Raw genomic sequence first — 57,438 nt, forward strand, 5'->3', positions numbered from 1 at the left:
GTTGATAGGCCAGATCTGGAAGCCGGGTAACCGGTGGAGGTGACTGGTACTAATAGGCCGAGGGCTTGTCCATATTTGCTCGCGTCCACTGTGTTAGTTCTGAGGCAACGACCGTTGCCGTTTTGAGCAGAACGTATAAGTGAAGAGTGTGCTTGTTCGCTCGAAACCGATAGGGTTTCGGTGGTTATAGCGTGAGGGAAACGCCCGGTTACATTTCGAACCCGGAAGCTAAGCCTTTCAGCGCCGATGGTACTGCAGGGGGGACCCTGTGGGAGAGTAGGACGCCGCCGAACAATCTTTCAGGACCCTGGGTCCAGCGTTCACGCTGGACCCAGGGTCTTTTTCTTTGCCATAGCGCGTGCCTTCGCCGGGTGCGCGAGAATGACCGCAGTACCTGCAGACAGGAGTCACGTCGATGTCCACCAACTCTCCCGACGACCGTCCGGAGCGCGAGCCGCGCCGTCGAGACGGTGGTGACCGGGGCGGATTCCGGGGTGGCCGTGACGACCGTGACCGTGGTCCCCGTCGCGACGGTGACCGGGGCGGGTACCGCGGTGCCCGGGACGACCGCGGTGGTCGCCCCGGCGGCGGGTACGGCCGCCGTGATGATCGTCCGTCGTTCCGTCGTGATGATGACCGTGGTGGGTACCGCGGTGGTCGGGACGACCGTGATCGTGGTCCGCGTCGTGACGACCGCCGTGACGAACGCCGTGATGACCGCCCGTCCTTCCGCCGTGACGACGACCGCCGCGACGACCGCCGCGATGACCGGCGGGATGACCGTTCCGGTGGCGGCTTCCGGCGCGATGACCGTGGATACGGGCGCCGTGACGACCGCCCCTCGTTCCGCCGCGACGACGACCGCGGCGGACACCGCAGCTACGGGCGTCGTGACGACCGGCGTGACGAGCGCCCGTCGTTCCGCCGTGACGACGACCGGTCCGGTGGCGGCTTCCGCCGTGACGACCGCCGGGACGACCGTGATCGTGGTCCGCGTCGTGACGACCGCCGTGACGAACGCCGTGATGACCGCCCGTCCTTCCGCCGTGACGACGACCGTGGTTCCCGGTACGGCCGCCGTGACGATCGTCCGTCGTTCCGTCGTGATGATGACCGTGGTGGGTACCGCGGCGGTCGCGATGACCGTGATCGTGGTCCGCGTCGTGACGACCGTCGCGATGACCGTCCGTCGTTCCGTCGTGATGATGACCGCGGTGGGTACCGCGGCGGTCGGGACGACCGTGATCGTGGTCCGCGTCGTGACGACCGTCGCGATGACCGCCCGTCGTTCCGACGCGACGACGATCGTGGCGGATACCGGGGCGGGCGCCCCGCTGGACGGGACCGGGACCGGGACCGTGACCGCGGTGGACGGCCGGGTGGCGGCTACGGCCGCGGCCGGGACGACCGCGGCGGCTACGGGCGCCGCGACGACCGCGGCCGGGACCGCGACAGGCCCGATCGCGAGCCGATCAAGCGGCTGCCGATCCCCGAGGACGTCACGGGCGAGGAGATCGACAAGGACGTGCGGCAGGAGCTCCAGAGCCTGCCGAAGGGCCTGGCCGAGGACGTCGCGAAGAACCTCGTCATGGTCGCCAAGCTGATCGACGAGGACCCCGAGCAGGCGTACGGCTACTCCCGCGTCGCGCTGCGGCTGGCCTCCCGGGTCGCCGCCGTCCGCGAGGCCGCCGGGTTCGCCGCGTACGCGACCCAGAAGTACTCCGAGGCCCTCGCGGACTTCCGGGCGGCGCGGCGGATGACCGGCAGCGTCGAGCTGTGGCCCGTCATGGCCGACTGCGAGCGCGGACTCGGCCGGCCCGAGCGGGCGCTGGCGATGGCCGGCGAGGCCGAGGTGCAGAAGCTGGACAAGGCCGGTCAGGTCGAGATGCGGCTGGTCGCGGCCGGGGCCCGGCGCGACATGGGGCAGCTCGACGCGGCCATCGTCACGCTCCAGAGCCCGGAGCTGGCTTCGAACTCGGTGCAGTCGTGGACCGCGCGCCTGCGGTACGCGTACGCCGACGCCCTGCTGGCGGCCGGGCGCGAGGGCGAGGCGCGCGAGTGGTTCGCGAAGGCGCTCGAAGCCGACAAGGACGGGTCGACCGACGCGTCGGACCGGCTGGCAGAGCTCGACGGCGTCGACTTCGTGGACGCCCTCGACGCCGGCTACGAGGAGCAGGGCGCTGACGACGACGCCGCGGAGGCCCGTGGCGACCGTGACGCCGACACCCACGGCGACGGCGACGACGCCACGGACACCACCACGACCGGCGACGACGATGCCCGTGACGCCTGACACCGGGCGTTAGCCGGGCGAGTCACGCGAGGTAGCAGACGACAGGGCGGCCACTCCCACGAGTGGCCGCCCTGTTGCGTTTGTGCCCCGCCGCTCACTCCAACGTCAGGCTCCGCAGCACCAGCCCCGTCGCCGGTTTCGGCCCGAAGGACGTCGACTTGCGGGGCATGGTGACGCCCTCGCGGGCCAGCGCGCGGACCACCTCTTCCCGTACGGGGTGCATCAGCACCGCGGTCCCGCCGTGCCGTTCGGCCTGGGTGACCGCGGCCTGCGCGTCGTGGATGTACGCGATCTGCTCCGGGCCGTCAGGGATCCGCCACAGGTGGTCCAACAGCGTGGAGTGCAGCACGGTCGCGTCCAGGGTGCGCCACGCCTCGGGGCGGTCGGTGCGGACCGTGCTCGCCAGCAGCTCCGGATCCGGGCGGTCGACCAGGTGGAACGCGCCGTCCCCGGCCAGCAGATACGCGTTCCCCTCGGCCGCGGCGCGCGCGAGTTCGCCGAGGGCCCGGGGCAGCGGGCTGTTCAGGTGCCGTACGCGGAAGGAGTCGCCCAGCGCGTCCAGGGCCTTCGCGGTCGGCAGGTGGTGCAGCAGCCGGTGGATGGCCCGTACCCGCAGCGGGTAGCGGGCGGTGTCGACGAGCAGGACCAGGCCGTAGCTCCACGGCCCGGGCCGCCGGTGTTCGGCGCGCAGCCGCAGATAGGTGGCCCAGCGGTGGTGCCCGTCCGCGATCAGGGCCTGTCGGCCGGCGAGGTCGGCGTCGACGCGGGCGAGCGCCGCGGGCTCGGTGAGCGACCACAGGCGGTGGCTGAAGCCGTCCTCCGTCGTGGTGGCCAGCAGCGGCGGGCGCTGCACGGTCTCCTCGATCACGGCGGTCGTGCCGGTCGCGTCGCCGTCGCCGACGTAGGTGAACAGCAGCGGCTCCAAGTTGGCGTCCGTGGTGCGCATCAGCGCCGCGCGGTCGGCAACGATGTCGGCCATCACGTCCTCGTGCGGCAGGACGACGCCCTCCGCCGGCTCGGTGAGCGCGAGGGCACCGATGACCCCGCGCTGGAGGACGTCGCCGTGCCGCTGTTCGTAGACGTAGAGCGCCGGTTCGGGATCGGGGGCGAGGACGCCTTCGGCGAGCCAGCGGGCGAGGGTGTCCGCGGCCTTGCGGTGGCGGTCCTCGGGGGTGGCGGCCTGCGGGAGGATGAGCCGGACGATGTTGTGCGGATCGGCGGATTCGAGGTGGTGCAGTCCGTCGGGGCGTACGACGACGTCGTACGGGGGTGAGGTGACTGCGGCGAGTGAGCCCACCCGTTCCGGGACGTAGCGCAGTCCACGGAAGGGGGTCAGGCGCAGGCCGTCGTTGGCCGCGGGACCATCGCTCTTCATCCGTGCATCGTATGTGGGTCGGGGCGTGCGCGATGATCGGGGGAGTGACACCGACGTAAGGAGCGTTGACGGATGAGTCCCCTGAACGGGAACCGGTCGGACGGGTCGGATCGGTCGAGTCGGCCGGACCGGCCGGGTGGGAGCGCGACGCCGCTGTGCACCGCGTACGACACCGCGCTCCTGGACCTGGACGGCGTGGTGTACGCGGGCGGCGCGGCGATCGCGCACGCCGTGGACTCGCTGCTGGCGGCCCGGGACGCGGGGATGCGGCTGGCGTACGTGACGAACAACGCGCTGCGCCCGCCGGACGAGGTGGCCCGGCACATCACCGAACTCGGGGTGCCGACGGAGCCCGCCGAAGTGATCAATTCGGCGCAGGCGGTGGCCCGGCTGATCTCGGAGCAGGTGCCCGCGGGGTCGCGGGTGTTGGTGATCGGCGGGGAGGGGCTGCGGGTGGCGCTGCGGGAACGCGGCCTGGTGCCCGTGGAGTCGGCCGACGACGACCCGGCGGCGGTGGTGCAGGGGTACGGGGGGCCGCAGTTGCCGTGGGGGCGGTTCGCGGAGGCGTGCTACGCGATCGCGCGGAACGTGCCCTGGTACGCGTCGAACACCGACCTGACCATCCCCAGCGCCCGGGGGATCGCGCCGGGCAACGGCGCGGCCGTGGAGGTGGTGCGGATCGCGACGGGGGCCGAGCCGCAGGTGGCGGGCAAGCCGCTGCCGCCGATGCACCGGGAGACGATCCTGCGCACCGGGGCGCGCCGGCCGCTGGTCGTGGGGGACCGGCTGGACACCGACATCGAGGGGGCGTTCAACGGGGACGTGGACTCGCTGCTGGTGCTGACCGGGGTGACGGACGCGGCGCAGCTGTTGGCGGCCGAGCCGCGGCACCGTCCGACGTACGTGGACGCCGACCTGCGGGGGCTGCTGACGCCGCAGCCCGAGGTGACGGGCGGGCCCGAGGAGGGGTTCGCGTGCGGTGGCTGGCGTGCTGCCGTACGGGACGGGGTCCTCGTGCTCGACGAGGACGCGGGCTCGGCAGGGGACGAGGGCGGGAACGGGGCGTCGATGGACGGGCTGCGGGCGCTGTGCGCGGCTGCGTGGTCGGCCGCCGGTGACGGCTCCTGCACGGCGGACGCCGGCAAGGCGCTGTCCCGACTGGGGTTGTAGCGCCACGCCCAGGAGTCGGGCCAGAGGGTAGGCTAACCTAACTTTGCGCCGCTCGGCGGGCGGCGGACGGGGCTGGACGGACCCCTTCCGTCGAACCGTGGGACCACGATCCAGGAGTACGACCCCATGCAGCGACTCACCGCGGAATCGGTCACCCTCGGCTATGACCGGCGCGTCATCGCCGAGGAGCTGTCGGTGGCGATCCCCGACCGCTCCTTCACGGTGATCGTCGGGCCCAACGCCTGCGGAAAGTCGACCCTGCTGCGCGCCCTGTCGCGGATGCTGAAGCCCGAGCGGGGCCAGGTGCTGTTGGACGGGCAGGCCATCCACTCGATGCCGGCGAAGAAGGTGGCGCGGATCCTCGGGCTGCTGCCGCAGACCTCGATCGCGCCCGACGGGATCACGGTGGCGGACCTCGTCGCCCGGGGCCGCTACCCCCACCAGAGCCTGTTGCGGCAGTGGTCGCCCGACGACGAGCGCATCGTGCGCGAGTCGATGGCGGCCACCGGCGTCGGCGAGTTGGCGGAGCGCTTCGTGGACGAGCTGTCCGGCGGGCAGCGCCAGCGCGTGTGGATCGCCATGGCCCTCGCCCAGCAGACCCCGCTGCTGCTGCTCGACGAGCCCACCACCTTCCTCGACATCCAGCACCAGCTCGAAGTGCTCGACCTCTGCGCGGACCTGCACGAGACGCAGGGACGCACGCTTGTCGCCGTGTTGCACGACCTGAACCAGGCGGCCCGGTACGCCACCCACCTCATCGCGCTGCGCGACGGCCGGGTGGTGGCGGAGGGCGCGCCCGAAGACGTCGTCACCGCCGAGTTGGTGGAGGAGGTCTTCGGCGTACGCAGTCAGGTGATAGAGGACCCGGAGTCCGGTACGCCCCTGGTGGTGCCGGCCGCACGTCGGCGTACCGCCGCGGGCGTACGGGACGAAGAGGACCGTACGACCGCGAAGGCCAGCCAGGGCCCGGCCCCGATGCTGGCGCGGGGGTCAGAGCAGTGATCTGAGTCGGAGCAGGTCGCGGAAGCCGGCCTCCAGCCGCACCCGGCCCGTCGCCCACGCCTTCGCGAACTCCAACTCGCCGTCCACCATCGCCACCAGGTCGTCGCCGGTCATCGCTAGACGGATCTCGGCCTTCCGACGCGGCGGGCCGTCGTGCACGTCAACCACCTGGATGCGGCCCCCTTCGAGCCGGCCCGTGAAGGTGACGTCCAGGTCCTTGATGTGGCAGCTGAGGGAGCGGTCGAGCGCGGTGGCGCTGCGGACGCCGCCCTCCGCCCGCGCCAGGTTGTCACTGAGTCTGCCGAGCGCGCTGCGGCACTCTTCCGTCGTGGCCATCGTGATCGACGTTACCGCAGGGCTTCGGGGTAGCGTCGGGGCATGAACGACTCACCGGCCGGCTCACCGGCCGATCCGCCGGCCGTCCCGTCGAACGCCGTGGACCAGCCCCCGCAGCCGGCACCCGCGGCCCCCGTACCGGAGCCCGTACCGGAGCCCGTACCGGAACCAGCGGCCGAATCCGCGCCCGCCGCGCCCGCGCCCCTCGACGTACCGCGGACCCCCACCGGACACCCCGACGTGGACGCCCAACTGGAGCGCCTCGCGGACGTCGACCACCTCCCGTCGGACGGGCACCTGGAGGTGTACGAGGATGTACACGAGGGCCTGCGCACCACGCTGAGCGCGCTGGACGCCGGCGAGCACGCCCCCTCGCACCGCCCCCCGCACGACCACAGGAGCTGAACCGAACGTGGCAGGAGTCGCCCGTCGCCGTCTCGACGCCGAACTGGTACGCCGCAGCCTGGCGCGCTCGCGCGAACACGCGAGCCAGTTGATCGCCGCGGGGCGGGTGACCGTCGGAGGGAACGTCGCGACCAAGTCCGCGACCCAGGTCGAGACCGCCGCGGCGATCGTGGTCGCCGCGGCCGACGACGACCCCGACTACGTCTCCCGCGGCGGGCACAAGCTCGCGGGCGCGCTGGCCGCCTTCGGCCCGCTCGGACTGCGGGTGGAGGGCCGGCGCGCGCTGGACGCCGGCGCGTCGACCGGGGGGTTCACCGACGTGCTGCTGCGCGCGGGCGCGGCCCACGTCATCGCCGTCGACGTCGGCTACGGCCAACTGGCCTGGTCGCTCCAGAGCGACGAGCGCGTGACCGTCAAGGACCGGACGAACGTGCGGGAGCTGACGCCGGACGCCATCGACGGCGAACTGGTCGACCTCGTGGTGGGCGATCTCTCCTTCATCCCGCTGGGTCTCGTGCTGCCCGCGCTCGTCGGCTGCACCGCTCCGGACGCCGATCTCGTGGTGATGGTCAAACCCCAGTTCGAAGTGGGTAAGGAGAGATTGGGGAGTGGCGGGGTCGTCCGGAGCCCCGAGCTGCGCAAGGAAGCGGTGCGGACGGTGGCCGCCCGCGCCGCGGAGCTCGGCCTGGGAGTGCTGGGGGTCACCGCCAGCCCGCTGCCCGGGCCTTCCGGGAACGTCGAGTACTTCCTCTGGCTCAGGGCGGGCGCGCCCGAGCTGGATCCGGCGGACGTCGAACGCGCAGTGGCGGAGGGACCTCGTTGACCACACCGGCAGTGAACTCACTCGCAGCGAACACACCCGCGGTGACCACGACACGCACCGTCTTCCTGCTCGCCCACACCGGCCGCAAGGCGGCCATCCGCAGCGCGGAACTCGTCGTACAGGGGCTGTTGCGCAGCGGTCTGGGCGTCCGCGTCCTGGAGGCGGAGGCGGCCGACCTGCCGCTGCCGCCGTCCGTGGAGACCGTGCCCGAGGCGACACCCGGCGCCCTGGACGGCTGCGAGCTGCTGATCGTCCTCGGCGGTGACGGGACGCTGCTGCGCGGCGCCGAGTTCGCCCGCGCCTCCGGCGTGCCGATGCTCGGGGTCAACCTGGGGCGGGTCGGCTTCCTCGCCGAGGCCGAGCGCGACGACCTCGACCGGGTCGTCAAGCGGGTCGTGGAGCGGGCGTACGAGGTCGAGGAGCGGATGACCATCGACGTCGTGGTGCACCGCAACGGCGAAGTGGTGCACCGCGACTGGGCGCTGAACGAGGCCGCGGTCCAGAAGGTGTCGCCGGACCGGATGCTGGAGGTCGTCCTGGAGATCGACGGCCGCCCGGTGACCGCCTTCGGCTGCGACGGGATCGTCTGCGCGACGCCCACGGGCTCCACGGCGTACGCCTTCTCGGCCGGCGGCCCGGTCGTGTGGCCGGAGGTCGAGGCGCTGCTGATGGTCCCGATCAGCGCGCACGCCCTGTTCGCCAAGCCCTTGGTGACCTCGCCGACCTCGGTGCTCGCCGTCGAGGTTCAGGAGCACACCCCGCACGGCGTGCTGTGGTGCGACGGCCGGCGCACGGTGGAACTGCCGCCCGGCGCCCGCGTGGAGGTGCGCCGCGGGGCGGTGCCGGTCCGGCTCGCCCGGCTGCACCACGCCTCGTTCACGGACCGGCTGGTGGCGAAGTTCGCGCTGCCGATCGCCGGTTGGCGGGGCGCGCCGCCGCGGCAGTGAGCCGGCGCGCGGGCCGCGCCACGCGCCCGGAGGGCACCGGGGCCGTGCGCCGATCACCAGTTCTGGTGAAGCCGCGCGGGGCCCTGGTACCGGGCGCCCCGGTGGCCGCCGGGTGCGCCGCACGGCTGCGGCACGGGGCCGGCGTCGCGCGCCGGAGCCGAAACCTCGTATGGTCGTGTCCGTGTTGGAGGAGATGAGGATACGGTCCCTCGGGGTCATCGACGACGCCGTGGTCGAGCTGTCCCCCGGTTTCACCGCGGTGACCGGCGAGACCGGCGCGGGTAAGACCATGGTCGTCACCAGCCTCGGGCTGCTGCTCGGCGGACGGGCCGACCCCGCGCTGGTGCGCATCGGTGCCGGGTCGGCGGTCGTGGAGGGACGGATCGCGGTGCGGGCCGGCGCTGCGGCGGCCGTCCGCGCACAGGAGGCCGGGGCCGAACTCGACGAGGGCGCGCTGCTGATCAGCAGGACCGTATCCGCGGAGGGGCGCTCGCGGGCGCACCTCGGCGGGCGTTCGGTGCCGGTCGGACTGCTGGCCGAGCTCGCGGACGACCTGGTCGCCGTGCACGGCCAGACCGACCAGCAGGGGCTGCTGCGGCCCGCGCGGCAGCGGGAGGCCCTGGACCGCTACGCCGGCGCCGCGGTCGCCGGACCGCTGGCCGCGTACGCCACCGCCTACCGCCGGCTCCGGGCCGTCGTCGGCCAACTCGACGAACTCACCGTCCGCGCCCGCGAGCGCGCCCAGGAAGCCGACCTGCTGCGGTTCGGGCTGGACGAGATCGCGGGCGTCGAACCGAACGCCGGCGAGGACGTGGAACTCGCGGCGGAGGCCGAGCGCCTGGGCCATGCCGAGGCCCTGGCCTCCGCAGCCGCCGCGGCGCACGTCGCGCTCGCCGGCCACCCCGAGGACCCGGAGGACGTCGCCGCCACCACCCTGGTCGCCGGCGCGGGCCGGGCGCTCGACGCCGTACGCGCCCATGACCCGGCGCTCGCGGCACTGGCCGAACGCATGGGCGAGATCTCCATCCTGCTGGCGGACGTATCCGGCGAACTCGCTGGATACGCGGACAACCTGGACGCAGATCCGCTGCGGCTGGCGGCCGTCGAGGAGCGCCGGGCGGCCCTGACCGGACTGACCCGCAAGTACGGGGAGGACATCCGGTCCGTACTCGCCTGGGCCGAGCAGAGCGCGGCCCGGCTCGCCGAACTGGACGGCGACGACGACCGGATCGACGAGCTGACCGCCGAACGGGACGCCCTGCGCGAAGAGCTGTCCGCGCTGGCTCAGGCCCTGACCGACGCGCGGACCGAGGCCGCCGCCCGCTTCGCCTCGGCCGTCACCGAGGAACTGGCGTCGCTCGCGATGCCGCACGCCCGGGTGTCGTTCGCGCTCCGCCAGACCGAGGACCCGGAGGGCGTCGAGGTCGACGGACGGACCGTGGCGTACGGACCGCACGGCGTCGACGACGTCGAGCTGCTGCTCGCCCCGCACCCGGGCGCGCCGCCGCGGCCGATCGCCAAGGGGGCCTCCGGCGGCGAGCTGTCCCGGGTGATGCTCGCGGTCGAGGTGGTGTTCGCCGGGACCGACCCCGTGCCGACGTACCTCTTCGACGAGGTCGACGCCGGCGTCGGCGGCAAAGCCGCCGTCGAGATCGGTCGACGGCTCGCCAAGCTCGCCAGGTCCGCGCAGGTCGTCGTGGTGACCCACCTCCCGCAGGTGGCCGCGTTCGCCGACCGGCAACTGCTCGTGGAGAAGACGAACGACGGCTCGGTCACCCGCAGCGGGGTCACCGTCCTGGAGGGCGAGGACCGCATCCGAGAGCTGTCGCGCATGCTCGCCGGCCAGGAGGACTCCCAGACCGCGCGCGCCCACGCCGAGGAACTGCTCGCGACGGCCCGCAGCGACCGGTGACCCCGGACCGGGCCGGGCTGCGGCGGCCCGCGGGCCGGGCCGGGACGCCCGTCACGGCCTCCGCCACCGGGCGGGCGGCAGCGCCGACCTGATCGCCGGCGTAGCCGGGGGCGGGGCTTCGTTGGGGTGGCGGGTTCACCCGTGTGAGTGGTACGTGGGTGCGCGGGCCCTTGCCCCATACAGGCGCATTGCCGTAACGCCCGTACGGGCTGGCATCCTTGGCGGGTGACACAGCTGCGTACGGTCCAAGTGCTGGGCGGCGGCAGCGCGGGGAGCAGCGCGCACGTCCGGTCACTGGCCTCGGGGCTGGTGGCACGCGGCGTACGGGTGACCGTGTGCGGCCCCGCCGCGCTGGAGCGCGACTACGACTTCCCCGGCGCGGGCGCCCGCTTCACGCCCGTGCCCGGGCGGAGCGACCCCGCGGCGCTCGGGGCGCTGCGGGCGGCGTTCCTCGGCGCCGACCTCGTGCACGCCCACGGGCTGCACGCCGCCCTGCGCGCAGCCGTGGCCCTCGGTGGACTGCGCGTGCCCCTCGTTGTCACCTGGCACACCCGCTCCCACGCCGACGGAGCCCGCGGGCACCTCGTGCGGATGCTGGAGCGGCGGGTCGCCCGGGCCGCTGCCGTGGTACTCGGCACCTGCTCCGAACTGGTCGACCGGGCCCGGCGCCGCGGTGCGCGCGACGCCCGGCTGGCCCCGCTCGCAGCCCCCGTCGCCGCGAAGCGCTCCGACGCCGTCGACGGCGACCTCGCCGTGGACAAGGCGAAGGCCGAACTCGGCGTCGTCGACCGCCCGTTGGTGATGGCCGTCGGCAGCCTCGTGCCCCACCGGGGCTACGACACCCTGCTTGACGCGGCCGGCCGCTGGCGGGACCTCGGGCTCGACCCGATGCCGCTGGTCCTCATCGCGGGGGAGGGCCGTGAGCGCGCGGAACTCCAGCGGCGCATCGACGCGGAAGCCCTGCCGGTACGGCTGTTAGGGCGCCGCGACGACATCGCCGACCTGCTCGTCGCGGCGGACGTCGCGGTCCTGCCGAGCCGTTGGGAGGCGCGCTCGCTGTTCGCGCAGGAGGCGCTGCGGCGGGGCGTGCCGCTGGTGGCCACGGCCGTCGGCGGCGTGCCCGAACTCGTCGGCGCCGCCGCGGAACTCGTCCCGTACGACGACGCCGAAGCGCTCGCCGACGCGGTCGCCTGGCTGCTGGACGACGGGCCGCGGCGGGCGGAACTGGCCCGCGCGGGGCGGGCCCAGGCGGCGACCTGGCAGACGGAGGACGAGATGGTGGCGCAGGTGCTGAGCGTGTACGACGAACTCGCCCCGAGCGGATGACCCGCGCGCCCGGCGGGGCGCGGCGGCGCCGTGACGGCGTCTGCGGCCCGGGCTCGTCGTAGGGCGGCGGTGGACGCTCGGCGACGTACGCCAGCAGGCGTCGATGGCCGCGGCACCTTGTTCGGAGGGGCCCTTGCTCCGACCGTCGAGCCGCTAGGCTTTCAGTGTGACTGACATCACCACGGTCGGTCGGGCAGGGTCACGTGCCGCCCGTACCGGTTGGTTAGTGTGGCGGATCTTCAAACAGCGTCGTCTGCTCTACCACTTGCGGTTCCAAGCCGTCATGGCGGCACTGCGGTTCGAGGACGACACCGGTCAGCTGACGGCACCTCGTGTCAACGAAGCGGCGCGGCGCCTGTGCGAGATCCTCGACGTCACCGCCGTCCCCATGGAGTTGCAGGACGGCCTCCTCAACAAGTGGACGCGCTGGTGGCGCGAGAAGATCACCCAGGGCATCCGCTACCCCCGTCACGAAGGCCCGGCGCGGCACACGTTCTACGACCGACTGTACGAATGGGCCGAGGCCGCCGCGCGGAGCGGCGAGGGCGACGCGGCACTGACCTATGCGGGATTCCCGTCCGGGGACCAACGCGCCCGGCTGTTCGCCGTCAGGGTCGTGGCGGAGACCTCGGGCCTGCTCCTGAGCCACGGCTTGCCCGATTCGTTGAACCGGCTGCGCGAGAACATGGCGGCGGAGGTCCATCTGGACCGCACGTGGGCCCAGCAGGCAGCCGCGCATCGACGGATGACGGTCATGGCCCGGTCCGCCGGCGCCGGCCTCGCCTCCACCCTGCTGTTCGACGTGGGTTTCGGCCAGGACCTCCCCGGGTCCCTCACCATGGGCGGTCTGGCCGTCGCGTCGACCGCCTTCGCCGAGTACACCAGCGGAGGCTTCGGTGCGACCACGCAACCGATGAAGGCCGCTCGGCGACAGGTCCGCACCTGGCTCTCCACGATCTCCCTCTGGCTCATCCAGTACGTGACGTGGCCGGACGGCGACTCCGACGCCGCAGCCGACCGGGCCAGGCGGGAACTGCGGGGGATCGTCGACATCGTCAACGTGCTGAGGTCGGGGGAGGCCGTACTAGAGCCACGCGGTGACACCGCCCTCATCAAGGAGCACCTGGGCAGTCTGATCGACACGGCCAACAGGGTGGGGGACCGGGCTCTCGAAACAGCCCTGATGAACCTGCAGACCGCGGTCCTGTACGACCCGGGGCGGGTGGTCGATCCCCTGACGGAACTGATGATGCTGGTCGGCGGCGAGTCCGACGCGCCCACCCCCAGACCTGGGGTCCGTCCGGGCGGGCTTCCCCCGGGGCGGGAAATCCCCCATCAGCCCGACCCGAGGCATCCGATGACCGAGCCGGAACTCGGCTAGGTCGTGTCTGACAAATAACGTCGTCCGCCCCCGAGGGCGGGTGCCGCGGCCCAGACGGGATTTGTCAGACACGGCCTAGGGGGCTTCTGACATCTGGCGGGGCGTCAGGGCAGGTGGCGGCGGGCGCGGAGTGCGAGGCTGAGGGCGAGGACCGTCTGCGGGTCGTCGAGGTCCGCGCCCAGCAGGTCCGCGATGCGGGCCAGCCGGTTGTACAGCGTCTGCCGGTTCAGATGGAGGTCGCGCGCCGTCTCCGCCTTGCGGCCCGCGTGCGTGAGGTAGCTCTCCAACGTCGGCAGCAGCGGCGGGCGGGAGGTCGCGTCGTGGGTGCGCAGCGGGCCGATCGCCCGCTCCACGAAGGCCGCGAGGTCCGGATGGTCCCGCAGTCGCCACAGCAGCAGCTCGGTGTCCAGGCGGCGGGCGTCGTACCAGGGGCGGTCGGTGAGGCCCTGCGCCGCCGTCGCCGTCTCCGCGGCGTGCCGCAGGCTCGCCGGGACCGACGACCAGCCGACGGCCCGGCCCACCACCACGACCGGGGGGTGCGCACCCGCCCGCTCCAGGCCGGCCCGCTCCACGCCGGCGCGCAGCGCCGCGGCGATCCGGTCCGCGACCGTCTCCCGGTCCGCTTCGGAACGCAGCCCGGCCAGCAACGGCACCCGGCCCTCCACCGGCCGTACGCCCAGCAGCACGGGCACGCCCACCGCGGCCAGCTCTTCCTGTACGGAGTGGGCGAGCGCCGCCCAGGTGCCCGCGGGTCCTGCGGGCGGGGAGAGCCGCATCACCACCGGCAGCAGCGGGCCGTCGCCCGGCTTGAAGCCGAGGACCCGCGCCTGCGCCGGCGCGTCCTCGACCGAGGTGCGGCCCTCGGCGAGGTCGGAGAGGAAGTCGCCCCGGCCGCGCGCCGCCAACTCCTCCTCCTGGCGCGCCTGCATCAGCACGACCGCGAGGAGCCCCGCCGCGCGCTCCGCGGCCATGCGGTGCACGGTCAGCAGCGGGGAGCCGACGGAGGGCAGCACGAGCCGGGCCCGTACCGACGCCGAACCCTGGCCGCCGCCGGGGACGTCGACCACGACGGTGCCGGCGGGCGGCGACTCGCGCGCCTCCCGCTGCCCGCGCAGCCCCTTCCAGACCTGGAGCGGATCGGCGCCGGCGGGCGCGGCGCCGGAGCCCGCCGCGTACAGCAACTCGCCGTTCACGGTCTCCAGGAAGACCGGGCTGGCGGCGAAGTCCGCGAGGATGCGCAGCACCTGCGGGACCCCGCCGCCGTCGAGCAGCACCTCGGTGCAGCGGCGGTGCACCTCCTCGGCGCGCCGCAGCAGGGCGTAGTGCCCGTTGACGATCTCGGTGTGGACCTCTTCGGTGACCGAGACGAACGGGACCTCCCGGTGGAGCTGGACCAGCGGCAGCCCGGCGGAGCGCGCGGTGTCCACGATCGCCGCGGGCAGCCGGCTGAAGCGCGGCCCCAGCTCCACCACGAGCGCGGCGATGCCCCGCTCCGCGAGCCGGCTGACGAACGCGCGCTGCTCGGCGGGTCTGGTGCCCAGGCCCAGACCCGTCGTCAGCAGCAGCTCGCCGCCCTTGAGGAGCGAGGCGATGTTCGGGACCTCGCCGGCGTGCACCCAGCGCACCGTGCGGTGCAGCCGGTCCGCGCCGGCGACGACCTCCGGCAGCCCGGCGCGCAGCCCGGGCAGCTCCAGCGCCCTGCGCACGGTGATGCCGCCCTGGGGCTCCGGTGAGGTCTCCACGGACACGACCTAGCCGCCGTACGCGCCCGACGCCGTCAGCCGCAGGGCGGTGTCGATCAGCGGCACGTGGCTGAACGCCTGGGGGAAGTTCCCCACCTGGCGGCCCAGCCGCGAGTCCCACTCCTCCGCCAGCAGCCCCAGGTCGTTGCGGAGGGCGAGCAGCTTCTCGAACAGCTTGCGGGCCTCGTCGACCCGGCCGATCATCGCGAGGTCGTCGGCGAGCCAGAACGAGCACGCGAGGAACGCGCCCTCGTCGCCCTCCAGACCGTCGACCCCGGCCTCCTCGCCGGCCGTGGGGTAGCGCAGCACGAACCCGTCCTCCGTGGACAGCTCCCGCTGGATCGCCTCGATGGTGCCGATGACGCGCTTGTCGTCGGGCGGCAGGAAGCCCATCTGCGGGATCAGCAGCAGGGAGGCGTCCAGCTCCTTGGAGCCGTAGGACTGGGTGAAGGTGTTGCGCTCCTTGTCGTAACCCTTCTCGCAGACGTCCCGGTGGATGTCCTCGCGCAGCTGGCGCCAGCGCTCCAGCGGGCCGTTGACGTCGCCGGACTCGATGAGCTTGATGGTGCGGTCCACCGCGACCCAGGCCATCACCTTGGAGTGGACGAAGTGCCGGCGCGGGCCGCGGACCTCCCAGATGCCCTCGTCCGGCTCCATCCAGTGGTCCTCCAGGTACTCGATCAGCTTGAGCTGGAGGAGGGAGGCGTAGTCGTTGCGCGCCAGACCGGTCATGTGGGCCAGGTGCAGCGCCTCGGTGACCTCGCCGTAGACGTCGAGCTGGAGCTGGTGGGCGGCGCCGTTGCCGACGCGTACGGGCGTGGAGCCCTCGTACCCCGGCAGCCAGTCGAGCTCCGCCTCGCCGAGCTCGCGCTCGCCCGCGATCCCGTACATGATCTGGAGGTTCTCCGGGTCGCCGGCGACCGCGCGCAGCAGCCACTCGCGCCAGGCGCGGGCCTCTTCGCGGTAGCCGGTGCGCAGCAGCGAGGAGAGGGTGATGGCGGCGTCCCGCAGCCAGGTGTAGCGGTAGTCCCAGTTCCGTACGCCGCCGATCTCCTCCGGCAGGGAGGTGGTGGGGGCGGCGACGATCCCGCCGGTGGGCGCGTAGGTGAGTGCCTTGAGCGTGATCAGGGAACGGACGACGGCCTCCCGGTAGGGGCCGTGGTACGTACAGTGCTCCACCCACTCGCGCCAGAAGTCCTCCGTGGCCACCAGCGACGCCTCGGGCTCCGGGAGCGCCGGCGGCCGGTGGTGCGAGGGCTGCCAGGAGATGGTGAAGGCGATCCGCTCACCGGGGGCGACCGTGAAGTCGGAGTAGGTGGTGAGGTCCTTGCCGTAGGTGTCGGCGGGGGAGTCGAACCACACCGAGTCCGGGCCGGCGACGGCGACCGTGCGGCCGTCCACCTTGTGGACCCAGGGCACGATCCGTCCGTAGCTGAAACGCATCCTCAGCGCGGAACGCATGGGCACCCGACCGCTGACGCCCTCCACGATCCGGATGAGCTGCGGGGCGCCGTCGCGGGGCGGCATGAAGTCGGTCACGCGGACGGTGCCGCGCGGGGTGTCCCACTCGGACTCCAGGATCAGGGAGTCGCCCCGGTAGCGGCGGCGGTCGGCGGCCGGCGGCCGGTCACCGTCGGCGGCCGGGGCGGGACCCAGTCTCCAGAAGCCGTGCTCCTCGGTGCCGAGGAGTCCTGCGAAGACGGCATGCGAGTCGAAGCGGGGCAGGCACAGCCAGTCGGCTGTGCCGTCCCGGCAGACCAGCGCCGCGGTCTGCATGTCTCCGATGAGTGCGTAATCCTCGATGCGCCCGGCCACGTGCATCTCCAGTCGAACGGCCACGTCCGCCCCGTAGGGCGCTTGCTGTGGTCGAGGACGCGTCCTTGCGCGCACGGGGCCCTTCTGACCTGCGGGAAAATGGCTCCATGCCGTCCCGCCCGTCGTCCGTCGCCACCCTGCTCTGATGCGCTTCACGCGCCCCTCGGCATCGCTCAGCAGAGCGAGTGTCCGAGCAGGATACGACGCAGCGGAGGCATCCGCGTGCTGGTCTTGACAACGTGCGTCATCCGAACGAGTGAGCCAAGGGTGAGCAGCAGTTGAGGGGCGGTTGAGAGCGAGGTGAACACGTGATGCACGGTGGGTGACGGCACCCGGCGCGGGGCCTTCGTACGGCTTTCGCAGCGCCTTCGTGCCGCTTCCGTACGGCCCTCCCGCGGCCGTGGCGGGCCAGTCGACGACGGTGCGCGCACGGAGCGTGGCGCGGGGTGCGCGGGCGCGTGGCCGGAAGCGGCCTCCCTGTGGCGCTGATACCCTGGTACCCCGTGGACCGGTGGCCTGCCCGAGGGAGAACCCTCGGGAGACTCAGCCCCGAAACCGCAGCGACGGCACCCCCCGACCCCGAGCCGGTTTCGGTGCGGGCCGCCGGTACGCACCTCACCTCGCGACCACGGGAGCCCCAACTTGGCGATGCCGCCCAACACCATGACGACCAAGCACATCTTCGTCACCGGGGGTGTCGCCTCCTCCCTCGGCAAGGGCCTCACGGCCTCCAGCCTGGGTGCGCTGCTCAAGGCCAGGGGCCTGCGGGTGACGATGCAGAAGCTCGACCCGTACCTGAACGTCGACCCCGGCACCATGAACCCGTTCCAGCACGGCGAGGTGTTCGTCACCAACGACGGCGCCGAGACCGACCTGGACATCGGCCACTACGAGCGCTTCCTCGACGTCGACCTCGACGGCTCGGCGAACGTCACCACCGGGCAGGTGTACTCCCAGGTGATCGCCAAGGAGCGGCGCGGCGAGTACCTGGGCGACACCGTGCAGGTCATCCCGCACATCACCAACGAGATCAAGAGCCGCATCCGGCGGATGGCGACCGACGACGTCGACGTCGTCATCACCGAGGTCGGCGGCACGGTCGGCGACATCGAGTCGCTGCCGTTCCTGGAGACCGTGCGCCAGGTCCGCCACGAGGTCGGCCGCGACAACGTCTTCGTCGTGCACATCTCCCTGCTGCCGTACATCGGCCCGTCCGGCGAGCTGAAGACCAAGCCCACCCAGCACTCGGTGGCCGCGCTGCGCAACATCGGCATCCAGCCCGACGCGATCGTGCTGCGCGCCGACCGCGAGGTGCCGACCGCCATCAAGCGCAAGATCTCGCTGATGTGCGACGTCGACGAGGCGGCCGTGGTCGCCGCCATCGACGCCAAGTCGATCTACGACATCCCCAAGGTGCTGCACACCGAGGGCCTCGACGCCTACGTGGTGCGCAAGCTGGACCTGCCCTTCCGTGACGTGGACTGGACGACCTGGGAGGACCTGCTGGACCGGGTCCACAACCCCGCGCACGAGGTCACGGTCGCGCTCGTGGGCAAGTACATCGACCTGCCCGACGCCTATCTGTCGGTGACCGAGGCGCTGCGCGCCGGCGGCTTCGCCAACCGGGCGCGCGTCAAGGTCAAGTGGGTCACCTCGGACGAGTGCAAGACCCCGGCCGGCGCCGCCAAGCAGCTCGGCGACGTGGACGCGGTCTGCATCCCCGGCGGCTTCGGCGACCGCGGCGTGAGCGGCAAGGTCGGCGCGATCCAGTACGCCCGGGAGAACAAGATCCCGCTGCTCGGCCTCTGCCTGGGCCTGCAGTGCATCGTGATCGAGGCGGCGCGCAACCTCGCCGCGATCACGGACGCGAACTCCACCGAGTTCGACCCCGCCACCTCCCACCCGGTGATCTCCACCATGGAGGAGCAGCTGGCGTACGTGGAGGGCGCGGGCGACCTCGGCGGCACCATGCGCCTCGGGCTCTACCCGGCGAAGCTCGCCGAGGGCTCGATCGTCCGCGAGGTGTACGACGACCAGCCGTACGTGGAGGAGCGCCACCGCCACCGCTACGAGGTGAACAACGCGTACCGCGCGGAGCTGGAGAAGAAGGCGGGCATCGTCTTCTCCGGGACCAGCCCGGACAACAAGCTCGTCGAGTACGTCGAGTACCCCCGCGAGGTGCACCCCTACCTGGTCGCCACCCAGGCCCACCCGGAGCTGCGCTCCCGGCCGACCCGCCCGCACCCGCTCTTCGCAGGGCTGGTGAAGGCGGCCGTCCAGCGCCAGGCCGACGCCTGACGATCAAGGCGATACGGTGGATCGGGGTACGCGTCGCTGAAGGCGCGTACCCCGATCGAGCATGTGGGAGGACCGACTCATGAACGAGACGACCGGGGCGGGGCCAGGGGCCGGGGCCATCGTGGACGTGCCGGAGGAGTGGCGCGTCACGGCGACCGTGACCCCCTTCGAGGGCAACAAGACCAGCGTGCGCACCGACGACGTGGTCATGCCCGACGGCTCGGTCGTCCGGCGGGACTACCAGGTCCACCCCGGCTCGGTCGCCGTCCTCGCCCTCGACGACCAGGACCGGGTCGTCGTGCTGCGCCAGTACCGCCACCCCGTGCGGCAGCGGCTGTGGGAGATCCCGGCCGGACTGCTGGACGTGCCGGGGGAGAACCCCCTGCACGCGGCGCAGCGCGAGCTGTACGAGGAGGCGCACGTCAAGGCCGAGGACTGGCGCGTCCTGGTGGACGTCTACACCACGCCCGGCGGCTGCGACGAGGCCGTACGGATCTTCCTCGCCCGCGATCTGTCGGTCGCCGAGGGGCAGCGGTACGCCGTGTCGGAGGAGGAGGCCGACATGGAGCTGGCGCGGGTGCCGCTCCAGGACCTGGTGCGCGGCGTGCTCGCGGGGGAGCTGCACAACAACTGCCTGGTGGTGGGGGCCCTGGCGGCGGCTGCCGCGCGCGCCGGCGACGGGTTCGACGCGCTGCGCCCGGCCGAGGCGCCGTGGCCGGCCCGCCCCTTCACCGTCTGACGTCCCTGCTCCGTCTGACGCGCCCTCACCCCCGCGCCCCGTTCGGCCCATCCAGTCCGATGATCTGTAGATGTTATTGATCCGATCGGATGATTCGTCGGGCCTGCTCCGCACGATCCGTTGCAGAGAGTGAACTACGCTCGGAACGCCCGTGCGGATTCCCGGCGGGCTCGGCTCGTGCACGGACTGGACGGGAGCGTGGCCCGTGACGGATCAGGCGACGGATCAGGCGGTGAACCGGAGCGGCCGGACTGCCGCGCCCGGTGTGTCACGGAGTCAGTTCTTCGGTAGGCAAAGGGAGTTGGGCTCCCTGCTGGCCGACGTGGAACGGGCGGGGCTGGACACCATCGCGGGCCGCAAGGCGCCCCGGGCCCGGGTCCTGCTGATCGCCGGACGTCCGGGTTCCGGGCGCAGCGCGCTGGCCGAACGGCTCGTCACCGCGCTCGTCGACCGCTACTCCGGCGGCGTGCTGCGCGCCCGGCTGACCGAGCCGGACGGCCGGCGGGTGCCCACCGAGGACACCGCCCGTGCGCTGCTCGACGCCCTGGGGGTCGCCGCCCCGCCGGGCGCGGACGCGGACGAGCTGTCGCAGTCGGTGCGCGAGGCGCTGGTCGGTCGGCGGGTCCTGCTGCTGCTCGACGACGCCGCCGACGCCGAGCAGGTCGACGAGCTGCTGCCGGAGGACCCCGGCTGTCTGCTGGTGGCGGTCTCCGGCGGTCCGCTCACCGGCATCCCCGACGTACGGCCCTGCACGCTCGGCGGCATGGACCCCAAGGCGGCGATCGAGCTGCTGGCCACCCACACCGGGTCCGTCCGCATCACGGTCGACCCGCAGGCCGCGGAATCCGTCGCCGAGGAGTGCGCGGGGCAGCCCGCCGCCCTGGTCATGATCGGCGGTTGGCTCGCCGCCCGCCCCAAGGCGTCGGTGGCGGACGCGACGAAGCGGCTGCGGGCGCTGCCCGACGACGAGGAGGTGCCGAAGGCGCTGCGGCCGGTCGCCCGCGCCTTCCGCCTGGTGTACGAGTCCTTGCCGCAGCCGGCCGCGCGCATGCTGCGGCTGCTCGCGCTCGCCCCGGCCGGACTCGTCGACGCGCACACCGCGTCCGCGCTCGGCGGCAGCTCGCTCGACGACGCGCGCGCGGCGCTCGCCGGCTTCGTCGGCCTGGGCCTGCTGCACCCCGACGCGGACGACGGCGGCGAGGGCCACCGGGTGCCGGGTGTCCTGGTCCCGCTGATGAAGTCCCTGATCGACGCCCATGACAAGCCGTCCGAGGTGCAGCTCGCCCGGGCCCGGATGCTGGAGCGCTCGGTGCGCCGGCTCCAGTCCTGCCGTGCGGTCACCGAGCCCGAGGGATCGCCCGCCCGCGAGGCGGTGGGCGCGCTGCCGAGCAGCCTGCGCTTCCCGGACGCTGAGACCGCCGCCGGCTGGCTGCGGGCGCGGCAGCCAGCGCTGCTGGCCGCCGCGCGGGTCGCGGTCGAGGACGGCGAGTTGGACACCCTGGCGAGACGGCTGGTGGCCGCGTTGGTACGGGCGCTGGCGGCGCACCGCGGAACCGAGGCCGCCGCCCCCGAGCTGTACGGGCTGCACCAACTCGTCCTCGACGTCGCCGAGCGCCGCGGCCTGCACCGGGAGATCGCCGCGGCCCTGCTGAACCTCGCCGACCTGGACGCGCAGACCGGCCGTACGGAAGACGCGCTGGCCCGCTACCGGGCCGCGCTGGACGCGGGGCGGGCCGCCCGCGACCCGTACGCCACCTGCCGTGCGATGGAATCCGTAGGCGGCGCGTACCAAGAGCTCGGGGACTGGCAGCGGGCCGCCGACTGGTACGGCCGGGCCCTCGCCCAGCGCCAGACGCGGCAGGAGCGCGCCGACGAGGCGCGGCTCTACGGGCGGCTGGGCACGGTCCACACGTACGCCGGACGCTACGGCGAGGCGCTGCGCTGCTGGCGGGCGGCGGTCGCCGGCTACCGCAAGGTGGGCGACGTCCCGTCCCAGGCGCGGGCGCTCAGCGAGGCGGCCCGGGTGCAGGAGTACGCGGGGCGGCCCGAGGAGTCGTTGCACACCTGCCGCGAAGCGGTGGAGTGGGCGCGGCAGGCCGGTGACGCCCGGCTCCAGGCTGCGCTGCTGTTGAGGCTGGCCGACACCCTCGACCGGCTGGGCGACCCCGCGGCGGCCCGGCTGCACCGGTCCGGGGCCGAACGCCTGCTCGCGGCGGAGGAGGCCGCGGGCGCGGACGGGGAGGCGGACGGGGCGCAGGGCCCGGGTCCCGCCGGGGGCGCGGACGCCGCGGAAGGCTCGGCGGGTGCCGCCTCCGCCCCGGGCGAGGCGCAGGCCAAGGGGGCCGCCACGGCGGGCGACACCACCTCGACCGCAAGGGCAGCCGAGGGGTCTGCCTACGAAATCCGCAGTGGTGCTCGATAGAAATATTGGTTTGCAAGGCTAGACAGCAGGAAGTCCTTCATTAAACTGGCTCCATCGCGTTATCTCGCGGTGTGTACCCGTGTGCCTTGTGTGTACGGGTTATATGGAATTGCCCCTACCCCCTGAGCCAAGGACCGTGATCGACGTGAAGGTCGGCATCCCCCGCGAGGTCAAGAACAACGAGTTCCGGGTGGCCATCACCCCCGCCGGCGTGCATGAGCTGGTGCGCCAGGGCCACGAGGTGTTCATAGAGCAGAACGCCGGCGTGGGCTCCTCGATCACGGACGAGGAGTTCGCCGGCGCCGGCGCCCGGATCCTGCCCACCGCCGACGAGGTCTGGGCCACCGCCGACCTGCTGCTGAAGGTCAAGGAGCCGGTTGCCGAGGAGTACCACCGGCTGCGCAAGGACCAGATCCTCTTCACCTACCTGCACCTGGCCGCCTCGCGCGAGTGCACCGACGCCCTGCTGGAGTCCGGCACCACCGCGATCGCCTACGAGACGGTGGAGACGGCGAACCGCCAGCTTCCGCTGCTCGCCCCGATGTCCGAGGTGGCGGGCCGGCTGGCGCCGCAGGTCGGTGCGTACCACCTGATGCGCTCGGCCGGTGGCCGCGGCGTGCTGCCGGGCGGCGTCCCGGGCACCGCCGCCGGCCGGGCGGTCGTCATCGGCGGCGGCGTCTCCGGCTGGAACGCCACGCAGATCGCCGTCGGCATGGGCTTCCACGTCACCCTGCTCGACAAGGACATCAACAAGCTGCGGGAGGCCGACAAGGTCTTCGGCACCAAGGTGCAGACGATCGTCTCCAACGCCTACGAGCTGGAGAAGGCCGTCGTCGAGGCCGACCTCGTCATCGGCGCGGTCCTCATCCCCGGCGCCAAGGCGCCGAAGCTGGTCAGCAACGAGCTCGTCGCCAAGATGAAGCCCGGAAGTGTCCTTGTCGACATCGCGATCGACCAGGGCGGCTGCTTCGAGGACTCCCACCCGACCACCCACGCCGACCCGACCTTCACGGTCCACGAGTCGGTCTTCTACTGCGTCGCCAACATGCCGGGCGCGGTGCCGAACACCTCCACGTACGCCCTGACCAACGCGACGCTGCCGTACATCGTCGAGCTGGCCAACCGCGGCTGGGTCGAGGCGCTGCGCCGTGACGCGGCTCTCGCCCTCGGCCTCAACACCCATGACGGCCAGGTCGTCTACGGCCCGGTCGCCGAGGCCCACGGCCTGCCGCACGTCGAGCTGTCCGCGCTCATCGGCTGACGGTTCGGCCGATTCGACCGCCCCGTCGACCGATCCGCTTCGGACGGTCAACGGACGCCGTCAACACCCCACGTCTGGCCGGATCTTGCCCCTGCAAGGTCCGGCCGGACGTGTGTGCGGGCGCACGCGGTCGCGCCGGATCGTTCAACTCGCCACGAACACCGCCTTTGCGCCGATGTGCACACCTTGGACCCGTGGGCCGAGTCACACCAAGTCGGTCGTGCGCCCTTGACAGGAGGGTGTTCCGTTGCCGACACATCAGGTCGGGTCCGGTGGATTGTGTTGCTGCGGAGCGGTGACACGCCATAGAGTCGCCAACCGTCGGCATGGTGCCACGCTGACCTATCGATAAAGTCCTGGTCATGGTCCAAGGAGGTAAGACGACTTGTGAATGAGTCGACATTTACTTCCGGGGGTGGTCACACGAGGACGGCTGCCATGGGTCCGGGCCCGACGTCCGGGCGTGCGCCCGTCGACTCCAGGGGATCCAAGGGATTCGCCGGAACTGTCGGTGCCGTCGCCGTGCGGACCGCATCCACGCGCCAGGACGCCGTGCCCACCACGCACATGACGACAGCCCACACGATGAAGATGATGGACGGCCTACACGTGAACGCCACGGCCGGCAACGAGAGTGGCCGAGAGTCCACCCACTTCGCCGCCTACGAGGAACTCCCCGAGGGGCACTTCTACGACCCCGACGCCGAATACGAGCCCGACCCCGAATACGCGGCCACCCTCGCGCCCGACGCGGCGCGCCAGCGCCGCGAGCGCATCGGCCCCACAGGACGACCCCTGCCGTACTTCCCGATCCCGGGCCCGCTGACCGACCACGGCCCCGCGAAGATCATCGCGATGTGCAACCAGAAGGGCGGCGTCGGCAAGACGACGTCGACCATCAACCTGGGTGCCGCGCTCGCCGAGTACGGACGGCGCGTCCTGCTCGTCGACTTCGATCCGCAGGGCGCCCTGTCGGTCGGCCTCGGCGTGAACCCGATGGAGCTGGACCTCACCGTCTACAACCTGCTCATGGAGCGGGGCATGTCGGCGGACGAGGTGCTGCTGAAGACCGCCGTTCCCAACATGGACCTGCTGCCGAGCAACATCGACCTCTCGGCCGCCGAAGTGCAGTTGGTGAGCGAGGTCGCCCGCGAGTCCACGCTGCAGCGGGCGTTGAAGCCGCTGATGTCCGACTACGACTACATCGTCATCGACTGCCAGCCCTCGCTCGGCCTGCTCACGGTCAACGCGCTGACCGCGGCGCACAAGGTGATCGTTCCGCTGGAGTGCGAGTTCTTCGCGCTGCGCGGGGTGGCGCTGCTCACCGAGACGATCGAGAAGGTCCAGGAGCGGCTCAACCCCGAGCTGGAGCTGGACGGCATCCTCGCCACGATGTACGACTCGCGCACCGTGCACAGCCGCGAGGTGCTGGCGCGGGTGGTCGAGGCGTTCGACGACCACGTGTACCACACGGTCATCGGGCGGACGGTCCGCTTCCCGGAGACCACGGTCGCCGGCGAGCCGATCACCACCTACGCGTCCAACTCGGTCGGCGCCGCCGCGTACCGCCAGCTCGCCAGGGAGGTGCTCGCCCGGTGTCACGCCGAGTGAGTCTGCCCGGAGCCGACGAACTGTTCCGTACGACCGGGGGGATGGCGCTGCAGCCGTCCTCGCCGCGGCGCGGGGCGAACGGCGAGCCGCGGGTGCCGGCGCCGGCGGGGGAGAGCGACCCCACCGAACGCGGCGCCGACGGGGAGCCCGCGCCGCGTTCCGCGCCCGCTCCCTCGCACGAGCACGCGCCGACCGAGGCGGAAGGCGCCACGGAGGGCCGCAGCAGGGCCGAGGAGCCCGCGACGCCGGTCCCGGGCGTTTCGGGCAAGGCCCGCCGCTCCCAGGCCGTCCAGGACGCTCCTGCGGGCGCGGGCGCCGGCGGGCGGCGCGCCCGGGGCCGTACGAACCGCCGGCCCAGCGGCCGTGAGCGGCACGACGAGAAGATCACGGTCTACGTGTCCGCCGAGGAACTGATGGACCTGGAGCACGCCCGGCTGGTGCTGCGCGGTGAGCACGGACTCGCCGTGGACCGCGGGCGCATCGTCCGGGAGGCCGTAGCCGTGGTCCTGGCCGACCTCGAACAACGCGGCGACGCGAGCATCCTCGTCCGTCGACTGCGGGGCCGCTGAGGGTAGCCTGCGCGCTGCCCCGCCGTGCTGCCCCTGGATCCGCCCATGCCCACGCCCGACCCGTCGCACCGCCCGTCCCGCCGTCCGCTGGGGCGGGGGCCGGGCACGCCCCCGGAGCCCGAGCAGCCAGAGCGTGAGCCGGAGCAGCCGGAGCCGGAACCGGAGCAGTCCGAGTCCGAGTCCGAGCCCGGGCGCGCGGAGGCGGAACAGCCCGAGTCGAGCGGCGACGCGTCCGACGCGGGCGCCCCGCCGGACGGCCGGTTCACCGTACGGCTGGTGAACTTCGAGGGCCCCTTCGACCTGCTGCTCCAGCTGATCTCCAAGCACAAGCTGGATGTGACCGAGGTCGCGCTCTCCAAGGTCACGGACGAGTTCATGGCGTACATCAGGGCCATGGGCGACGACTGGGACCTCGACCAGACGACCGAGTTCCTGGTGGTCGCGGCGACCCTGCTGGACCTCAAGGCCGCCCGGCTGCTGCCCACGGCCGAGGTCGAGGACGAGGCGGACCTGGCGCTGCTGGAGGCCCGGGACCTGCTGTTCGCCCGGCTGCTCCAGTACCGCGCGTACAAGCAGATCGCGGACATCTTCGAGGGGCGGCTGGACGCGGAGGGCCGCCGCTTCCCGCGCACCGTCGGCCTGGAGGACCACCACGCCGAGCTGCTGCCCGAGGTGGTCATCAGCATCGGCGCGGAGGGGTTCGCGAAGCTCGCGGTGAAGGCGATGCAGCCCAAGGCGAAGCCGCAGGTGTACGTGGACCACATCCACGCGCCCCTGGTCAGCGTGCGGGAGCAGGCCGAGGTCGTGGTGGCGCTGCTGCGCGAGCGGGGGCGGGCGAGCTTCGGCGAGCTGACCCGGGACGCCCCGGACACCCTGACCGTCGTGGCCCGCTTCCTGGCGCTGCTGGAGCTGTACCGGGACAAGGCCGTGGCCCTCGACCAGGAGACCGCGCTCGGCGAGCTGCTGGTGCGGTGGACCGGCGGGGAGGCGGCGGGGCGCGTCACCGACGAGTTCGACCGGCCACCCGATGCCGTACCCCCCAAGGCGGGGGCGCGCGCCGGGCGAGAGACGACGACGGAGGTCACGGCGTGAGCACCCCCCAGCCGGCAGCGCAGCCCGTGGGCGAGCTGAAGCCCGCCCTGGAGGCCGTCTTGATGGTCGTCGACGAGCCGGCGACCGAGGAGCACCTGGCCAAGGTGCTCCAGCGGCCCCGCCGCGCCGTCGCCGACGCCCTGCGGGAGCTCGCCGACGAGTACGCCGTCCAGGGCCGCGGCTTCGAGCTGCGCCTGGTCGCCGGCGGCTGGCGGTACTACACCCGCCCCGAGCACTCCGCCGCCGTGGAGCGCTTCGTCCTCGACGGCCAGCAGGCCCGGCTCACCCAGGCCGCGCTGGAGACCCTGGCGGTGGTCGCCTACCGTCAGCCCGTCAGCCGTTCCCGGGTCTCCGCGGTGCGCGGGGTGAACTGCGACGGCGTGATGCGGACCCTGCTCCAGCGGGGTCTGGTCGAGGAGGCGGGCGCGGAACCCGAAACAGGTGCGATCCTGTACAGGACGACGAACTACTTCCTGGAGCGGATGGGCCTGCGGGGCCTGGACGAGCTGCCGGAGCTGGCGCCCTTCCTCCCCGAGGCCGAGGCGATCGAGGCCGAGACGCAGGAAGGCGTCCCGTCGTTCGATCCGGACGCTCCGGACCCAGACGCAGATGACAAGACGACGGAAACTTGATGCGAAGCAGCGGCAGGAACAGCAGCGACGGTAAGAGCGGCGGGCGCGGGAACTACCGCGGCGCGGGCAACAACCGCGACGACAGGCAGAAGCGCGCGGGCAAGCCCCGTCCCGAAGAGCGCCGCTACGACGTCGGCGGTTCCGGTTCCGGCCCTGCTTCCGGCGGCGGTGCCGGCTCGGGCGGCGGTCCGAAGAAGGGCCGCGGCTCCGCGGCCCGCGGCGGCGCCAAGGGCGGGCCGAAGCAGTCGCCGAAGCCGGGCGGCGCCGGGAAGTCCACGGCGGGCCGCGGCGGGCGCTCCGCCCCCGCGCGCTCCCGCGAGTACGACGCCCGCGTCGAGGAGCGCAACCGCGAGCGTTACGCGAACAAGCCGCAGATCAAGACGGCCAAGACCTTCCCCGGCGCCGAGCAGGAGGGGGAGCGCCTGCAGAAGGTGCTCGCCAGGGCCGGCATGGGCTCCCGGCGCGCCTGCGAGGAGCTGATCGACCAGGCGCGGGTGGAGGTCAACGGCGAGATCGTCACCGAGCAGGGCCTGCGCGTCGACCCGGAGAAGGACGAGATCAAGGTCGACGGGCTGACCGTCGCCACCCAGTCGTACCTCTTCTTCGCCCTGAACAAGCCGGCCGGCGTCGTCTCCACCATGGAGGACCCGGACGGCCGCCAGTGCCTGGGGGACTACGTGACCAACCGCGAGACGCGGCTGTTCCACGTCGGTCGGCTGGACACCGAGACCGAGGGCATCATCCTGCTCACGAACCACGGCGAGCTCGCCCACCGCCTCACCCACCCCCGTTACGGGGTGAAGAAGACCTACCTCGCCGCGATCCAGGGGCCGCTCCCGCGCGAGCTGGGCAAGCGGCTGAAGGACGGCATCCGGCTGGAGGACGGCTACGCCCGCGCCGACCACTTCCGGGTCGTGGAGAACACCGGGAAGAACTACCTCGTCGAGGTCACCCTGCACGAGGGGCGCAAGCACATCGTGCGCCGAATGCTCGCCGAGGCGGGCTTCCCGGTGGACAAGCTGGTCCGCACGGCCTTCGGCCCCATCGCCCTCGGCGACCAGAAGTCCGGCTGGCTGCGCCGGCTGACGAACACCGAGGTCGGCATGTTGATGGGCGAGGTCGGACTCTAGTCCGAAGCCGAACGCCCCCGGCGCACCAGGGGGCACCCCAGAACACCCGAGACCCGCGGCGCACGGCGCCGCGGGTCTTCTTTTCGCCTTGTGCCGCACACCGCCATTCTTTATAGTCATGGTGACTATTAAGGGGGGCTGGGTTTGAGTTTCACGGAAGTCCTGGACTTCTTACAGCGGCCGTTGTTCACACTCCTCGACACCCCGGTCAGTTGGACCGAGGTGCTGGGATTCGGCAGCGGCGCCCTGACCGTCTGGCTCACGACCCGTCAACACATCGCCAACTGGCCCGTCAGCATCGCCAACGGCCTCTTCTTCATCGTGCTGTTCGGCCAGGCGGGGCTGTACGCGGACGCCGGCATCCAGGTCGTCGGCATCTCGCTCGCCTGCTTCGGCTGGTGGACCTGGCTGCGCGGGGGCGGCCCCGGCACCGACAAGCTCCCGGTGCGCCGCACCGGCCGCACCGAGTGGATCGGGTGGCTGGCCACGGTCGTGCTCGGCACCACCGGGCTCACCCTGCTCCTGGACCACGCCACCGACTCCACCGTCCCCTTCTGGGACGCGGTCACCGCGGTGCTGTCCCTGCTGGCGACCTTCGGACAGAGCCGCAAGCGGCTGGAGGCCTGGTGGTTGTGGATAGCCGCCGACCTCATCTACATACCGCTGTACGTGCACAAGGACCTGTACCTGACCTCGCTGCTGTACATCGGGTTCCTGACGCTCTGCGTGATCGGGCTGCGGAACTGGTCGCGCGACCTCGCCGCGGACGCCCGGCCCGCGGGGGCGACTCCGTGACACCGGACCCGAGCCGCTTAGGCAACCACCACCACCTGCACCACCCCACCCGTCCGCCCCCGTTCGACTCCAGGAGCACCACGCATGCCCCGCCGCGCTTCCCCGTCCGCCGCGCAACCGGCCCCGGCCCCTGACGACCTGCCGGAGTACGACCCGCGCGCCTTCCCGCCCTTCGCCGTCACCGTCGACCTCGCCGTCTTCACCGTCCGCTCGGCCCGGCTCAACGTGCTCCTCGTCGAGCGCGGCGAAGCGCCGTACCGGGGCGCCTGGGCCCTGCCGGGCGGGTTCATACGGCCCGACGAGTCGGCGGGCGGGGCGGCGCGGCGGGAACTCGCCGAGGAGACGGGACTGTCCCCGCACACCGTCCGCGACCTCCACCTCGAACAGCTGCGGACCTACAGCGACCCGGACCGCGACCCGAGGATGCGCGTCGTCTCCGTCGCGTACGCGGCCCTCCTGCCCGACCTGCCCGAGCCGCGCGGCGGAGGGGACGCCGCCGCGGCCCGCTGGACGGCCCTCGCGGACGTCTCCGCGCTCGCCTTCGACCACGACCGCATCCTCACCGACGCCCACGACCGCATCTGCGCCAAGTTCGAGTACACCTGCCTCGCCACCAGCTTCTGCCCGCCGGAGTTCACCCTCGGCGAGCTCCAACAGATCTACGAGACCGTCTGGGGCGTCGCCCTCGACCGGCCCAACTTCAGACGGAAGGTGCTCGCCACCCCCGGCTTCGTCGAGCCGGTCGACCGACCGCCGCGACGCACCGGAGGCCGGGGCAAACCGGCCGCGCTGTACCGGGCGGGCACCGCGTCCGCCCTGCACCCACCACTCCTGCGCCCGGAAGGACGGCAGCCATGAGCACCCTCGACACGCCCCGCGCCACCACCCGACAGGCCGCCACCGGCGCGCTGATCGGCCTCGCCCTCGGTGACGCCCTGGGCTTCCCGACCGAGTTCAACGACGTACCGCAGATCCTCGCCAAGTTCGGACCCTGGCGCGACATGGGCCTGCCCCAGCCGGCGTTCGTCACCGACGACACCCAGATGACGCTGGCCGTCGGCCGCGCCGTGCGCACCGCCATGGACAGCGGACCGCTCTCCCCGGACCGGCTCGTCGGCCCGCTGCGGGCCGAGTTCACCGCCTGGTACCGAGACCCGCAGAACAACCGCGCCCCCGGCCGCACCTGCCTGGACGCCTGCGAGGCCCTCGAAGACGAGCGGCTGCCCTGGCAGCGGGCCAGCATCATCGGTTCCAAGGGCTGCGGGGCGAACATGCGCGTCGCCCCCGTCGGCCTCGTCCCCGGCCTGAGCGACGAACAGCGCGCCGGCGCGGCCCAACTCCAGGCCGCGCTCACCCACGGCCACCCCACCGCGCTGGCCGCTGCCGACCTGACCGCCCGCGCCGTCCACCTGCTGGCCCGCGGCGCCGAACCCCTCGGCCTGGTCGGCGTGTTGCGCTCGTACGCGTACGAGAACCGCTACCGCTACCTGGAGCGCTGGCTCGGCGACCTGTGGACCCACTCCCACGACGCCTCGCCCCACGACTTCATCGCCCGCGGCTGGGAGGAGTGCCTGGCAGCCCTGGACCGGCTCGCGACCGCCCTGCCCACCGCGAACCCGGAACACGACCCCTGCCTGACCACCGGAGACGGCTGGATCGCCGAGGAAGCGCTGGCCACCGCGCTCCAGTGCTTCCTGCTCTTCCCCACCGACCCGCTCACCGCCCTGCGCCGCGCCGCCTGCACCCGCGGCGACTCGGACTCCATCGCCGCCCTCGCCGGAGCCTTCGCCGGCGCCCACCTCGGCGCCACGGCCTGGCCCCGCCACTGGGCGGACACCATCGAGTACGGCAGCGACCTGGTGTCCCTGGGGGCGCTCTGGGACTCCTGACCGGCCCTGAGATCCTGGTGCGGTGAACCCCCTGCACCTGGATCTCGGCACCGTCGTCGCCGAACAGCCCGACCCCCTGCTCTTCGCCACCGTCTCCGGCGCGCACCTGTACGGCTTCCCGTCCCGCGACTCGGACGTGGACCTGCGCGGGGTGCACCTGCTGCCGGTGGAGCAGCTCATCGGGCTCGGCGCGCCCGACGAGACCCGCTCGCGCACCTGGGACCGCGACGGCGTCGAGATGGACCTGGTCACCCACGACCTGCGGAAGTTCGTCACCCTGCTGCTGCGCCCCAACGGCTACGTGCTGGAGCAACTGCTGTCCCCGCTCGTCGTCCACACCTGCGCGGCGCACGCCGAGCTGGTCGCCCTCGCGCCCGGCGTCGTCACCAGCAACCACGCCCACCACTACCGGGGCTTCGCCACCACCCAGTGGCGGCTCTTCGAGAAGTCGGGGGAGCTGAAGCCGCTGTTGTACACCTTCCGCACCCTGCTCACCGGCATCCACCTGATGCGCAGCGGCGAGGTGCAGGCGTCCCTGCCGGTGCTGCTGGACGAGGTGGGCGAGGCCCCCGGCCGCCTGCGGGAGCTGATAGCGGCCAAGGAGGCCGCCGAGCACGGCCCGGCCGCGGCGGCGGGCGTCGACCGGGCGGCGGTCGCCGCCCAGGTCGAGACGTTGCACGCGGTGCTGGAGCAGGCCCGCTCGGACAGCGCGCTGCCCACGGCGCCGTCAGTGCGCGAGGCGCTGGGGGACTTCGTCGTACGGGTCAGGTTGGCGCGCTGACGCGCGGCGCGTCCGGACGAGGAAGTCCTCCACCCGGGCGCGGTCCGGGCCCGGTGGGAGGGGACTGCGTTCGGCCGCAGTGGTGGCCTCCTCGACGAGCCGGGCCATCCAGGGCTCCGCCCGCTCCCAGGGGACCTCGCCCCGGCGGACCGCGAGCAAGCTTTCCCGGGCGTCGCCGACGTCGAGGACGAGTTCGCCCGTACGCAGCAGGTCGCGGCAGCTCAGCAGCAGGCGCAGCAGGTGCATCACCGGCTTGCCGCGCGGCGGGCGCTGCACCCGGCGGTCCGCGGCCAGCTTCTTGGCCTGGCCCTCCGCGTACCCCACGAAGGTCCGCAGGACCTCGCGGGACAAGAACGCGTCGCGCAGCGCGAGCAGCTCGCGGCCGGTGTCGTCGACGTGCTCGACGAGCGGGGAGTGCAGACACTCCAGGACGTTCGGATTGGCGCGCAGCGCCAACTCGCAGAACCGTTCCAGCTCCCAGGAGAACTGCTCGGGCAGCGGGCCGTCCACGTGCGTCGGCGGCTTCTCGAAGCGCCAGAAGAGCGCGGTGGGCGCGAGGAAGACCCCGCGCAGGTCCGTGTCGCTGTCCTCGGTCGCCAGTCCGAAGGCGCGCGAACCCATGACGCAGGAGTACACCGTGTGGTCGCTTACGAGGTCTTCGGGGGCGGGGCCGGAGCGCATGGCCCCACGCTACGTGCCCCGGCAGTGCGTCAGGGCAGCAGGATCGCTTCGCCAGTGACGCTGATCTGCTGCGGCGGCAGGGGGCGGCTGGCCGGGCCCCGGGCCACCGTGCCGTCCGCGACGTGGAACTCGCTGCCGTGACAGGGGCAGTCGATCGTGCCGTTGGCCACCTTGGCGACGAGACACCCCTCGTGGGTGCAGACCGCGGAGTACGCCTTGAACTCCCCGGCCGTCGGCTGCACCACCACGACCTTCTCGCTCTGGAACACCTTGCCGCCGCCGACCGGGACGTCCGCCTTCGTCGCCAGCTGCTTCCCGCCGGCGGTGGCGGTGCCGGTGGCCGTGGTGGCTGCGGGCGACGGGGTGCCCGTCTGCTCGGAGGAGCCGCCGCCCCCACCGCACCCGGCGGCCAACCCCGCCGCCCCGGTGACGCCCACCCCAAGGACCGTCCGTCGTCGCGCGTCCATGGCCGCTCTCCCTCACTCGCTCCGTGCGTACCTGCGGGGCGTGCATCTTCGCACCGGCGTCACGCTCGGTGTCCGCAGGAACACCCATGGGCGGGCGCGCCCCCTCTGACGGGCCACCGGCGGGCCGCCGACGGCCCGCCGGTGGCCCGTCCAGCGCATACCCTGGCCCTCACCACCACCCCGGCGCCGCCGCGCCGCGAGCCGTCGCCCCGCGCAAGGACATCGCCCAGTGAGAACCGCCCTCGTCATCGGAACCGGCCTGATCGGGACCTCCGCCGCGCTCGCCCTCGCCGGCCGCGGCATCGTCGTGCACCTGGTCGACCACGACCCCGAGCGGGTCCGCACCGCCGCCGCCCTCGGCGCCGGCACCGAGGAGCCGCCCGACGGGCCGGTGGACCTCGCGATCGTCGCCGTGCCGCCCGCGCACGTGGCGTCCGCGCTGATCGACGCCATGCGGGCCGGGCTCGCCCGCGGCTACCTCGACGTCGCCAGCGTCAAGGGCGTGCCCCGGCGCGAGCTGGAGGCGGCGGCCGTGGACCTGTCCGCGTACATCGGCACGCACCCCATGTCCGGCAAGGAGCGCTCCGGGCCGCTCGCCGCGACCGCCGACCTCTTCGAGGGGCGGCCCTGGGTGCTCACCCCCACCCCGGACACCGACACCGAGGTGCTGAACCTCGCGCTGGAGCTCGTCGCGCTCTGCCGCGCCGTGCCCGTCGTCATGGACGCCGACTCCCACGACCGGGCCGTCGCCCTGGTCTCGCACACCCCCCAGCTGGTCTCCTCCATGGTCGCGGCCCGGCTGCGGGAGGCGGACGAGACCGCCGTGCGCCTGTGCGGGCAGGGCATCCGCGACGTGACGCGGATCGCCGCGTCCGACCCCCGGATGTGGGTGGACATCCTCTCCGCCAACCCCGGGCCGGTCGCCGACGTCCTCGCCGGGCTCGCCGCCGACCTCGACGAGACCGTACGGGCGCTGCGGGCGCTGCAGTCCGCCGACGCCGACCAGCGCAGGGACGGCGTCGCGGGCGTGGAGGACGTACTGCGGCGCGGCAACGAGGGACGTTCCCGGGTGCCCGGCAAGCACGGCGCGGGACCTGCGGCGTACGAGGTCGTCGCGGTGCTCATCGGCGACCGGCCCGGCGAGCTGGCGCGGATCTTCGCGGACGCCGAGCGGGCGGGCGTGAACGTGGAGGACGTGCGCATCGAGCACGCCACCGGGCAGCAGGCGGGCCTCGTCCAGCTGATGGTGGAGCCGTCCGCGGTGCCGGTGCTCACCGCGGCCCTGCGCGAGCGGGGCTGGTCGATCCGCCAGTAGTCGGTACGGACCCGGCCCGGGCCCGTACTGACCGGGCCGCTCACCGGGTCCCGCACAGGTCCCGGCAGTCGGTAACCTTGTTCGGGGCCTTCGAAGAGCCCATCGGCGAGCCCGTCGCGAACGCACCGACGGTTGTGCCCGCCTCCCACCACTGAAGGAAAGGTGTCCGACACCGTGGAATCCGCCGTGATCGTTGCCATCGACGGCCCCGCCGGCACGGGCAAGTCGAGCACGTCCAAGGCCGTGGCAGCGGCCCTCGGGCTGCGCTACCTGGACACCGGGGCGCAGTACCGGGCGATCACCTGGTGGATGATCGCGAACGGCGTCGACACCGCCGACCCCGCCGCCATCGCCACCGCCGCGGGCAAGCCCGTCATCGTCTCCGGCACCGACCCGGCCGCCCCGACGATCGCGGTCGACGGCGAGGACGTCTCCGCCCCCATCCGCACCCAGGAGGTCTCCGCGAAGGTCAGCGCGGTCAGCGCGGTCCCCGAGGTGCGCTCCCGGATCACCGCGCTCCAGCGCTCCATCGCCGCCGAGGCCCGGGGCGGCATCGTCGTCGAGGGCCGGGACATCGGCACCACCGTCCTGCCGGACGCCCATCTGAAGGTCTTCCTGACCGCCTCCCCGGAGGCCCGGGCCGCCCGCCGCACCGCCGAACTCGCCGGCGCCGACCTGGCGGCCACCCGGGAGGCCCTGATCAAGCGGGACGCGGCCGACTCCAGCCGCAAGACGTCCCCGCTCGCCAAGGCGGACGACGCGGTCGAGGTCGACACCACCGAGCTCACGCTGACGCAGGTCGTGGCACGGGTCACCGAACTCGTCGAGCAGCGTCGGACGGCCCTTCGGTGACCGCGTCCACCGCCTCCCCGAAGGCTGCGAAGGACTCGTCGGCCGCGGGCCTGCCCTCCGCGAACGGCGCCGCGGTCGGCCGGGGCATCGGCATCGGCCTGATGAACGGTTTGTGGAGCCCGCGGGTGCTGGGCGGCTGGCGGGTCCCGTCCGCCGGCCCGGTGATCCTCGCGGTGAACCACTCGCACGCCGTCGACGGCCCGATGCTCATGGGCACGGCGCCCCGACCGGTGCACTTCCTGATCAAGAAGGAGGCGTTCGTCGGTCCCCTCGGCCCCTTCCTGCGCGGCATCGGGCAGCTTGAGGTGGACCGCAGCGGCACCGACCGCACCGCCGTGACCGGCGCGCTCGGCGTCCTGGCGCGCGGCGGCGTCCTCGGCATCTTCCCCGAGGGCACCCGCGGCGAGGGCGACTTCTCCGCGCTGCGCGCCGGGCTCGCGTACTTCGCCGTCCGCTCGGGCGCCCCCGTCGTCCCTGTGGCGATCCTGGGAAGCGCCGAGCGCTCCGGACGGTTGATCACGGCACTGCCGCCGCTGCGCGGCCGGGTGGACGTCGTCTTCGGCGACGCCTTCGAAGCGGGCGACGGCTCCGGCCGCCGCACCCGCACGGCGCTGGACGAGGCCACCGTACGCATCCAGGACCGGCTGACCGCCCACCTGGAAAACGCCAGGCGCCTGACCGGCCGCGCCGGGTAAGACTTGAGAGCGGATCACGCGACCGTGATCCGGCCAGACACGAGGAAACGGACTTCATGAACGACCAGCACGACCACGGAGCACTCGGCGACGCCGAGTACGCGGAGTTCATGGAGCTCGCCGCGGTGGAGGGCTTCGACGCCGAGGAGGTGGAGGACGCCATCGACGAGGCCGGTCACGGCCCGCTGCCCGTCCTCGCCGTCGTCGGCCGCCCCAATGTCGGCAAGTCGACTCTGGTGAACCGCATCATCGGCCGCCGCGAGGCCGTCGTCGAGGACCGGCCGGGCGTCACCCGCGACCGCGTCACCTACGAGGCCGAATGGGCCGGCCGCCGCTTCAAGGTCGTCGACACCGGCGGCTGGGAGCAGGACGTCCTCGGCATCGACGCCTCCGTCGCCGCCCAGGCCGAGTACGCCATCGAGGCCGCGGACGCGGTCGTCTTCGTCGTCGACGCCACCGTCGGCGCGACCGACACCGACGAGGCCGTCGTCAAGCTGCTGCGCCGGGCCGGCAAGCCCGTGGTGCTCTGCGCCAACAAGGTCGACGGCCCCAGCGGCGAGTCGGACGCCACCGCCCTGTGGGCGCTGGGCCTCGGCGAGCCGCACCCGGTCTCCGCGCTGCACGGCCGCGGCACCGGCGACATGCTCGACGCCGTCCTCGAAGCGCTGCCCGAAGCCCCCGCCCAGACCTTCGGCAACGCGGTCGGCGGCCCCCGCCGCATCGCCCTGATCGGCCGTCCGAACGTCGGCAAGTCGTCCCTGCTGAACAAGGTCGCCAACGAAGAGCGCGTCGTCGTCAACGAGATCGCCGGCACCACCCGCGACCCCGTCGACGAGCTGATCGAGCTGGGCGGCGTGACCTGGAAGTTCATCGACACGGCCGGCATCCGCCGCCGGGTCCACCTCCAGGAGGGCGCGGACTACTACGCCTCGCTGCGCACCGCCGCCGCCGTCGAGAAGGCGGAGGTCGCGGTCGTCCTGATCGACGCCAGCGACTCCATCAGCGTCCAGGACCAGCGGATCATCACCATGGCCGTGGAGGCGGGCCGCGCGATGGTGATCGCGTACAACAAGTGGGACACCCTCGACGAGGAGCGCCGCTACTACCTGGAGCGGGAGATCGAGACGGAGCTGGCGCAGATCGCCTGGGCGCCCCGGGTGAACGTCTCCGCCCGCACCGGCCGTCACATGGAGAAGCTGGTCCCGGCGATCGAGACCGCGCTCGCCGGGTGGGAGACCCGCGTCCCCACCGGCCGGCTGAACGCCTTCCTCGGCGAGATCGTCGCCTCCCACCCGCACCCGATCCGCGGCGGCAAGCAGCCGAGGATCCTCTTCGGGACGCAGGCGGGCACCAAGCCGCCGCGGTTCGTGCTGTTCGCCTCCGGCTTCCTGGAGCACGGCTACCGCCGCTTCGTGGAGCGACGGCTGCGCGAGGAGTTCGGCTTCGAGGGCACCCCGCTGCACATCTCGGTGCGCGTGCGGGAGAAGCGCGGCCGTAAGAAGTAGCCCCCGCGCGGGCACACGGACGAGGGCGCTGCCCGGGACTCTCCCGGACAGCGCCCTCGGCGTTGCGGTGGCGCCGTGACGGTCTCCTCAGCGCCCCCCGGGTGCCGGCGGCAGCGCCGGGTGCTGGCGGACCGGGTACGGCTGCCAGGCCGTCGCCCCGTACGGGGGGTGGACGGCGAGGCGGCTGCCCGGGTGGCCGGCGAAGCCGTGGAAGACGAGGTTCTCCTCGCCGGTCCGGTCCCCGGGCAGGGCCCGGAACGACCGCCGGTACTCCAGGTAGAGCGCGTCGAAGATGGGGGTCAGCGATTGACCTGCCGATCCCTCGTGCGTGGGGCGCATCGCGGGGATGTGGCTCGGGTACGGCTGGCGGATGGGATCGTAAGTCTGCACACTCCTGCAACGACCCACGACCCCGGCCCGTCACTCACAACCCGTCACATTCCCCTCCGACCGGGTGCACCGGGCACATCGGGTGTAGTGGGAACACAACGGGCACCCGGTGCTTCGCCCCGGTCCGCCGGCGGGGTTCAGGTGCCGGCGAGCGGTGCTCAGGTGCCGGCGAGCGGCATCGCGGCGGCGACCAGGAGGCCGCGGGCCGCCGCCTTCTCCAGCGCGTCGCGCAGCAGGTCCTCGCGCGGCTGCTGGCCGATGGCGCCCACGGGCGCCGCGAACACCAGCACCGTCTGCGACTTGTTCGCCGCCGTCCGCCAGCCCTCGGTGACCTGGAGCGCCTGGTGGGCCTGCCACCAGGCGACGCCGCCGGCCTGCAAGATGGCGTGCAGCTTGCCCATGGCGAGCAGCACGGACCAGCCCTGGAGGGCGGCCGGCGGCCGGTTCACGTCGTGGATCGGGGCGAAGCCCTGCTCCATCAGCAGCGGCAGGAACTCGTCGCCGTCGCCACCGGTGGTGCCGGGGCGGGCGATGGGGGCGGTCGGCTCCACGACCAGCGCGGGGTGCAGATCGCCGTTGACCAGGATCAGCCCGCTGGTGACGCCGAGGACCGCCTGGTTCGGCGCGGCGTCGAGGGACGCGGGGTCCGGCGCGGCGGGCGCCGGGCCGGCCGCGTTGGTGATGGACCGCACGGCGCCTTGGAGCTGGTCCTCGGCGAGCTGGACGACCTGGGACGGGATGCAGCTGGCGTGCGCGAAGGCGAGTACGGCGGTCTCCTCGCCGACGAACAGCACGGTGCTGGTGCGCTCTTGCTCGGGGTCGCCCGGGGTGCGGCAGGAAGTGCAGTCGTAGCTGCCCGGGGCGGAGTCGCCGGCGAGCAGCCGATCGGCTTCTTCGTCGCCGATCTCGGCGCGTACGTCCTCGCTGACGTCGAGCATGGGGGGCACGGGTGGCTCCTCGGGACTTGAACGGTGCGCCGGGCGGTTCCCGGCTCATAAAGGGTTCAACGGGTGATCTGTGGCAGGAGTCACGCGCCCGGGAGTGCGGAATCGAGCCGTCATGTGCGCACGGTGACATCGCCGGCGGAATCGATCACTCCAGGTCAACTCATGGCGGACGCAAGGGTTCTGGTGGGGTGAACCACCTCACGTTTGACCGCAACCGACTGTCCGAGATATCCGCACTTAAGGGCGTCAACAGGACGTCAAGATTGCTGAATGGCTGTCAAGTTACCTTTGGTAATGCCCAACTGGCCTGCGGTAACGAGGAATTGGTTGAGCTGGGGGCCGCGGACTCCGTACATTCCTCCGCCGGGTGCAGAGAGCACCGTCCTGGGTCGACCCGCCCCGGTGCCGTACCGCCAGTACGGCCCGTGCACCACCTCCGCCCGTTTCGTCGGCAACGCCGTCGTGCGGGCACCTCCCCGGCGGGTCGGGCGGTACGGGTCGGCGACGCCGGAAGCGTCGTCGTCCGCGCCGCACGGGAGACCCCGGGTCCTTCGAGAGGTCTGTGATGTCCGCTCATTCCCGTCACTCCCGCACCCACTCGTCCGCCGCCCGCGGACGCTTCCCGGCGGCCCTGGCAGGCGCCGCCCTCGTCGCACCGCTCGCCCTCGTCGCCACCACGGCGGGCGAGGCCCAAGCGGCGGACAACGGGGTGTGGGACCGCATCGCCCAGTGCGAAAGCGGCGGAAACTGGCACATCAACACCGGCAACGGCTACTACGGCGGACTCCAGTTCTCCGCCTCCACCTGGAAGGGCTTCGGCGGCGGCGCCTACGCCCGCACCGCCGACAAGGCCAGCAAGGCCCAGCAGATCGCGATCGCCACCAAGGTCCAGCGCGTTCAGGGTTGGGGCGCCTGGCCCACCTGTTCCCGCAAGGCCGGCGCCTACGGCAGCGCCCCGGCGTCCGCCCCGGCCGTGAAGCCGGCGAAGGCCGCGAAGTCGTACAAGGCGCCGAAGGCCACGACCCACACGAACAAGACCAAGACCAAGGCGACGCCGAAGCCGAAGGCGTACGCAGGACAGCGCACGAACGAGCCCCCGCGGCGCACCGAGGCCCACACCGGCCGTGCCGCCGCGCGCGCCGGCACGTACGCCGTCCGCCAGGGCGACACCCTCAGCGGCATCGCCGCAGCCCACGGCAAGGACTGGCGCGACATCCACCGGGCCAACCGCTCGGTCATCGGCGCCGACCCCGACCTCATCGTGCCCGGCCAGCGCCTGTCGCTCTGAGGCCGGAAGCGGCCGGCAGGCCGTACCGCACCGCCACCCCCCACACCGCAGCCCCGCCCGACGTTCCCCGGGCGGGGCTGCGCCCGCCCGCACGCCGGCCCCGGCCCGTGGGAGGGGCCGGGGCGCAGTAGAGTCCTGTTCGACCACATCTGAACAGGGGGCGCGGCAGCGCATGCGCATTTCATTCCTGCTGCACAACGCATACGGCATCGGCGGCACCATCCGCACGACCTTCAACCTCGCCCAGGCCCTCGCGGAACGGCACGACGTGGAGATCGTCTCCGTCTTCCGGCACCGCGACGAGCCCTTGATGGGGACGCCCCACGGCGTCACCATGCGCGAGCTCGTCGACCTGCGCCGGGGGAGTCCGGACTTCGCGGGCGACCTGCCGGACTACCGCAAGCCCGCCCGGGTCTTCCCGCGCGGCGACGGCCGGCACAAGCAGTACAGCCGACTCACCGACGACCGCATCGGGGCGCACCTGCGCTCCCTCGACGCGGACGTCGTCGTCGGCACCCGACCCGGGCTCAACGTCCACATCGCCCGCCAGACCCGCCGCGGCCCGGTCCGCGTCGGCCAGGAGCACCTGACGCTGGACGGCCACAGCTACCGGCTCCGCCGGGAGCTCGGCTTCCGCTACGGGCTCCTGGACGCGGTCACCACCGTCACCGAGGCGGACGCCCGCGCCTACCGCACCCGGCTGAACCTGCCGGGCGTACGCATCGACGCCGTCCCGAACAGCGTGCCGGAGCCGAGCGTCACCCCCGCCGACGGCAGTGGGAAGGTCGTCGTCGCGGCCGGCCGGCTGACCCGGGTCAAGCGCTACGACCTGCTGGTGAAGGCGTTCTCCAAGGTCGTCGCCGCCCGCCCGGACTGGACCTTGCGGATCTACGGTAGCGGGGACGCCACCGGCAACGAGCGGGACGCGCTCACCGCGCTGATCGAGGAGCGCGACCTCAAGGGCCACGTCTTCTTGATGGGCAACGCCAACCCGCTGGAGCCGGAGTGGGTCAAGGGCTCCATCGCCGCGGTCACCTCCAGCAAGGAGTCCTTCGGGATGACGATCGTGGAGGCGATGCGCTGCGGGCTGCCGGTGGTCGCCACCGACTGCCCGCACGGGCCGCGCGAGATCATCGCGGACGGCGCGGACGGCCGACTGGTGCCGGTCGGCGACGCGGACGCCGTCGCCGACGCGCTGCTGGAGCTGATCGACGACGACGACCTGCGGCGACGCACCGGGGCTGCGGCCCTCGCCGCGTCGATGCGCTTCGACCCGGCGCGGATCGCCGAACGCCACGAAGCGATCTTCACCGAACTGGTCGAGCGCTCCCGGGCCCGCGGCTCGCGCGGCGCGGTGCGCGACCTGGCGCTGCGCTGCCGCGGCGCCGCGTACGGCAGCGCGTACGCCCTGCGCTACCTGGCCGCCGCCGCACTGCGCCGACTCCGCAAGGCATAGGCATAGGCGTAGGGATAGGCATAGGCGCAGGTGTAGGGGCCGGTCGGCGTCGTCGGGCGGGCTTGGCAGACTGCAGGGCATGTTGGAGACCTCCGCTCGACTGCTGCGTCTGCTCTCGCTGCTCCAGGCGCGCCGTGAATGGTCCGGCGCCGAGCTGGCCCGGCAGCTCGGCGTCACGGCGCGCACGGTGCGCCGGGACGTGGACCGGCTGCGGGAGCTCGGCTATCCGGTCGACGCCAGCCCCGGCACCGGCGGCGGCTACCGGCTCGGCGCCGGCGCGGAACTGCCGCCGCTGCTGCTCGACGACGACGAGGCCGTCGCCGTCGCCGTAGGGCTGCGCACGGCAGCCGGCAACGGCATCGAGGGCATCGGCGAGAGCTCCGTACGCGCGCTCGCCAAGCTGGAGCAGGTGTTGCCGGGCCGGCTGCGGCGCCGGGTGGGCGCGCTGAACTCCGTCACCGTGCCGCTGCTGCGCGAACCGAGCGCCCGGCTGGACGCGGCCGTGCTCACCGAGTTGGCGAACGCCTGCCGCGACAGCGAGCGCCTGCGGTTCGCCTACGAGGACCACAACGGCGCCGCCTCCCGCCGCACCGTCGAGCCCCACCGCCTGGTGTGCAGCGAGCGCCGCTGGTACCTGGTGGCCTGGGACCTCGACCGGGAGGACTGGCGCACCTTCCGGGCCGACCGCATCGTCCCCGCGCCCCCGCACGGCCCGCGCTTCACCCCGCGCACCCCGCCCGCGCAGGACCTGGCGCAGTACGTGGCGCAGGGCATCTCCACCCGCGCGTACACCACCCGGGCGGTCATCCAGCTGCACACGCCCTACGAGCGGGCGGCCGAGCTGATCTCCCCGGCGGACGGCCTGCTGGAGCCGCTCGACGAAGGGCGCTGTCTGCTGCGCACCGGGGCGACCGACCTGGACGTGATGGTGGTTCACGTGCTGCTGATGGGTGTGGACTTCGACGTAGTCGAGCCCGTCGAGTTGCAGGACCACATCGCGACCGTGCGGGACCGGCTCTCCCGTGCCATCGACCGACGCGAGCCCTGATGTCGGCCCGGTGGGAAGGTGCGGGGGATTGTGTAAGGAACCCGTGAATGGTCCGGATGCGGCATTTCATCGACGAGGAGTGACGAGGGGTTCCGACAATTCCCCCGCCGGAATTCTCCATGATCGTCCACCCTTCGGGAATTGCCGTGCGGGCGGTGCGGAAGTGCCCGTACGAGTGACGGCGTTTGGGCTGAACGTGTCCCGCCGCCTTGTGACAGAAGTGTGACGAGTGGATGGCGCGGGGACGGCCGGCCGGCGACCCGTGCTCCGCTTCCGTCACCGTCCGCTGCCGCCTACCGTGGAAGGCATGGCACCCATACCGACCCCCTCCGCCGAGCCGGACGACGCCACCGGTGCGTACGTCGGGCTGCGCGCCGAGGACGCCGAGCGCCGGGCCCGACAGCGCGGCTGGAGCACCGTCCGCTCGCTGCCCCCGGGCGCGATCATCACCCTGGAATACCTCAGGGGCAGGATCAACTTCGAGGTCGAGCACGACACCGTGGTGCGCTGCTGGCGCGGCTGAGCGCCGACCGGTGCGCGTGCGCGGGGCACGGGCGCCCGGGCACGGGGAAGGGCCCCGGCCTTCTCGGCGCGGGGCCCTTCGTCGACGTGCGGTGGTACGGGAGCGGCCTCAGCCGCCCGACATCGTCCGGGACGCGGACGGCCGGTGGCTGCCCGAGGGGGTCACCGGCGTCCGCTCGGAGCGCGCGGTGTGGGCCCGCGCCTGGGCGCGCCGCGCCGTCGCCGTGCCGGCCGACCCGGCGGTGGTGGTCGGGGCGGCGGACGGCCCGGGCAGGGTGGCGCCCAGGTTGACGACGGGCTCGCGCCGCTGGTCCTCGCCGGCGCTGCCGGCCGAGCGCTGCGCCGCCACCGCGGGCCTCGGCCCGCCGGCCGCCACCGGCAGCGAGGGGACGAGGGCGCGCCGCGCGCGCAACCGGTCGCGCTGGCCCAGGATCCACGCCTCCGCACGGCCGATCAGCGGCTCGCACCAGGGCAGCGCCAACAGGATCAGCAGACCGGCGGCCCAGCCCAGCAGCACGTCGCTCAACCAGTGCGTACCGATGTAGACGGTGGTGAGTCCGACCCCGAGCGAGACCGTGGCCGAGAGCGCCGACAGATAGCGGCGGGTCGTCGGGGTGGTGGCCAGATAGGCCAGGATTCCCCAGGTGACGACCGCATTGGCGGTGTGACCGGAAGGGAATATATCCCCGCCGGCGAACATCTCGGACGAACCGATCTGCGTCGCGTAGTGGGGGCCGAGCCGGCCCAGTCCGTACTTGACGCTGCCGACGGTCACGTTGAGCAGCAGCAGCGCGACGCCGAGCGCCAGCAGGGGGCGCAGCGTGTGCTGGCGCCAGGAGCGCCAGCCCAGCCAGGCAGCCACCATCACGGCGGTGGGGCCCCGCTGGCCGAGGACCACGAAGTAGTCGAGGAAGGCGTGCAGTTGCGGCCACTGCTGGTAGGGCCGGAACAGCATGACCTTCCAGTCGATGAGCACCAGCCACGTCGACGCCAGCACGGCCACGACGATGGCGACGTAGAACACGGCCGTCCCGCCGAAGAGGGCGAGACGGGTGCGGCTCATCCGCGGGATCTCTATCTTCGGCGGTTCCGGCTCCCGGTCCAGCCGGGCGAAGATGTCGGTACGCACCCAATCGACGTTACAGCGAGTGAGGGTGCGACCCGGCCGATCCGGCGGGTTTGTGATGACGATGTGATGTGGAGTATGTCTCCTGACGCGGAATTTAAGACTGGCCATTCGGGAAATTCCGGAGCTCAGGTGTCGTAAAGCTCCGGGAGGCCGTCCCGAAAGCCCCTTAACCCGGCGGGATCTGAGCGGCCAATTGTAGTTCATCGCATCCCCGTATGAATTTTTTCTCATCCGCGCGGGCTCCCGTGGCCGACCCGCGGTGATCGGTGGCCGAACCGCGACGGTGGCGGGGTGGCGTACGCCACACGCCGGCGCACCACGGCGTGAGAGGTGGGCCACGCGCCGTGCAGGTGAACTCGCGTACGCTGACGGCTCACTCGTCCGTCGACGCCGGACCGCCGCACGGGACCGTCCCCGTCCCCGTTTCCCCCGGCCGGGTCCACCGCGGACGGGGGAGGCACTGGAGGTAGTGGATGTCAGGGACGACCGCGGCGGCGGCCCGCCCGCGCTCCGTCGGCGACGGCGGCCACCGCTGGGTCGTCCTCGTCGTCCTGTGCGTGAGTCTGCTGCTGGTCGCCGTCGACGCCACGGTGCTGCACGTCGCGGTGCCCGAGGTCACGGAGGACCTGCGGCCGAGCGGCGTCGAACTGCTGTGGATCGTCGACGCCTATCCGCTGGTCTGCGCCGCGCTGCTGATCCTCTTCGGCACCCTCGGCGACCGGATCGGCCGCCGCCGGGTGCTGCTGCTGGGGTACGCCATCTTCGGCGTCGCCTCCGCCTTCGCGGCGTTCGCCACCACCCCCGAGGTGCTGATCGCGGCCCGCGCCCTGCTCGGCGTCGGCGGCGCGATGATCATGCCCGCCACGCTCTCCGTGCTGCGCGCGGTCTTCCCCGACCGCCGCGAGCGGGCGATGGCCATCGGGATCTGGACCGCGGTCGCCGCCGTGGGCGCCGCGACCGGACCCCTCCTCGGCGGCTTCCTCGTCGAGAACTTCTGGTGGGGCTCGGTCTTCCTGATCAACATCCCCCTGATGGTCGTGCTGCTGCCGGTGGCCCGCTGGCTGCTGCCCGAGTCCCGCAGCGGCGCCGACGGCCCCTGGGACGTGCTGGGCGCGCTGATGGCCGCGGCCGGCGTCCTCTGCCTGGTCTTCGGGGTCAAGCGGCTCGGCGTCGGACACGGGATCCTCGACGCCCGCACGGCGCTGCCGCTGCTGGCCGGCGCCGCGCTGCTCGCGGGGTTCGTGCACCGCCAGCGCAGCCGCCGCCATCCGCTGGTGGACGTGCGGATGTTCGCCGTCGCCGCGTTCTCCACCTCGGTCGGCTGCATCGTCCTCGCCATGCTCGCACTGGTCGGCCTCCAGTTGATCGCCGTCCAGTACCTCCAGCTCATCTTGGGGCTGAGCCCCGTGGAGACCGGGCTGCGGCTGCTTCCGCTGACCTTCGCCGCGATGGCCGCGGGCGCCACCGGCTCGTACACCCTGCGCCGGGTCGGGCCGCGCCGGATGGTCTGCGGGGGCTTCCTGCTGACCGCCGCCGCGGTGCTGCTGCTGACCCTGATGGGCCAGCACGACCGGCCGCTGCTGCTCACCACCGGCTTCGTGCTCCTCGGCTTCGGCCTTCAGACCACGCTCTTCGCCTCGTACGAATCGATGCTCAGCGAGGCGCCGGCGAAGCAGGCGGGCGGGGCGGCGGCGATCGGCGAGACCTCGTACCAACTCGGCGCCGGCATGGGGATCGCCCTGCTGGGCAGCGTGATGAACGCCGCGTACGCACCGGCCTTCGGCTCGCTCGCGGGGGTGCCGCCGGCCGCGAGTTCCGCCGCGTCGCACTCGCTCGGCGAGGCGTACCAGGTCTCGGACCGGCTCGGGGGCGCGGCGGGGGAGCTGCTGCGCTCCACCGCGCGCACCTCCTTCGTGCACGGCCTGCACGTCACGCTGGTGGTCAGCGCGGGACTGCTGCTGCTCGGGGCGCTGGCCGCGCTGCGGTTGCCGCGGGGGATGGAGTGCGGGGTGCGGCTGGCTGCGCCTGTGCCTGCGGAGCGGGTCCGTGGGGCTGTCCTCCCGGCGAGCCGCGAGCCGGCCGACGCCCCCGACCCGACCCGCAAGGTGGCCAGCCACCCGTAGGGGGCTTCTGATGGATCTTGCTGGGCTCGCGTGCGCTGGCACCGCTCCCTCTGGGCCTTCGGCCCGGGAGGTGCCCCCACTCCGCGTTGTCGTCGGTCGCCCATGGCCCCCTGTGCCCTGCGGGCACGGTGGTACCCCCACCGCATTGACTCCCTCCTCCGCTGGGGGTCCCCCCGTGCCCGCAGGGCAGGGGGAAGATCCACGGCACCAGAACCCTCCCCCTGCGCCCGGAGGGCGTGGGAGGGACCCCACCCTCATCCAGCCTGATCCATCAGAAGCCCCCTAGCCGGCCCCCTGGACGCATCCGCCGTTCCCCTGTGGGCCGGTTGGTCTCCGCGGCCCGGTGGGTGGCTTGTCGCGCAGTTCCCCGCGCCCCTGTTTCGCTGCCCCGTCACTTGTCTGCGGGTGCAGGCGGAGGTTTTAGGGGCGCGGGGAACTGTGCGATCAGCCCACCACCGGGCCGCGGAGACCAACGCACCCGCAGGGCAATGGCGGGCAAGTCCCGGCGCGCTGGGGATCCCCCCGTGCCCGCAGGGCACAGGGGGCGGAACTGCGTGACAAGCCCACCACCGGGCCGCAGGGGGACTACCGCTGCTAGTTTCCTGGGCACAGCACAGCACAGCGCACCGCAGACGACGCGTCCGAAAGGCCCCGCCATGCCCGCACCCGATCAGCCCGCGCCCTTCGACCCGTACGACCCCCTCGGCATCGACGACCTCCTCACGGTCGAGGACCTCGCCGTGCGCGACACGGTGCGCGCCTGGGCCGCCGATCGGGTGCTGCCCGACGTCGCGCACTGGTACGAGCAGGGCGAGCTGCCCGGGATCAGGGAGCTCGCCCGCGAACTCGGCGACATCGGCGCCCTCGGCATGTCCCTGGAGGGGTACGGCTGCGCCGGCGCCAGCGCCGTCCAGTACGGGCTGGCCTGTCTCGAACTGGAGGCCGCGGACTCCGGGATCCGCTCACTCGTCTCCGTGCAGGGCTCGCTCGCCATGTACGCGATCCACCGCTACGGCTCCGAGGAGCAGCGGCAGCGCTGGCTGCCGGACATGGCGGCCGGCCGCACCATCGGATGCTTCGGACTGACCGAGCCCGACCACGGCTCCGACCCCGCCGGCATGCGCACCCGCGCCCGGCGCGACGGCTCCGACTGGGTGCTCACCGGCCGCAAGACGTGGATCACCAACGGCTCCGTCGCCGGCGTGGCCGTCGTCTGGGCCCGTACGGACGAGGGGATCGGCGGCTTCCTCGTGCCCACCGACACACCCGGCTTCGCCGCCCCCGAGATCAAGCACAAGTGGTCCCTGCGGGCGAGCGTGACCAGTGAACTCGTCCTGGACGAGGTGCGGCTGCCCGCCGACGCCGTGCTCCCCGGCGCCCGCGGGCTGCGCGCGCCGCTGGGCTGCCTCAACCACGCGCGCTACGGCATCGTCTGGGGCGCGATGGGGGCGGCGCGGACCTGCTTCGCCTCGGCGCTGGAGTACGCCCGCACCCGGGTGCAGTTCGACCGCCCCATCGGCGGCTTCCAGCTCACCCAGGCCAAGCTCGCCGACATGGCGGTGGAGTTGCACAAGGGCGTCCTGCTCGCGCACCACCTCGGGCGGCGCATGGACGCCGGGACGCTCCGTCCGGAGCAGGTCAGCTTCGGGAAGCTCAACAACGTGCGCGAGGCCATCGAGATCTGCCGCACGGCGCGCACCGTGCTGGGGGCCAACGGGATCTCGCTCGAATATCCGGTGATGCGGCACGCGACGAACCTGGAGTCGGTGCTCACCTACGAAGGCACCGTCGAGATGCACCAGCTGGTGCTGGGCAAGGCGCTCACCGGATTGGACGCCTTCCGGTGACCGGGCGGCGCGACGGGGGGACTCCGGCCCTTCGGCCGGGGTCGCGCCCGGTGCGCCGACCGGTCAGCTCTGGTTGAAGAAGCTGTCCTGGGGCCGGCCGGCGGCCTGGCCGTTGACGACCTCGGTGTGCGCCGGGCTGAGCAGGAACACCCGGGTGGCGACCCGGTCGATGGAGCCCCGCAGGCCGAAGGTGAGCCCCGCGGCGAAGTCCACGACGCGCTTGGCGTCGGCGGGCTCCAGGGAGGTGAGGTTCACGATGACGGGCACGCCCTCGCGGAACAGCTCACCGATGCCCCGGGCGTCGCGGAAGCAGGTGGGGGAGACGGTCGCGATCCTGCGGCCGTCCTCCTGGGCGGAGTCGGAGGCGGTGCGCACCCGCGGGTCGGTGACCCAGGCGTCGCCGCCGTCGGCGCCCTCGGCGTACTCGCCGTCGTAGCCGTCGGCGTAGTAGCGGTCGTCGCTGTCCTCGACGAGCCCCAGCCAGGCACTCGCCTTGCGCACGGATCCCATCGACGCCTCCTTTCGCTGTGGTCCGCCCTCCGGCGGTCTGTCGTCATCCCTGTCCCTATGGTCGTCCATCATGCGGATCGGGTGCCAAGTGGATAGCCGCCGTGCAGGGGATTCGTGACGGGACTGGTGCAGAACATGTGGCGGTTCGTCAGGGTTCTTCCCAGATACGCCTGATGATCGTCGCAAAATATGAAAGTCGGGCCAGATGGGTGAGTGAGCTGGCGCGAATGCGTACGCATGTCTGGTTACGATGCCCCGGCGGCGCTGTCGAGCGCTGCTGAAGGGCTCCACGGGGGGAAAGCCTTGTTCGGAATCGTCAGGCCCTGTGCCCATCGGCTCACCGAAGGACTCAGGGCCGAGTGGATGGCGCACCTGTGCGGGCTGTGCCTCGCGCTCCGTGCCGACCACGGGCAGTTCGCCCGGGTGGTCACCAATTACGACGGCCTGATCGTCTCGGTGTTGACGGAGGCTCAGTCCGTGCCCGCCGCGGACGCCCGGCGGACCGCGGGGCCCTGCCCCCTGCGCGGGATGCGCACGGCGCCGGTCGCCCGGGGCGAGGGGGCGCGTCTGGCGGCTGCGGTGTCCCTGGTGCTGGCATCGGCGAAGGTGCGCGATCACGTGGCCGACGGGGACGGGGTGCTGGCGCGCCGGCCGGTGGCCGCCGCCGCGCGCCGGGTCGCCTCTGGCTGGGACCGGGCGGGTGCGCGCACCGGGGCCGAGTTGGGCTTCGACACCGCCGTCCTGCTCGACGCGGTCGACCGGCAGGGCGGCATCGAAGCGCTGGCCGGCCCCGGCACTTCGCTGTTGACCGTCACCGAGCCGACGGAGACCGCGACCGCAGCCGCCTTCGCGCACACCGCCCGGCTCGCCGGCCGGCCGGGCAACGCCGTGCCGCTCGCCGAGGCCGGTCGGCTCTTCGGTCGGCTCGCGCACCTGCTGGACGCGGTGGAGGACCGGGCGGCGGACGCGGCGTCGGGGGCGTGGAACCCGCTCACCGCCACCGGGACTTCGCTCGTCGAGGCGCGCCGGCTCGCCGACGACGCCGTGCGGGGGGTACGGCTCGCGCTGCGCGACGTCGACTTCGTCGAGAGCCGGCTCGTCCACCAACTGCTCACGCACGAGCTGGAGGCGGCGGTGGAACGGACCTTCCGCCAGGTCCACCAAGGCCACCAGGGGGCCGGGGGCCAAGGCGGAGGCCAATCGCGAAGCGGGAACCCGTACGACGGGAGCACGCACCCCCACAACCCCTACGCCGGAAGCCCGAGTGACGGGAACCCGTTCCGCGGGGCGGGCTCGGGAGGTTCACCGGGCAGCGGCAGCGGCAGCGGCAGCGGCAGCGGCAGCGGCAGCGGCAGCGGCGGTGGCGGCGGCGGTGGCTGGGATCGTTTTGGCGGTCAGCCGTCCGAGCCCGACCCCGCCCCCAAGCCGCGCAGCTTCCTCGGCGGCTGCCTGGCCGCCACCTGGATCTGCTGCACCTGCCAACCCCTGTGCCGCAGCCGCTGGGAGGGGCCGTGGTCACGCAAGCGCCGCAAGGGGCTGGAGGGGGAGTGCTGTGACTGCGACTGCAGCTGTGACTGCTGCTGAGACTGACGGGCTCTCACGTCAGAGGGGATGAATCGGAAGAGGAGAAGCGGCGCTGAGGGGAGGGGCGCGTGTCGCTGCTGTGAGGACGGCGGTCGGTTCGGTTCCGAATCAACAGGAACACGTACAGGAACAGGAACACACGCGACCGAAGTCGATGTCGCAGCGGGTGACCAGCCGTCGCTGTGCATGCATGTGCTCAGTGGAACAGGCATGTGTCGGTGCGTCAACTGTTCCCCGTGGCACCGCCCACACTCCGGACGGCCTTGACACGCCACACCGACCAGCGCCTAGCCTGCGGTGACGAGACCGTGCTGAGGGGCGCGGTCCGTGTCGTCGCTCGACCGTTGCCCAGCCCCACGCCGTCCGTGCCGTGGGTGAACGCTCCTGTGCTCGTTCCGTGCGTCCACGGAGCCTTCCCCCGTCCGTGCGCGAGACCGCGCCGCGGGGCGCTGTGAGGTCGTCTTCCCGCCGCCGTCGGTGCCGCGCCAGGCGCCGCACCCGTACGGCCGGCCCTCGCCCTGCGTGAACCGCGTGCGTCCCCGCGCCCGCGTCCGCGCCAGGTACCGACCCCTCCGGAGGAGCCATGCCGACCCGGCACACCCCGCCCCCGCCCCTGCCCGCGCCGGCCCCCCCGCCGCCCGTCCCGTCCACTCCGTCCCGTCACCGGATGCTCCACCTCGCCGTCGCGCTCGACGGCCCGCCGCGGTTCGACCCCGGACACTTCACCGAACTGGCTCGGCTCGCCGAGCACGGCGCCCTGGACTTCGTCACCCTCGGCGACTCCTTCGCCCGGCCCGGTCCCGACGCCCTCGCCGTGCTCTCCCACGTCGCCCCCGCCACCCGACGGATCGGCCTGGTGCCGACGGTGACCACCACCCACACCGAACCCGGCCGCGTCGCCACCGCCCTCGCCACCCTCGACTGGGTGAGCAGGGGACGGGCCGGCTGGTGCGTCGGCGTCTCCGCCACGCACGCCGAAGCCGCGCTCTTCGGGCGCCGCCCCGCCGCCCCGACCGCCGCGTTATGGCAGCGCGCCGAAGAGGTCGCCGCCGCTGCCGCCCGGCACTGGGACGGCCCCGCACAGGACGCGTCACCCGCCACCGCGCCCCGACCTCCCCGACCTCCCCAGGGGCGCCCCGTCACTGTCGTCGACGTCACCGGGACCGGTCAGGACGGACTGCGGTGCGCCGCCCGCCACGCCGACGTGGTCCTGGTCCGGGCGCCGTCGGCCGAGCGCGCCGCCGCCCTGCGCACCCGAGTACGGCACGAGGCCACGGCGTACGGCAGGGACCCCGACGACCTGCGGGTACTGCTCTCGCTCGTCGTCGACCTGGGCGAACGGGAGTCGGCCCGGGAGCCCGGCCTGCTGGACGCGGCCCCCTCGCTCGCCGCCCACGGCTCGTACTACAGCGGCGGACCCGTCGACCTCGCCGGGCTGCTGGCGCGCTGGCACGACGCCGGCGCGGTGGACGGCTTCCACCTGGCGCCCATCGCACCCCACCGCGACCTGGAACGCATCGTCAACGGCACGGTCGCGCTGCTGCAACACCGCAGCCTCTTCCGCACCTTCCACCCCGGCGGCACCCTGCGGGAGCACCTGGGGCTGCCCCGGCCCGTCGGCGGCCGGCCCGCGGCCGATCGGCCCGTCGCCCCGCAAAGGAGCGCGTCATGACCCGTACGGACCCTCGGATGCACCTCGCGGTCCACCTCCCGTCGCACCTCCCGTGGGCCGACGGGCGGCCCGCCACGGCCGGTCGCGGGCCGCTCGACTTCGCGTCGCTGGAGCGGCTGGCCCGCACGGCTGAGCGCGGCCTGTTCGACTTCCTGGTGGTCGACCCCTATACCGACGCCGACACCTGCCCCGGCCCCGACATCGCGCCCCGGCCGTACGAGCCGTACGCGGCGCCCGAACCGACGGCCGTGCTCAGCGCGCTCGCGGCCGTCACGGACCGCATCGGGCTCGTGGCCGGCGCCGCCCCCGGCGCCCACGAACCCTTCGAACTCGCCCGCTCCCTGGCGACCCTGGACCACCTCAGCGGCGGGCGGGCCGCCTGGCACCTGGTCGCCCCCGGCAGCGCTGACGACGGCCACACCGCCGAGTTCGTCGGTACGGCCCGTGAGCTGTGGGACTCCTGGACCCCCGACGGCCGGCCGCGGACCTTCGCCCGCCAGGGCCGGCACTTCGCCGTCAGCGGCGAGTTCACCGTCCCGCGGACCCCGCAGGGACGTCCGGTGGTGATCCACCCGCTGGACCCGGACGACGCCGCGGGGCGGGAGTTCGCGGTCGCCACCGCCGACGTGCTCTGTCCCGCGCACCGCACCCCCAAGGACGGCCGCGAGCGCTACGCCGACGTCAAACGCCGGTCGACGGCGCACGGCCGGGCACCGGACGACCTCCTGGTCATGGCTCGGGCCTTCTGCGTCCTGGCAGCCACGGACGCCGAGGCCCGCGCCCGCGCCGTCGCGGCCGACGTCCACGACCGCGCCGGGCCACCGGCCTTCGTCGGTGCCCCGCGCACCGTGGCGGCTGCCCTGGCGGAGCAGGTCGCCCACGGCACGGCCGACGGCTTCGTCCTCGTACCGGCACACCCCATCGACCTCCTCGACACCCTGGAGTCCTTCGTCGACGAGGTGGTGCCGCTGCTCCAGGAACAGGGCGCGTTCCGCACCGAGTACGCCGGGCGCACGCTCCGCGACCACCTGGGGCTGCCCGAGCCGGCGTGGCGGGGGTGAACGGCGCCCGCCACGCGCCTGGTTGACCAGGGGCGCCCTCCGGTGCGCCCCGCTCAACCGTCGAACGTCCGACCGCCGTCCTCCATGCGGACGGGGGCTCGACGCGGCGTTGCGTTCTGGGACCATGGAAGAGCGTGGGGAGCTCGTTGGACACGGGGGGTCGCACCGCAGTGAAGCGCATTGGTATCACCGGCCACCGGGTCATTCCCCCTGAGGGGCACGCCGACATCCGCGCGGGCCTGCTCGCCGTGCTCCGCCGCCACGAGGGCCCCTTGGAAGCCTTCTCCAGCCTCGCCGTCGGCGCCGACCAGATGTTCGCGGACGTCGCCCTGTCCTGCGGCGCCGAGTTGACCGTGGTCATCCCCAGCGGGGACTACGAGGACGACTTCACACCGGGGGAGTTGGTCGGCTACCGCCACTACCGGCGCCGCGCCACCCGCGAGGTCCAGCTCTCCTTCCCGCACGCCACCGACGAGGCGTACTACGCGGCCGGCACGTACATCGCCGACAACTGCGACCGGCTGCTGGCCGTGTGGGACGGCGGCCCCTCGCGCGGGCTCGGCGGCACCGGCGACATCGTGGAGTACGCCCGGGAGCTGGGGAAGCCGGTGACGGTGATCTGGCGCGAGGGGCTGCGCCGGCCGTAGGGCACCGCCGTCCGTCCGACCGGCGGTCAACTGCGGTGGCGCACCAGCCAGTCCGTGTGCTGCGGGGAGACGATGCGCTCCGTCTCGTACACCGCGGACGGCCACTGGAACTCGTCCACCGAGGTCTCCATCGCGGTGTGCAGCGCCGCGAGGTCCTCCTCCACCAGGGAGTGCGCGGCGATCAGCGGCTTGCGACGGCTGATCTCGCTCCAGGCGATGAACGCGGCCGACGCCGCGGAGAGCGCGCCGAGCAGATCCAGCGACTCGGCCACGGAGAACGTGTGCAACAGCGAAAGGACCAGCGCCAGCAGGGTGAGCACCACGATGGCGGTGGACCACAGCGCCGTCGACTTCCGGGACGACTCCGCACTGCGGTGGTACCAGTTCCGCTGTTCGATGAGCCGATCACGGATGTACGTCTCCTTGCGGAGGTTGAAGGACTCGGCGCGCAGCCGTCGCATCGCCGGAGTGATCAACTCCGCCCTCGCCACCTCGGGAACTGTCGTTCGAGGGTCTTCCCACCCGACCTTGGCCAACTCCCCGAGCCCTTCTTCCAACCGCTGGACGAACAATTCGTCGGGGCTGTCGGGGCCGGCGTCAAAAGGTGTTCCATGCACGGAATAGCGCCAGCACAGGGACTTGATGTACTCCGCGGCAGATCTGTTCAGTTGCCATTGCGACTTTGCTCGGCGGCGCCCTGCGCCGGAGCCGACGGCGAGCACCCCGGCGTACGCCAACACGCTGAGTGCTCCCGCGAGTTGGACCGTCCCACCGAGCTCCCAGGAGGCGGGCAGTGCGGCTGCGGCGGCGCCGAGTACCAAGAGGAGCAACTGACGGCGCGTGGCGCCGACCGCTTCGCGCTGGCGGGAGATCGCTATGGTGTCCGTGTGATGAAAAAGCGCAGGTAGATCGCTATTGCGGAACACCGTGCTGTGCGGCTGGCCGGGAATGCCCGACATGCCTCCCCCTGTCTGCCTGGCTGCCCGTCTGATGGGTTTTGCCGTCACCCGAGAGACGGAATCGCTTCCTCCGTGCATACCTGTCAGAATGTGAAGCAACTCTAATCGTTGGTTGTTCACAGCTTGAGTTGCTACCAGTGAACTTGAGAGTAGAGTCGTGCCGCCAGACCCCGCAATGGTGCCTGGTTATCCATGCTGTACAGCAAGATCGTGCGCGATCGTGTACACAGAACAAAGGACGGCCCCCATGACGATCTCCGCGTCCTTCGCCGCAGCGAAGCGCAACCGTGTGTCCCTGCCCCAGTCCGCGCGTGGCACGGCGAAGAAGGCGACCGGGGCTGCTCCGGCCACCGACCGCGCCGTGCGCATCGCGACGTTCAACTCGTCGCTCTAGTCTCGGTTTGGGCCACTTTGCGTGGCAAAGGACCGTAGACTGGTGGAATGACAGGACCCCTGGTCCCATTCCGCGAGATCGTTCTGAAGGTCCACAGCAGGTGCGATCTCGCCTGCGACCACTGCTACATCTACGAACACGCTGATCAGAGCTGGCGAACCCGCCCGAAGGCAATCTCTGACGAAGCGATTTCCTGGACAGCTCTGCGACTGGCCGAGCATGCCAAAAATCATGCCCTGCCCTCCGTGTCAGTGATCCTGCACGGAGGGGAGCCACTTCTGGCGGGGCCCGCGCGACTGCGCCGCGTCTGCGAGGAACTGACCCGGGCGCTGGACGGCGTCGCCGATCTCGACCTGCGCATCCACACCAACGGGCTACAGCTCAGCCCGCGCTACCTCGACCTCTTCTGCGAGTACGACCTCAAGGTCGGCATCTCCCTCGACGGCGACCAGGCCGCGAACGACCGCCACCGCCGCTTCGCCGACGGGCGCACCAGCCACCCCCTGGTCCTCAAGGCCGTCGACCTCCTGCGCGAGGAGCGCTACCGCCACCTCTACCTCGGGCTGCTGTGCACCGTGGACGTGGCCAACGACCCCGTCGCGGTCTATGACGCACTGGCCGAACTGGAGCCCCCGCGCATCGACTTCCTGCTCCCGCACGCCACCTGGGACCAGCCCCCCGCCCGCCCGGACGGCTCCCCGACCGCGTACGCGGACTGGCTGCTGACCGTCTTCGACCGCTGGGACGCCGACGGGCGCCCCGTCCCCGTCCGGCTCTTCGAGTCCGTCTTCTCCACCCTCGCCGGAGGCCCCAGCCTCACCGAGTCGTTGGGCCTGGCGCCCACCGACCTCGTCGTGGTGGAGACCGACGGCGCCCTGGAACAGGTCGACTCGCTCAAGAGTGCCTACGAGGGAGCCGCGGCCACCGGGTTCGACGTGATGCGGCACGCCTTCGACGAAGTCGCCGCCCACCCCGGCGTACGGGCCAGACAGTTGGGGCTCGCCTCCGTCAGCGACGCCTGCCGCGCCTGCCCCGTCGTACGGTCCTGCGGCGGCGGCCTCTACACCCACCGCTACCGCACGAGCAACGCCTTCGACAACACCTCCGTGTACTGCACCGACCTGGAGGCCCTGATCCGGGGCGTCGAGCGGCGCACCGCGGCGGAGCTGGTGCCGCTCGCCGTCACCGAACCGGGCGCGCTGCTCGCCGACGACCAGGACGTCACCCGGATGCTCAGCGGTGCGCTCACGGACGAGTTGGCCGGCCGGGCGGGGGAGCCCTGGGCCGACGCCTGGGACCTGCTCGTCGACCTCGACGAGAGCGGCGACGTACTCGACGACGTGTGGGGCCACCCCTACACCCGGCCCTGGCTCGCCCGGGCCCTGGCGGCGGCGCGCGACGAGCGGCCCGAGGCCATTCCGCTCGCCCTGGAACTCCCCGCCCGGCTGGCCGCCGCCCAGGTGCGGCACGGCCACGGCCCGGACGTCCGCGTGCCGTACGGGGACGGGGTGCTGCGACTGCCCGCCATCGGCGAGTTGACGCTCGACGCCGGCCCGGCGCCCGCCACCGAGCGCGGCGTGGTCACCGTGCGCGCCGTCGAGGGCGGATTCACCGCCGCGGTGCCCGGCCGGGAGCCGATCCGTGTGCTCCTCGCGGACCCGCGGGCCACCGCCGGGTGGCGGCCGGTGCGCACCGTCGGCGGCCGGGACGGGGCGCCGCGGCTACGGCTCGACGACCTCGACCCGTACCGCGACTGCCACGGCCGAGCGGTGCGCGACCGGCTCGACGAAGCGGAGGTCGCGGACTGGGACCGACTGCTCACCGAGGCGTGGGCGCTGCTGCGCTCCGCCGTACCGCGCCAGGCCGCCGAGGCAGCCGTCTGTCTGACCACGCTCACCCCGCTGGAGCCGTCGGCAGGGGACCGGCCCGACGCGTACGAGCCGGGGGAGCACGGGCCCGGCTACGGCGCGCTCGGCCTCGCCCTGCCCGCCTCGCCCGCCGAACTGGCCGGGGAGCTGCTGCGCGGGCTGCGCCGCACCAAGCTGCACGCCCTGCGCCAGGTCTGCGAGCTGTACGCACAGGACGGCCAGTGGCTGCACCCCGTGCCCTGGCGGGACGTGGAGGTGCCGGTGTCGCAGCTGCTCGCCGGGACCTTCGAACGCGTCGGGCTCGCCGCCCTCGACCCCGTCGCCGCCCGCTCGGCCCCGGCCGCCCTGGACGCGCTGGAGCGCGCCCCGGAGCTGACCGCCAGCGGGCTGCGGCTCGTGGACGAACTGCGCAAGGAGCTCACCGCCGCGCTCGCGGCGGAGCAGGAGCGGGCCCGTGGCTGAGGCGCCCACCGCGTCCGGGGTGGCCACCCCGCTGGTGGACGCCCTGGTCGAGCTGGGCGTCACGCCCGGGATGACGCTGTTGGTCCACGCCGGCCTGAGCGGCACCGGGTTGGCGGCGGACGACCTGCGGGACGCCCTGCTGCGGGCGCTCGGCCCGGACGGCACCCTGGTGGTCCCCGCCTTCACCCCGGAGAACTCGGACACCTCGCACGCCCACCACACCCGGGTGCGAGGTCTGACACCCGAGCGGGCGGCGGCCTTCAGGGCGAG

Annotated in this window: 51 protein-coding genes and 1 rRNA gene (1 of these 52 only partly in view); 41 read left to right on the forward strand and 11 right to left on the reverse strand. The window is 72.9% G+C overall.

Annotated elements, in window-relative coordinates; all coding sequences use genetic code 11:
• Nucleotides 1-176: 176 nt before the first annotated feature.
• The 3 genes from rrf to ABZ842_RS10820 all read left to right on the forward strand — a co-directional run bounded on the left by rrf (nt 177) and on the right by ABZ842_RS10820 (nt 2,293).
• Nucleotides 177-293: ribosomal RNA gene (gene rrf, locus ABZ842_RS10810) — 5S ribosomal RNA — on the forward strand.
• A gap of 207 nt (nt 294-500) precedes the next feature.
• A complete protein-coding gene (locus ABZ842_RS10815) occupies nt 501-1,604 on the forward strand; it encodes a hypothetical protein (protein ID WP_361535198.1) in 1,104 nt (367 codons plus the stop codon).
• Complete coding sequence (locus ABZ842_RS10820; RefSeq protein WP_361535201.1) at nt 1,526-2,293, forward strand: hypothetical protein; 768 nt, start codon at nt 1,526-1,528, stop codon at nt 2,291-2,293. Before ABZ842_RS10815 ends, ABZ842_RS10820 begins: the two co-directional genes overlap by 79 nt.
• 94 nt (nt 2,294-2,387) lie before the next feature.
• On the opposite strand, the gene ABZ842_RS10825 is transcribed toward ABZ842_RS10820, so the two are convergent.
• Nucleotides 2,388-3,668, reverse strand: a complete 1,281-nt coding sequence (locus ABZ842_RS10825; protein ID WP_361535204.1) for a DUF1015 domain-containing protein — start codon at nt 3,666-3,668, stop codon at nt 2,388-2,390.
• A 72-nt stretch (nt 3,669-3,740) separates the two neighbouring features.
• On the opposite strand from ABZ842_RS10825, the gene ABZ842_RS10830 reads away from it, so the two are divergent.
• Both ABZ842_RS10830 and ABZ842_RS10835 read left to right on the forward strand, forming a co-directional pair.
• Complete coding sequence (locus ABZ842_RS10830) at nt 3,741-4,838, forward strand: HAD hydrolase-like protein (protein ID WP_361535207.1); 1,098 nt, start codon at nt 3,741-3,743, stop codon at nt 4,836-4,838.
• A 126-nt stretch (nt 4,839-4,964) separates the two neighbouring features.
• A complete protein-coding gene (locus ABZ842_RS10835) occupies nt 4,965-5,840 on the forward strand; it encodes an ABC transporter ATP-binding protein (RefSeq protein ID WP_361535210.1) in 876 nt (291 codons plus the stop codon).
• Here ABZ842_RS10835 and ABZ842_RS10840 read toward each other — a convergent pair.
• Nucleotides 5,829-6,176 carry an SCP2 sterol-binding domain-containing protein gene (locus tag ABZ842_RS10840; RefSeq protein ID WP_361535213.1) on the reverse strand — a complete coding sequence of 116 codons (348 nt, stop codon included), beginning with the start codon at nt 6,174-6,176 and terminating at the stop codon, nt 5,829-5,831. The two genes, ABZ842_RS10835 and ABZ842_RS10840, sit on opposite strands and share 12 nt — an antisense overlap.
• 42 nt (nt 6,177-6,218) lie before the next feature.
• Between ABZ842_RS10840 and ABZ842_RS10845 the strand changes: the two genes are divergently transcribed.
• The 6 genes from ABZ842_RS10845 to ABZ842_RS10870 all read left to right on the forward strand — a co-directional run bounded on the left by ABZ842_RS10845 (nt 6,219) and on the right by ABZ842_RS10870 (nt 12,970).
• Nucleotides 6,219-6,581 (forward strand): hypothetical protein, encoded by a 363-nt coding sequence (locus ABZ842_RS10845; RefSeq protein WP_361535216.1) that lies wholly within the window; start codon nt 6,219-6,221, stop codon nt 6,579-6,581.
• Nucleotides 6,582-6,588: 7 nt separating this feature from the next.
• On the forward strand, nt 6,589-7,404 hold the full coding sequence (locus ABZ842_RS10850; protein WP_361535219.1) for a TlyA family RNA methyltransferase: 816 nt from the start codon (nt 6,589-6,591) through the stop codon (nt 7,402-7,404).
• 11 nt (nt 7,405-7,415) lie between these two features.
• Nucleotides 7,416-8,351, forward strand: a complete 936-nt coding sequence (locus tag ABZ842_RS10855; RefSeq protein ID WP_361535222.1) for an NAD kinase — start codon at nt 7,416-7,418, stop codon at nt 8,349-8,351.
• 169 nt (nt 8,352-8,520) lie between these two features.
• Nucleotides 8,521-10,263 (forward strand): DNA repair protein RecN, encoded by a 1,743-nt coding sequence (gene recN, locus ABZ842_RS10860; RefSeq protein ID WP_361535225.1) that lies wholly within the window; start codon nt 8,521-8,523, stop codon nt 10,261-10,263.
• Nucleotides 10,264-10,488: 225 nt separating this feature from the next.
• Nucleotides 10,489-11,589, forward strand: coding sequence for a glycosyltransferase family 4 protein (locus ABZ842_RS10865; RefSeq protein WP_361535228.1), 1,101 nt, complete (start codon nt 10,489-10,491; stop codon nt 11,587-11,589).
• Between the two features lie 283 nt (nt 11,590-11,872).
• Entirely contained in the window at nt 11,873-12,970 is a 1,098-nt protein-coding gene (locus ABZ842_RS10870) for a hypothetical protein (protein WP_361535231.1), read from the forward strand.
• 104 nt (nt 12,971-13,074) lie between these two features.
• Here the strand turns inward: ABZ842_RS10870 and ABZ842_RS10875 are convergent, their stop codons facing one another.
• Both ABZ842_RS10875 and ABZ842_RS10880 read right to left on the reverse strand, forming a co-directional pair.
• Complete coding sequence (locus ABZ842_RS10875) at nt 13,075-14,712, reverse strand: PucR family transcriptional regulator (protein ID WP_361535234.1); 1,638 nt, start codon at nt 14,710-14,712, stop codon at nt 13,075-13,077.
• A 9-nt stretch (nt 14,713-14,721) separates the two neighbouring features.
• Nucleotides 14,722-16,527: a glycoside hydrolase family 15 protein gene (locus ABZ842_RS10880; RefSeq protein WP_361535902.1), complete on the reverse strand. Its 1,806-nt coding sequence runs from the start codon at nt 16,525-16,527 to the stop codon at nt 14,722-14,724.
• A gap of 648 nt (nt 16,528-17,175) precedes the next feature.
• Here ABZ842_RS10880 and ABZ842_RS10885 point away from each other — a divergent pair.
• From ABZ842_RS10885 to ABZ842_RS10945, 13 genes are all read left to right on the forward strand, one after another.
• Nucleotides 17,176-18,825 (forward strand): CTP synthase, encoded by a 1,650-nt coding sequence (locus tag ABZ842_RS10885; protein ID WP_361535904.1) that lies wholly within the window; start codon nt 17,176-17,178, stop codon nt 18,823-18,825.
• A gap of 79 nt (nt 18,826-18,904) precedes the next feature.
• A complete protein-coding gene (locus ABZ842_RS10890) occupies nt 18,905-19,564 on the forward strand; it encodes an NUDIX hydrolase (protein WP_361535237.1) in 660 nt (219 codons plus the stop codon).
• Nucleotides 19,565-19,796: 232 nt separating this feature from the next.
• Nucleotides 19,797-21,986, forward strand: a complete 2,190-nt coding sequence (locus ABZ842_RS10895; protein ID WP_361535906.1) for a tetratricopeptide repeat protein — start codon at nt 19,797-19,799, stop codon at nt 21,984-21,986.
• A 145-nt stretch (nt 21,987-22,131) separates the two neighbouring features.
• Complete coding sequence (gene ald, locus ABZ842_RS10900; RefSeq protein WP_361535908.1) at nt 22,132-23,247, forward strand: alanine dehydrogenase; 1,116 nt, start codon at nt 22,132-22,134, stop codon at nt 23,245-23,247.
• A 567-nt stretch (nt 23,248-23,814) separates the two neighbouring features.
• The gene (locus tag ABZ842_RS10905) at nt 23,815-24,858 is read left to right on the forward strand and encodes a ParA family protein (RefSeq protein WP_361535910.1); all 1,044 of its coding nucleotides are present in this window, start codon (nt 23,815-23,817) and stop codon (nt 24,856-24,858) included.
• Entirely contained in the window at nt 24,843-25,427 is a 585-nt protein-coding gene (locus ABZ842_RS10910; protein ID WP_361535240.1) for a hypothetical protein, read from the forward strand. Before ABZ842_RS10905 ends, ABZ842_RS10910 begins: the two co-directional genes overlap by 16 nt.
• A gap of 45 nt (nt 25,428-25,472) precedes the next feature.
• On the forward strand, nt 25,473-26,519 hold the full coding sequence (locus ABZ842_RS10915; protein WP_361535243.1) for a segregation/condensation protein A: 1,047 nt from the start codon (nt 25,473-25,475) through the stop codon (nt 26,517-26,519).
• A gap of 26 nt (nt 26,520-26,545) precedes the next feature.
• The gene (gene scpB, locus ABZ842_RS10920; RefSeq protein ID WP_361535912.1) at nt 26,546-27,151 is read left to right on the forward strand and encodes an SMC-Scp complex subunit ScpB; all 606 of its coding nucleotides are present in this window, start codon (nt 26,546-26,548) and stop codon (nt 27,149-27,151) included.
• The gene (locus ABZ842_RS10925; protein WP_361535246.1) at nt 27,151-28,281 is read left to right on the forward strand and encodes a pseudouridine synthase; all 1,131 of its coding nucleotides are present in this window, start codon (nt 27,151-27,153) and stop codon (nt 28,279-28,281) included. The genes scpB and ABZ842_RS10925 overlap by 1 nt, the downstream gene beginning before the upstream one ends.
• Nucleotides 28,282-28,425: 144 nt before the next feature.
• Nucleotides 28,426-29,076: a nicotinamide riboside transporter PnuC gene (gene pnuC / locus ABZ842_RS10930; protein WP_361535249.1), complete on the forward strand. Its 651-nt coding sequence runs from the start codon at nt 28,426-28,428 to the stop codon at nt 29,074-29,076.
• Between the two features lie 84 nt (nt 29,077-29,160).
• On the forward strand, nt 29,161-29,934 hold the full coding sequence (locus ABZ842_RS10935; RefSeq protein ID WP_361535252.1) for an NUDIX domain-containing protein: 774 nt from the start codon (nt 29,161-29,163) through the stop codon (nt 29,932-29,934).
• Nucleotides 29,931-30,965 (forward strand): ADP-ribosylglycohydrolase family protein, encoded by a 1,035-nt coding sequence (locus ABZ842_RS10940; protein WP_361535255.1) that lies wholly within the window; start codon nt 29,931-29,933, stop codon nt 30,963-30,965. The genes ABZ842_RS10935 and ABZ842_RS10940 overlap by 4 nt, the downstream gene beginning before the upstream one ends.
• Nucleotides 30,966-30,987: 22 nt before the next feature.
• Nucleotides 30,988-31,746 carry a nucleotidyltransferase domain-containing protein gene (locus ABZ842_RS10945; protein ID WP_361535258.1) on the forward strand — a complete coding sequence of 253 codons (759 nt, stop codon included), beginning with the start codon at nt 30,988-30,990 and terminating at the stop codon, nt 31,744-31,746.
• Here the strand turns inward: ABZ842_RS10945 and ABZ842_RS10950 are convergent.
• Nucleotides 31,693-32,427, reverse strand: a complete 735-nt coding sequence (locus ABZ842_RS10950; RefSeq protein ID WP_361535261.1) for a nucleotidyltransferase domain-containing protein — start codon at nt 32,425-32,427, stop codon at nt 31,693-31,695. The two genes, ABZ842_RS10945 and ABZ842_RS10950, sit on opposite strands and share 54 nt — an antisense overlap.
• A gap of 29 nt (nt 32,428-32,456) precedes the next feature.
• Nucleotides 32,457-32,894 (reverse strand): Rieske (2Fe-2S) protein, encoded by a 438-nt coding sequence (locus tag ABZ842_RS10955; RefSeq protein ID WP_361535264.1) that lies wholly within the window; start codon nt 32,892-32,894, stop codon nt 32,457-32,459.
• A gap of 229 nt (nt 32,895-33,123) precedes the next feature.
• On the opposite strand from ABZ842_RS10955, the gene ABZ842_RS10960 reads away from it, so the two are divergent.
• The 4 genes from ABZ842_RS10960 (at nt 33,124) to der (ending at nt 37,261) form a co-directional block, all read left to right on the forward strand.
• Entirely contained in the window at nt 33,124-34,209 is a 1,086-nt protein-coding gene (locus ABZ842_RS10960; RefSeq protein WP_361535267.1) for a prephenate dehydrogenase, read from the forward strand.
• A 162-nt stretch (nt 34,210-34,371) separates the two neighbouring features.
• A complete protein-coding gene (cmk, locus tag ABZ842_RS10965; protein WP_361535270.1) occupies nt 34,372-35,061 on the forward strand; it encodes a (d)CMP kinase in 690 nt (229 codons plus the stop codon).
• Nucleotides 35,062-35,162: 101 nt separating this feature from the next.
• The gene (locus ABZ842_RS10970) at nt 35,163-35,756 is read left to right on the forward strand and encodes a lysophospholipid acyltransferase family protein (protein WP_361535914.1); all 594 of its coding nucleotides are present in this window, start codon (nt 35,163-35,165) and stop codon (nt 35,754-35,756) included.
• Between the two features lie 56 nt (nt 35,757-35,812).
• On the forward strand, nt 35,813-37,261 hold the full coding sequence (gene der, locus ABZ842_RS10975) for a ribosome biogenesis GTPase Der (protein WP_361535273.1): 1,449 nt from the start codon (nt 35,813-35,815) through the stop codon (nt 37,259-37,261).
• Between the two features lie 87 nt (nt 37,262-37,348).
• Here der and ABZ842_RS10980 read toward each other — a convergent pair whose 3' ends face one another.
• The gene (locus tag ABZ842_RS10980) at nt 37,349-37,651 is read right to left on the reverse strand and encodes a hypothetical protein (protein WP_361535276.1); all 303 of its coding nucleotides are present in this window, start codon (nt 37,649-37,651) and stop codon (nt 37,349-37,351) included.
• 158 nt (nt 37,652-37,809) lie between these two features.
• Nucleotides 37,810-38,598, reverse strand: a complete 789-nt coding sequence (locus ABZ842_RS10985; RefSeq protein ID WP_361535279.1) for a hypothetical protein — start codon at nt 38,596-38,598, stop codon at nt 37,810-37,812.
• Between the two features lie 565 nt (nt 38,599-39,163).
• Between ABZ842_RS10985 and ABZ842_RS10990 the strand changes: the two genes are divergently transcribed.
• The 4 genes from ABZ842_RS10990 to ABZ842_RS11005 all read left to right on the forward strand — a co-directional run bounded on the left by ABZ842_RS10990 (nt 39,164) and on the right by ABZ842_RS11005 (nt 42,913).
• Nucleotides 39,164-39,886 carry a transglycosylase family protein gene (locus ABZ842_RS10990; protein ID WP_361535282.1) on the forward strand — a complete coding sequence of 241 codons (723 nt, stop codon included), beginning with the start codon at nt 39,164-39,166 and terminating at the stop codon, nt 39,884-39,886.
• A 172-nt stretch (nt 39,887-40,058) separates the two neighbouring features.
• Nucleotides 40,059-41,342, forward strand: a complete 1,284-nt coding sequence (locus ABZ842_RS10995; RefSeq protein WP_361535285.1) for a glycosyltransferase — start codon at nt 40,059-40,061, stop codon at nt 41,340-41,342.
• 79 nt (nt 41,343-41,421) lie between these two features.
• A complete protein-coding gene (locus ABZ842_RS11000; RefSeq protein WP_361535288.1) occupies nt 41,422-42,390 on the forward strand; it encodes a YafY family protein in 969 nt (322 codons plus the stop codon).
• A 307-nt stretch (nt 42,391-42,697) separates the two neighbouring features.
• Nucleotides 42,698-42,913 carry an I78 family peptidase inhibitor gene (locus ABZ842_RS11005; RefSeq protein ID WP_361535291.1) on the forward strand — a complete coding sequence of 72 codons (216 nt, stop codon included), beginning with the start codon at nt 42,698-42,700 and terminating at the stop codon, nt 42,911-42,913.
• 108 nt (nt 42,914-43,021) lie between these two features.
• Here ABZ842_RS11005 and ABZ842_RS11010 read toward each other — a convergent pair whose 3' ends face one another.
• Complete coding sequence (locus ABZ842_RS11010; protein WP_361535294.1) at nt 43,022-44,041, reverse strand: phosphatase PAP2 family protein; 1,020 nt, start codon at nt 44,039-44,041, stop codon at nt 43,022-43,024.
• Nucleotides 44,042-44,514: 473 nt separating this feature from the next.
• On the opposite strand from ABZ842_RS11010, the gene ABZ842_RS11015 reads away from it, so the two are divergent.
• The gene (locus tag ABZ842_RS11015) at nt 44,515-46,164 is read left to right on the forward strand and encodes an MFS transporter (RefSeq protein WP_361535297.1); all 1,650 of its coding nucleotides are present in this window, start codon (nt 44,515-44,517) and stop codon (nt 46,162-46,164) included.
• 656 nt (nt 46,165-46,820) lie between these two features.
• Entirely contained in the window at nt 46,821-48,011 is a 1,191-nt protein-coding gene (locus ABZ842_RS11020; RefSeq protein WP_361535300.1) for an acyl-CoA dehydrogenase family protein, read from the forward strand.
• A 63-nt stretch (nt 48,012-48,074) separates the two neighbouring features.
• On the opposite strand, the gene sepF is transcribed toward ABZ842_RS11020, so the two are convergent.
• Nucleotides 48,075-48,521: a cell division protein SepF gene (gene sepF, locus ABZ842_RS11025; RefSeq protein WP_361535303.1), complete on the reverse strand. Its 447-nt coding sequence runs from the start codon at nt 48,519-48,521 to the stop codon at nt 48,075-48,077.
• 303 nt (nt 48,522-48,824) lie between these two features.
• On the opposite strand from sepF, the gene ABZ842_RS11030 reads away from it, so the two are divergent.
• The 4 genes from ABZ842_RS11030 (at nt 48,825) to ABZ842_RS11045 (ending at nt 53,485) form a co-directional block, all read left to right on the forward strand.
• Nucleotides 48,825-50,105: a DUF5685 family protein gene (locus ABZ842_RS11030; protein ID WP_361535306.1), complete on the forward strand. Its 1,281-nt coding sequence runs from the start codon at nt 48,825-48,827 to the stop codon at nt 50,103-50,105.
• A gap of 667 nt (nt 50,106-50,772) precedes the next feature.
• Nucleotides 50,773-51,777 carry an LLM class flavin-dependent oxidoreductase gene (locus ABZ842_RS11035; protein ID WP_361535309.1) on the forward strand — a complete coding sequence of 335 codons (1,005 nt, stop codon included), beginning with the start codon at nt 50,773-50,775 and terminating at the stop codon, nt 51,775-51,777.
• Nucleotides 51,774-52,838 (forward strand): LLM class flavin-dependent oxidoreductase, encoded by a 1,065-nt coding sequence (locus ABZ842_RS11040; protein WP_361535312.1) that lies wholly within the window; start codon nt 51,774-51,776, stop codon nt 52,836-52,838. The genes ABZ842_RS11035 and ABZ842_RS11040 overlap by 4 nt, the downstream gene beginning before the upstream one ends.
• Before the next feature lie 170 nt (nt 52,839-53,008).
• Entirely contained in the window at nt 53,009-53,485 is a 477-nt protein-coding gene (locus tag ABZ842_RS11045) for a hypothetical protein (protein WP_361535315.1), read from the forward strand.
• Between the two features lie 26 nt (nt 53,486-53,511).
• Here the strand turns inward: ABZ842_RS11045 and ABZ842_RS11050 are convergent, their stop codons facing one another.
• Nucleotides 53,512-54,444 carry a DUF4231 domain-containing protein gene (locus tag ABZ842_RS11050; RefSeq protein WP_361535318.1) on the reverse strand — a complete coding sequence of 311 codons (933 nt, stop codon included), beginning with the start codon at nt 54,442-54,444 and terminating at the stop codon, nt 53,512-53,514.
• 247 nt (nt 54,445-54,691) lie between these two features.
• Between ABZ842_RS11050 and ABZ842_RS11055 the strand changes: the two genes are divergently transcribed.
• The 3 genes from ABZ842_RS11055 to ABZ842_RS11065 form a co-directional block, all read left to right on the forward strand.
• Nucleotides 54,692-54,838: a hypothetical protein gene (locus ABZ842_RS11055; RefSeq protein ID WP_361535321.1), complete on the forward strand. Its 147-nt coding sequence runs from the start codon at nt 54,692-54,694 to the stop codon at nt 54,836-54,838.
• 47 nt (nt 54,839-54,885) lie between these two features.
• Nucleotides 54,886-57,168: a radical SAM/SPASM protein FxsB, inactivated metallohydrolase extension form gene (gene fxsB, locus ABZ842_RS11060; RefSeq protein WP_361535324.1), complete on the forward strand. Its 2,283-nt coding sequence runs from the start codon at nt 54,886-54,888 to the stop codon at nt 57,166-57,168.
• A 70-nt stretch (nt 57,169-57,238) separates the two neighbouring features.
• Nucleotides 57,239-57,438, forward strand: partial view of an AAC(3) family N-acetyltransferase gene (locus ABZ842_RS11065; protein WP_361535916.1) — the 5' portion only. Its footprint extends 511 nt past the window's final position; only the first 200 of its 711 coding nucleotides appear in the window; it begins with the start codon at nt 57,239-57,241; the stop codon falls past the right edge of the window.

This window comes from Streptomyces sp. NPDC047315, assembly GCF_040643215.1.
Classification (GTDB): domain Bacteria; phylum Actinomycetota; class Actinomycetes; order Streptomycetales; family Streptomycetaceae; genus Streptomyces.

Coding starts and splice junctions, on each gene's coding strand:
- ABZ842_RS10970 (WP_361535914.1), top strand. CDS start 35,163: ATGAACGGTTTGTGGAGCCCGCGGGTGCTGGGCGGCTGGCGGGTCCCG.
- ABZ842_RS11015 (WP_361535297.1), top strand. CDS start 44,515: ATGTCAGGGACGACCGCGGCGGCGGCCCGCCCGCGCTCCGTCGGCGAC.
- ABZ842_RS11000 (WP_361535288.1), top strand. CDS start 41,422: ATGTTGGAGACCTCCGCTCGACTGCTGCGTCTGCTCTCGCTGCTCCAG.
- fxsB (WP_361535324.1), top strand. CDS start 54,886: ATGACAGGACCCCTGGTCCCATTCCGCGAGATCGTTCTGAAGGTCCAC.
- ABZ842_RS10885 (WP_361535904.1), top strand. CDS start 17,176: ATGCCGCCCAACACCATGACGACCAAGCACATCTTCGTCACCGGGGGT.
- ABZ842_RS10935 (WP_361535252.1), top strand. CDS start 29,161: ATGCCCCGCCGCGCTTCCCCGTCCGCCGCGCAACCGGCCCCGGCCCCT.
- ABZ842_RS10825 (WP_361535204.1), bottom strand. CDS start 3,668: ATGAAGAGCGATGGTCCCGCGGCCAACGACGGCCTGCGCCTGACCCCC.
- ABZ842_RS10845 (WP_361535216.1), top strand. CDS start 6,219: ATGAACGACTCACCGGCCGGCTCACCGGCCGATCCGCCGGCCGTCCCG.
- ABZ842_RS10915 (WP_361535243.1), top strand. CDS start 25,473: ATGCCCACGCCCGACCCGTCGCACCGCCCGTCCCGCCGTCCGCTGGGG.
- ABZ842_RS11020 (WP_361535300.1), top strand. CDS start 46,821: ATGCCCGCACCCGATCAGCCCGCGCCCTTCGACCCGTACGACCCCCTC.
- ABZ842_RS11040 (WP_361535312.1), top strand. CDS start 51,774: ATGACCCGTACGGACCCTCGGATGCACCTCGCGGTCCACCTCCCGTCG.
- ABZ842_RS10830 (WP_361535207.1), top strand. CDS start 3,741: ATGAGTCCCCTGAACGGGAACCGGTCGGACGGGTCGGATCGGTCGAGT.
- ABZ842_RS10955 (WP_361535264.1), bottom strand. CDS start 32,894: ATGGACGCGCGACGACGGACGGTCCTTGGGGTGGGCGTCACCGGGGCG.
- ABZ842_RS10990 (WP_361535282.1), top strand. CDS start 39,164: ATGTCCGCTCATTCCCGTCACTCCCGCACCCACTCGTCCGCCGCCCGC.
- ABZ842_RS10940 (WP_361535255.1), top strand. CDS start 29,931: ATGAGCACCCTCGACACGCCCCGCGCCACCACCCGACAGGCCGCCACC.
- ABZ842_RS10835 (WP_361535210.1), top strand. CDS start 4,965: ATGCAGCGACTCACCGCGGAATCGGTCACCCTCGGCTATGACCGGCGC.
- ABZ842_RS11055 (WP_361535321.1), top strand. CDS start 54,692: ATGACGATCTCCGCGTCCTTCGCCGCAGCGAAGCGCAACCGTGTGTCC.
- sepF (WP_361535303.1), bottom strand. CDS start 48,521: ATGGGATCCGTGCGCAAGGCGAGTGCCTGGCTGGGGCTCGTCGAGGAC.
- ABZ842_RS11035 (WP_361535309.1), top strand. CDS start 50,773: ATGCTCCACCTCGCCGTCGCGCTCGACGGCCCGCCGCGGTTCGACCCC.
- ABZ842_RS10870 (WP_361535231.1), top strand. CDS start 11,873: ATGGCGGCACTGCGGTTCGAGGACGACACCGGTCAGCTGACGGCACCT.
- ABZ842_RS10890 (WP_361535237.1), top strand. CDS start 18,905: ATGAACGAGACGACCGGGGCGGGGCCAGGGGCCGGGGCCATCGTGGAC.
- der (WP_361535273.1), top strand. CDS start 35,813: ATGAACGACCAGCACGACCACGGAGCACTCGGCGACGCCGAGTACGCG.
- ABZ842_RS11005 (WP_361535291.1), top strand. CDS start 42,698: ATGGCACCCATACCGACCCCCTCCGCCGAGCCGGACGACGCCACCGGT.
- ABZ842_RS10905 (WP_361535910.1), top strand. CDS start 23,815: ATGACGACAGCCCACACGATGAAGATGATGGACGGCCTACACGTGAAC.
- ABZ842_RS10950 (WP_361535261.1), bottom strand. CDS start 32,427: ATGCGCTCCGGCCCCGCCCCCGAAGACCTCGTAAGCGACCACACGGTG.
- ABZ842_RS11050 (WP_361535318.1), bottom strand. CDS start 54,444: ATGTCGGGCATTCCCGGCCAGCCGCACAGCACGGTGTTCCGCAATAGC.
- recN (WP_361535225.1), top strand. CDS start 8,521: ATGGTCGTGTCCGTGTTGGAGGAGATGAGGATACGGTCCCTCGGGGTC.
- ABZ842_RS10995 (WP_361535285.1), top strand. CDS start 40,059: ATGCGCATTTCATTCCTGCTGCACAACGCATACGGCATCGGCGGCACC.
- ABZ842_RS10840 (WP_361535213.1), bottom strand. CDS start 6,176: ATGGCCACGACGGAAGAGTGCCGCAGCGCGCTCGGCAGACTCAGTGAC.
- ABZ842_RS10925 (WP_361535246.1), top strand. CDS start 27,151: ATGCGAAGCAGCGGCAGGAACAGCAGCGACGGTAAGAGCGGCGGGCGC.